Source organism: Gemmatimonadaceae bacterium (assembly GCA_020846935.1).
GTDB lineage: Bacteria > Gemmatimonadota > Gemmatimonadetes > Gemmatimonadales > Gemmatimonadaceae > RBC101.
On the sequence record JADLCY010000011.1, the window covers coordinates 288,358 to 346,028 of the forward strand.

Annotated in this window: 37 protein-coding genes (2 of these 37 only partly in view); 16 read left to right on the forward strand and 21 right to left on the reverse strand. The window is 67.3% G+C overall.

Going from position 1 to position 57,671, the window contains the following annotated elements:
* The 5 genes from IT361_13785 to IT361_13805 form a co-directional block, all read right to left on the reverse strand.
* A protein-coding gene (locus tag IT361_13785; GenBank protein ID MCC6318747.1) for a protein kinase crosses the window boundary here: on the reverse strand, nucleotides 1-2,020 show its 5' portion. The gene continues 1,136 nt to the left of window position 1, outside the view; 2,020 of the gene's 3,156 nt are visible here — the first part of the coding sequence; it begins with the start codon at nucleotides 2,018-2,020; the stop codon falls past the left edge of the window.
* A gap of 513 nt (nucleotides 2,021-2,533) precedes the next feature.
* Nucleotides 2,534-5,551, reverse strand: coding sequence for a protein kinase (locus tag IT361_13790; GenBank protein ID MCC6318748.1), 3,018 nt, complete (start codon nucleotides 5,549-5,551; stop codon nucleotides 2,534-2,536).
* A gap of 72 nt (nucleotides 5,552-5,623) precedes the next feature.
* Nucleotides 5,624-7,042, reverse strand: a complete 1,419-nt coding sequence (locus IT361_13795; protein MCC6318749.1) for a hypothetical protein — start codon at nucleotides 7,040-7,042, stop codon at nucleotides 5,624-5,626.
* Nucleotides 7,043-7,148: 106 nt separating this feature from the next.
* Complete coding sequence (locus IT361_13800; GenBank protein MCC6318750.1) at nucleotides 7,149-9,362, reverse strand: hypothetical protein; 2,214 nt, start codon at nucleotides 9,360-9,362, stop codon at nucleotides 7,149-7,151.
* Nucleotides 9,363-9,477: 115 nt separating this feature from the next.
* The gene (locus IT361_13805) at nucleotides 9,478-11,103 is read right to left on the reverse strand and encodes a protein kinase (GenBank protein MCC6318751.1); all 1,626 of its coding nucleotides are present in this window, start codon (nucleotides 11,101-11,103) and stop codon (nucleotides 9,478-9,480) included.
* A gap of 117 nt (nucleotides 11,104-11,220) precedes the next feature.
* Between IT361_13805 and IT361_13810 the strand changes: the two genes are divergently transcribed.
* The gene (locus tag IT361_13810; GenBank protein MCC6318752.1) at nucleotides 11,221-11,832 is read left to right on the forward strand and encodes a sigma-70 family RNA polymerase sigma factor; all 612 of its coding nucleotides are present in this window, start codon (nucleotides 11,221-11,223) and stop codon (nucleotides 11,830-11,832) included.
* Between the two features lie 374 nt (nucleotides 11,833-12,206).
* On the opposite strand, the gene IT361_13815 is transcribed toward IT361_13810, so the two are convergent.
* Nucleotides 12,207-12,566 (reverse strand): hypothetical protein, encoded by a 360-nt coding sequence (locus IT361_13815; protein ID MCC6318753.1) that lies wholly within the window; start codon nucleotides 12,564-12,566, stop codon nucleotides 12,207-12,209.
* 394 nt (nucleotides 12,567-12,960) lie between these two features.
* On the opposite strand from IT361_13815, the gene IT361_13820 reads away from it, so the two are divergent.
* Together IT361_13820 and IT361_13825 are read left to right on the forward strand one after the other, a co-directional pair.
* Complete coding sequence (locus IT361_13820) at nucleotides 12,961-16,950, forward strand: AAA family ATPase (GenBank protein ID MCC6318754.1); 3,990 nt, start codon at nucleotides 12,961-12,963, stop codon at nucleotides 16,948-16,950.
* Nucleotides 16,951-17,066: 116 nt separating this feature from the next.
* Nucleotides 17,067-17,474 (forward strand): hypothetical protein, encoded by a 408-nt coding sequence (locus IT361_13825; protein ID MCC6318755.1) that lies wholly within the window; start codon nucleotides 17,067-17,069, stop codon nucleotides 17,472-17,474.
* An 84-nt stretch (nucleotides 17,475-17,558) separates the two neighbouring features.
* On the opposite strand, the gene IT361_13830 is transcribed toward IT361_13825, so the two are convergent.
* Together IT361_13830 and IT361_13835 are read right to left on the reverse strand one after the other, a co-directional pair.
* Nucleotides 17,559-19,118: a hypothetical protein gene (locus tag IT361_13830; protein MCC6318756.1), complete on the reverse strand. Its 1,560-nt coding sequence runs from the start codon at nucleotides 19,116-19,118 to the stop codon at nucleotides 17,559-17,561.
* Entirely contained in the window at nucleotides 19,118-22,192 is a 3,075-nt protein-coding gene (locus IT361_13835) for a SusC/RagA family TonB-linked outer membrane protein (protein ID MCC6318757.1), read from the reverse strand. The genes IT361_13830 and IT361_13835 overlap by 1 nt, the downstream gene beginning before the upstream one ends.
* A gap of 234 nt (nucleotides 22,193-22,426) precedes the next feature.
* Here IT361_13835 and IT361_13840 point away from each other — a divergent pair, with 234 nt between their 5' ends.
* The 7 genes from IT361_13840 to IT361_13870 all read left to right on the forward strand — a co-directional run bounded on the left by IT361_13840 (nucleotide 22,427) and on the right by IT361_13870 (nucleotide 30,594).
* Complete coding sequence (locus tag IT361_13840; protein MCC6318758.1) at nucleotides 22,427-23,218, forward strand: carboxypeptidase regulatory-like domain-containing protein; 792 nt, start codon at nucleotides 22,427-22,429, stop codon at nucleotides 23,216-23,218.
* 331 nt (nucleotides 23,219-23,549) lie between these two features.
* Nucleotides 23,550-25,238, forward strand: a complete 1,689-nt coding sequence (locus IT361_13845) for a hypothetical protein (GenBank protein ID MCC6318759.1) — start codon at nucleotides 23,550-23,552, stop codon at nucleotides 25,236-25,238.
* A 3-nt stretch (nucleotides 25,239-25,241) separates the two neighbouring features.
* Entirely contained in the window at nucleotides 25,242-25,871 is a 630-nt protein-coding gene (locus tag IT361_13850; protein ID MCC6318760.1) for a vitamin K epoxide reductase family protein, read from the forward strand.
* Between the two features lie 90 nt (nucleotides 25,872-25,961).
* Entirely contained in the window at nucleotides 25,962-27,257 is a 1,296-nt protein-coding gene (locus IT361_13855) for an amidohydrolase family protein (protein MCC6318761.1), read from the forward strand.
* A gap of 64 nt (nucleotides 27,258-27,321) precedes the next feature.
* Nucleotides 27,322-28,209: a hypothetical protein gene (locus IT361_13860; GenBank protein ID MCC6318762.1), complete on the forward strand. Its 888-nt coding sequence runs from the start codon at nucleotides 27,322-27,324 to the stop codon at nucleotides 28,207-28,209.
* Nucleotides 28,210-28,462: 253 nt separating this feature from the next.
* Nucleotides 28,463-29,140: a DUF4918 family protein gene (locus tag IT361_13865; protein MCC6318763.1), complete on the forward strand. Its 678-nt coding sequence runs from the start codon at nucleotides 28,463-28,465 to the stop codon at nucleotides 29,138-29,140.
* Between the two features lie 194 nt (nucleotides 29,141-29,334).
* Nucleotides 29,335-30,594: a S8 family peptidase gene (locus IT361_13870; protein ID MCC6318764.1), complete on the forward strand. Its 1,260-nt coding sequence runs from the start codon at nucleotides 29,335-29,337 to the stop codon at nucleotides 30,592-30,594.
* Nucleotides 30,595-30,654: 60 nt separating this feature from the next.
* On the opposite strand, the gene IT361_13875 is transcribed toward IT361_13870, so the two are convergent.
* The 5 genes from IT361_13875 to bioF form a co-directional block, all read right to left on the reverse strand.
* The gene (locus IT361_13875) at nucleotides 30,655-30,885 is read right to left on the reverse strand and encodes a hexameric tyrosine-coordinated heme protein (GenBank protein ID MCC6318765.1); all 231 of its coding nucleotides are present in this window, start codon (nucleotides 30,883-30,885) and stop codon (nucleotides 30,655-30,657) included.
* Nucleotides 30,886-30,993: 108 nt separating this feature from the next.
* A complete protein-coding gene (gene bioB / locus IT361_13880; protein MCC6318766.1) occupies nucleotides 30,994-32,082 on the reverse strand; it encodes a biotin synthase BioB in 1,089 nt (362 codons plus the stop codon).
* On the reverse strand, nucleotides 32,079-32,753 hold the full coding sequence (gene bioD / locus IT361_13885) for a dethiobiotin synthase (protein MCC6318767.1): 675 nt from the start codon (nucleotides 32,751-32,753) through the stop codon (nucleotides 32,079-32,081). Before bioD ends, bioB begins: the two co-directional genes overlap by 4 nt.
* Nucleotides 32,750-34,024 (reverse strand): adenosylmethionine--8-amino-7-oxononanoate transaminase, encoded by a 1,275-nt coding sequence (locus IT361_13890; protein ID MCC6318768.1) that lies wholly within the window; start codon nucleotides 34,022-34,024, stop codon nucleotides 32,750-32,752. Before IT361_13890 ends, bioD begins: the two co-directional genes overlap by 4 nt.
* A complete protein-coding gene (gene bioF / locus IT361_13895; protein MCC6318769.1) occupies nucleotides 34,021-35,232 on the reverse strand; it encodes an 8-amino-7-oxononanoate synthase in 1,212 nt (403 codons plus the stop codon). The genes IT361_13890 and bioF overlap by 4 nt, the downstream gene beginning before the upstream one ends.
* A 588-nt stretch (nucleotides 35,233-35,820) precedes the next feature.
* On the opposite strand from bioF, the gene IT361_13900 reads away from it, so the two are divergent.
* Nucleotides 35,821-36,204: a hypothetical protein gene (locus tag IT361_13900; GenBank protein ID MCC6318770.1), complete on the forward strand. Its 384-nt coding sequence runs from the start codon at nucleotides 35,821-35,823 to the stop codon at nucleotides 36,202-36,204.
* Nucleotides 36,205-36,274: 70 nt separating this feature from the next.
* On the opposite strand, the gene IT361_13905 is transcribed toward IT361_13900, so the two are convergent.
* Nucleotides 36,275-38,779 carry a vitamin B12-dependent ribonucleotide reductase gene (locus IT361_13905; GenBank protein ID MCC6318771.1) on the reverse strand — a complete coding sequence of 835 codons (2,505 nt, stop codon included), beginning with the start codon at nucleotides 38,777-38,779 and terminating at the stop codon, nucleotides 36,275-36,277.
* 357 nt (nucleotides 38,780-39,136) lie between these two features.
* On the opposite strand from IT361_13905, the gene IT361_13910 reads away from it, so the two are divergent.
* Nucleotides 39,137-42,418, forward strand: a complete 3,282-nt coding sequence (locus tag IT361_13910; protein MCC6318772.1) for a glycosyl hydrolase — start codon at nucleotides 39,137-39,139, stop codon at nucleotides 42,416-42,418.
* A gap of 167 nt (nucleotides 42,419-42,585) precedes the next feature.
* On the opposite strand, the gene IT361_13915 is transcribed toward IT361_13910, so the two are convergent.
* The 3 genes from IT361_13915 to IT361_13925 are packed head-to-tail and all read right to left on the reverse strand — an operon-like array spanning nucleotide 42,586 to nucleotide 45,781.
* Entirely contained in the window at nucleotides 42,586-43,983 is a 1,398-nt protein-coding gene (locus IT361_13915; GenBank protein MCC6318773.1) for a sodium:solute symporter family protein, read from the reverse strand.
* 10 nt (nucleotides 43,984-43,993) lie between these two features.
* Nucleotides 43,994-45,166 (reverse strand): metallophosphoesterase, encoded by a 1,173-nt coding sequence (locus IT361_13920; protein ID MCC6318774.1) that lies wholly within the window; start codon nucleotides 45,164-45,166, stop codon nucleotides 43,994-43,996.
* A gap of 6 nt (nucleotides 45,167-45,172) precedes the next feature.
* A complete protein-coding gene (locus IT361_13925) occupies nucleotides 45,173-45,781 on the reverse strand; it encodes a Uma2 family endonuclease (GenBank protein MCC6318775.1) in 609 nt (202 codons plus the stop codon).
* Nucleotides 45,782-46,165: 384 nt separating this feature from the next.
* Between IT361_13925 and IT361_13930 the strand changes: the two genes are divergently transcribed.
* The 3 genes from IT361_13930 to IT361_13940 all read left to right on the forward strand — a co-directional run bounded on the left by IT361_13930 (nucleotide 46,166) and on the right by IT361_13940 (nucleotide 52,793).
* Nucleotides 46,166-47,008 (forward strand): hypothetical protein, encoded by an 843-nt coding sequence (locus tag IT361_13930; protein ID MCC6318776.1) that lies wholly within the window; start codon nucleotides 46,166-46,168, stop codon nucleotides 47,006-47,008.
* A gap of 127 nt (nucleotides 47,009-47,135) precedes the next feature.
* Nucleotides 47,136-50,234 (forward strand): glycosyl hydrolase, encoded by a 3,099-nt coding sequence (locus IT361_13935; GenBank protein MCC6318777.1) that lies wholly within the window; start codon nucleotides 47,136-47,138, stop codon nucleotides 50,232-50,234.
* Between the two features lie 189 nt (nucleotides 50,235-50,423).
* Entirely contained in the window at nucleotides 50,424-52,793 is a 2,370-nt protein-coding gene (locus IT361_13940; protein ID MCC6318778.1) for a carbohydrate binding family 9 domain-containing protein, read from the forward strand.
* A gap of 27 nt (nucleotides 52,794-52,820) precedes the next feature.
* Here the strand turns inward: IT361_13940 and IT361_13945 are convergent, their stop codons facing one another.
* Complete coding sequence (locus IT361_13945; GenBank protein MCC6318779.1) at nucleotides 52,821-53,936, reverse strand: hypothetical protein; 1,116 nt, start codon at nucleotides 53,934-53,936, stop codon at nucleotides 52,821-52,823.
* Nucleotides 53,937-53,962: 26 nt separating this feature from the next.
* Complete coding sequence (locus IT361_13950; GenBank protein ID MCC6318780.1) at nucleotides 53,963-54,457, reverse strand: hypothetical protein; 495 nt, start codon at nucleotides 54,455-54,457, stop codon at nucleotides 53,963-53,965.
* Between the two features lie 151 nt (nucleotides 54,458-54,608).
* Here IT361_13950 and IT361_13955 point away from each other — a divergent pair, with 151 nt between their 5' ends.
* Nucleotides 54,609-55,328, forward strand: a complete 720-nt coding sequence (locus tag IT361_13955; GenBank protein MCC6318781.1) for a hypothetical protein — start codon at nucleotides 54,609-54,611, stop codon at nucleotides 55,326-55,328.
* Between the two features lie 187 nt (nucleotides 55,329-55,515).
* On the opposite strand, the gene IT361_13960 is transcribed toward IT361_13955, so the two are convergent.
* Nucleotides 55,516-56,928: a TldD/PmbA family protein gene (locus IT361_13960; protein MCC6318782.1), complete on the reverse strand. Its 1,413-nt coding sequence runs from the start codon at nucleotides 56,926-56,928 to the stop codon at nucleotides 55,516-55,518.
* Nucleotides 56,925-57,671, reverse strand: partial view of a TldD/PmbA family protein gene (locus tag IT361_13965; GenBank protein ID MCC6318783.1) — the end only. 891 nt of this gene lie beyond the right edge of the window; only the last 747 of its 1,638 coding nucleotides appear in the window; its start codon lies off the right edge, out of view; its stop codon occupies nucleotides 56,925-56,927. The genes IT361_13960 and IT361_13965 overlap by 4 nt, the downstream gene beginning before the upstream one ends.

A 57,671-nucleotide genomic window follows, 5' to 3' on the forward strand; every position in this document is an offset into this window, starting at 1 on the left:
GATCCCGCACCGGCCCCTGCATGTAATAGTAGGCCTCGGTGAGCAGACGCTCCATCTCGGTCAGGCGATCGCGATGCCGAAAGGCCACCGTGATCGCGGCAATGCGCTCCTGCCGACGCCCTTCGTTCCCGTGGAGGACCGCGATCTTGCGCCACGCCATGGCAAAGGAGCTGTCGAGCTGCACCGCCTCCTGCAACATGGCGATCCCGCGCTCCTGCTCGCCCCGCTCGTCGGCCAGGCGCGACCCTTCCACGTATTTCCGCAGCGCGGGGAGCGATGACGTGGTCACGCGTTCGAGTTCGCTGCTCTCGCGCACGGACTTGAGCGATTCTCCGGCCTTGGCCCGCACTGCTTTGGAGAGTTTGCCGATCGCCGGCAACAGGTCATCCAGCCTCGCCGCTTCTTCGCGGAACAGGGCCAGTTCGCGACCGTCCAAGGTCCCCACCAGACGTGCCGAAACGACGTAGCTCGAACCAAGCCGTTCGATGTCGCCATCGAGCACGGCCTTCGCGCCCTCGCGCGTGGCGATTTCCCGGGCCAGCGGGTAGGCGACCGTGGTATCGAGGGGGCGCTTCATGAGGCCGAGCAGATCGCGCATCGCCGAGCGCGTGAGCACCCGGAGCGAGGTGGACTGCGCCAGGTCGGTGCGCAGCGCTTCGGCCACCGTGCCGCCTAACGTGGAGTCTCCCTCCGGTGACCCGAAGTCGGCCACCATGACCACTTCGCCTTCGCCAAACGCACCACTGCCGCGCAGCGATGCCATGGGCCCGATACCCAGGGCGCGCAGCACCATGTATCCCACCACCAACACGGCAAACGATCCGACCGCGATCCCTCCGCCCAACCAGGTGCGCCGCCACGAGAGGTGCGGGCTGGCCCGGGCAGCGAGGGTCGCCATCGTGCCCCTTGGTGCGGCACTCCCCGGTGTGACGGTGAACATGCGGTGCGTCGTGCGCTGGGCAAAGGCGGTGAGCGCAATCACGGGCAGCCCGGCCAGCATGACGCCCACGGAGCCCGGCAGCACCCAGTCCGGAAGCCCGACCACGCTGGTGGCGGCCCAGGCCGTGATCGCCACGAACGCCGCGGCCGCCGCCCACAGCCCGATCGCCCTGCCTAACGGCATGCGCCCACCGGTGAGGATGGCGGGGGCCGCGGTGCTGCCCCCGCCCGTCGTGATCGCCTCCAGGAGCCGAGCCACGTCCCGTGCTTCCGCCGGCCGACGCTCCGGATCCTTCTCGAGGCACGACATCACCAGCTCCGCGAGCGACGACGGGCAGTCGGGTCGCACGCCCAGCAGACTGTGGGGCGTCTCTCCCAGGTGGGCGGCGAGCAGCTTCGAGGGCGTCGTCGCCTGAAAGGGAGGCCTGCCGGCAATCAGCTCGTAGGCCATCGCGCCGAACGCGTACAGGTCCGCGCGGTGATCGGTATTCGGGTCGCCCACGGCCTGCTCGGGCGCCATGTAGGCCGGCGTGCCTAACGCCATCCCGGCCTGCGTCAGGGCCGTACTCCGCACTTCGGCCGTCGTTCGGCTCGCGGAGATGGCCTTGGCGATCCCGAAGTCGGTGACCGTGGCGCTGCCCGCTGACAGGAGCACGTTGTCGGGTTTGATGTCCCGGTGTACGACGCCGTGCGTGTGCGCGTAGGCGAGCGCGCGGGCCACGTCGCGCAGGATGCTGACGATCTCGGTGATCCCGAGCGGGCCGCGTTCGAGTCGATGTCGGAGCGAGTCGCCATCGACGTAGGGCATGGAGAACCACGGGAGGCCGTCGGCGACTCCGGCCGTGAGCACCGGCACGACGTGCGGATGCTGCAGCTGTGCGGCAAGCAGCACTTCGCGCCGGAACCGCTCGATCGAGAGACCGGCGAGCAATTCGGGCGCGAGGATCTTGACGACGACGCGGCGATTGAGTGCCGTTTCGCGGGCGAGATAGGTGCGGGACATGCCACCGCCTCCGAGTTCGCGCTCGAAGACGTATTGGCCGGCCAGGGTCGACTCCAACGAGGCCCGCAGCGGGTCCATTTCACAGGGGTGGAGGGCGCGCGAACACTGCTGATCGAGCGTCGAAAGGGCAATGCCCGAGTTCGCCGCTGTGGTCCCGATTCGCCCGCGCGGGCGTGAGGCGCTCGTCGCCCGGACGGCCGAGGGGCGGGCGCTTCGGCTCGCCCTTGGCCCGCACGCGCGCACCCACAGGATCCATGCGATGGGCACCTCCGGTGCCCGCGCCCCTGCCCGCACGCACGCACCCACGCACCCACGCACCCACACGATGACGACGCCGGCGCGGGCCGGCCGCACGAATCCCGTCCCATCCACCGTCGCCACCGTGGGTGACCCACCCACCCACGACCATGCCGGCCTCAGCGCGCGACGCGCGTCGGCATCGGCGTCGAGCCGATGGTGCCGGTTCCTGACTCACCCGAGTTGTTGACTCGGACAGCACGAGGATGCGTGGCCGGCTTCGATCCTTTCACACGTTGCGCGGACGCAGGAAGCGGCTTGCCACCGAACCGCGCGTACCGGCCGACGCTCCGGCTAGCGATCGAGCGCTGCGGGACCCCGCCCGAGTTCCTCGGCCGCCGCTCGATACTTCGCCGCCTGTTCCCCGGCGCCGACGCGTGCGCCGAGGGCCGCCGCGTTCTCGAGGCACACGCGAAATCCACCCGCGGTCACGGCGTCGGCAAAGATCCCGGGCGGCGCATCGTCGAGTGCGCTGAGCGCCAGTGAGAGCCACCGCCACCCGCCAGGAGCATCGCCGGCCGCGGCGATGGTACGCGCTTCCGCACACACCGCGTCCAGGCTTCGCTCCGTCGGTACGTTTGTCTGGTATCCGAGCACGTCACGCAGTGCAACGAGTGCGCCGGCCGCGTCGCCGCGCAGAACCATCAGCTGCGCATCGAGCAGGTAATCTCCGGTTGCGCTGAGGTTGCGCACGATCTCTGGCACGACCGTGGGAAACGAAAGGGTAGCCGCAAAGCCCGGACCCTCGACGAGCCAGTTGCCCGTCGCTCCCCCATCCACCCGACCGTGCTCCTCGACCAGGCGACGGATCAGCGTCGTGATGGTGTCCGCGGGCTCCTGCAGTGCCGAGTACATGATCAACAAGTCCGTATCGCGATCGAGCGGTCGCGGGGTGCGCGCGCGAATCCACTGATCCGCCTCCGATACGCGGCCCCTCAGCAGTGCCAGGCTCGCGAGAATCGCCCGATCGACGGACTGGATGGGCGCGAAGCGCTCGAGCAAGGAGTCGGACAGGGCACGCGCGTAAGGCAGTCGCGTGCCGTCGCTGACACCACGCTTGATGAGCATTCTCACCTGAGCCGCACCGGTCACCAGCTGCTGGCTGGGCGACAACGCGGCTTTGCGGGCTGCCCTGATGCTCTCGAACATGCGTTCGTCGCGCTGCATCTCGAAGGCAATCGATCGGGCGAGGAGCGCATCGCTGCTCGACGGATACGCGGCGACCCACGACGCCGTCAGGCTGTCGAACATGCGCCGCTGCCATGACACGGCCTGTCCGTGCGTCCGGGGAAGAATGTCTGAACGGCCGCGTCGCAACGTTTCGCTCGGGATGGCCACCAGGTATAGCGAGTCGCGCGCCATGGCCGGCACGCCGGCGTAGCGGCGCCCAGAGGCGTCACGACCTTCGACGATGGCGTTCATGGAGGTCAGCATGAACCGGCGAACCAACTCGAACGACCGATTGCCGAGGGCCGGGTTCGCGGGCACCAGCTCGAGGGCCCGTCGGTAGGCATCCAGCGCGGCGTGATGGCTCGCTCGAAAGCGCGGGCGGCTGGTCTCGCCAATGACCAGCCGGTCGCTGCGCAGGCACCATGCGTAGCCCAACCACGCTTCGTATGCGCCCGACAGGCTGTCGGCCAGGTGTCGCCAGATCGGACACGCGCGCACGACGTCGGAGCGCGCCTGGAGCAGAAGTGGCCTGAGATATGCTATGTCTCGGCGACTGAGCCGCTTCGGAAACTGCTGCGCGCGCGTGAGAAGGAATGACCACTCGGGCAATGGCCTGTCGGACCACGATCGTACCTGGGCGAGCCTGAGCGCGGCGCCCGCGAGGCCCGGGTCATGGGTCAGGGCCAGCGCGAACATGGAGTCCGCGGTGGTGACATCCAGCGTCTCCAACGCGGCAATGCCGGCGGCGTACGCGAGCCCGGTGGGGTAGGACGTGATGCCAGCGCCGCGCGCGGACTCGGCGAGGAGGAGTTGCGCGACCATCCTGGACGGAAGGCTGTCATCGATGGCGCTGGACGTTGCGATGAGCGGCTGCTCGATATAGCGCACCAGTCGCGGCGGACGAACCTGCCAGAGGCGCGCGATGACCCTGGCGCCGTCATGCAGGGAGTCGACCTCCCCTGTCACGACGAGATCCGCGCGAAGTCGTCGGCCCAGTTCCTGGATGCCGCCATCCGGGATGGCGAGCTGACCGGCCACTGTCCCGCCGACGACGTCGAGCCCCTGCCAGGCGTACAGGGCATCGCGAATCCGTGCTTCGATGTTGGGAGCGACACTCGCGCCGCGACGTTCGAAGCGCGTGACCGCAACACGCGTCGTGGGCGCGGCAGCGACCGAAGGCTCCGAACGCGGTCGTGCTGCGCGCGCCATGAGGACGATGCCCACCAACGCACCAATGCTCGCCACGGCCGCGATCCGTGGCGCGGTGACCCACGGTCGCGGACTCCGCGCACCGAGGGTATTGCTGACGGCCCGAAAGGCGTCGCGGGCGTCTGCCGCCGTGGCCCACCGATGCGCAGGATCGAGATGGAGACATTTCTCCACGGCCTCGCTCAGCGCGCTCGCGACATCGCCTCGGCGACTGCGCACCGTCGGCAGGTTCCCCTCGAGCCGCTTGAGCAGTGAGCCCGGGCCGGTCGCCTTGCCGTACGGCAGCTCACCGGTAAGCGCCTCGAAGAGCGCGACCCCGAGGCTGTACAAATCGCTCCGTCCATCGAGGTGGCGCCCGCCGGCGAGTTGCTCAGGGCTCGCGTAGGCCGCGGTGCCCGGCGGCCCCATGCTGGAGCGCGTGGGTCGATCGTCTCCTGTCAGTTCTGTCCAACGTGCCACGCCAAAATCCGCCAACCACGCGTTGCCGGCCAGGTCGAACATGATGTTGCTTGGCTTGACGTCGCGATGGACGATGTGTCGGCTGTGCGCATAGTCGAGTGCGTCGCACATCTCGCTGGCCATGCGCGCGGCGACGCGCACGTCGAGCCGTCCGGCGCGCATGCGCCTGGCGAGCGTTTCTCCCTCGACGTACGGCATGACGAGGTATGGGCGCCCGTTCCATACTCCCGTGTCGAACATCGGCACGATGTGCGGGTGCCGGAGGTTCGCCATGACGCGAACCTCCTGGGAGAAACGCACCCGCGCGTCCGACGTGGTGCTGTCGTCGCGAAGCACCTTGACGGCGACCAGGCGCTCGGCGGCCACCTCTCCGGCGGCCTCCTTGGCCAGGTAGACCGTGGCGAAGCCGCCGGAGCCCAACTCCCGCAGGATCTCGTACTTGCCCCCGATCCAATGCGCTTCGGATGCGCTCATCGCCCCCCCTGTCGGTCGTGGGGGAATAACCTACGCCAACCGGGACGCCCAGGCGACGCCCAGCTCGAATGGCTAGAGCTCTGGAGTACAGCACCCGTACGGACATCGCAGCCACAGCCCTTCGTCCATGGGATCCCATGCGAAACGCGTGACCCACTCGCCGCTGGAGGAGTGCGCGCACGCCGCGACCACCGTGGTCGGGTCGTGCCTGAAGCGTGCCCACGTTCGAACGCCGTTGTTGTGAGGGCAAGGCGTGACGCCCGTGGTGAGCGGGCACGTCTGGTTCGCGGCGGCTCCGTCCACGCACATCTGCACGATGTTCTCGCCGAGCCTCCATCCCCGAGCCAGGTACTTGGCGGGGGGATTCACGTTCCCTTCGACCACGAGCGCGGCGACATCGAGGAACGATCCGGGAGCGTTCTTGAAGTCCTCCATCTGGGTTCGCTTGAGCGGGTGGATGCGCGCGAACACGCCCGAGGGTCGGAGTTGCGTTTGTCCGCTGGCGTCCACATAGGTGTCCGCCAGCATCTGCCGATCGTACCAGCCCTTCATCTTCCTCGTCTTCTTGACCTCATTGTCGGTGCTGTTGTGCGAGCCAGGCGGTTCGGAGTCGGCGCTGTTGCGTTCCTTGAGTTCGCACCAGAACGCGCCGCAGCGCACCCCGATCTGCTGCTTGTTCCCTGCCCACTCGAATCGCACGGCCCACGGGAGCTCGGCGGCGGTGAGCACGTTGTCAAAGTCACCGGGCGGCACGCGTCGGGCCGAAAGCTCCACTGCACCCGGCGAGCCCGCGGCCGCCTGCGACGTCATGCTGGCGTCGTCATTGCATCGCTTGCCAGGCTTTGGGGGCATCGTGTAGGCGACCGGGCCGGTGGTCGTCAATCCGAAGTACATGCAGAAGGCGTCGCCAATGAATCCAAGCGGCGGATAGTTGAGGGTTGCGCGCACGCTCGACGCGGAGGCAATCCAATACACCTTCCCGACATTTGTTGTGTAGGTCGCCTCGGGCCACTTTTTGTCGCTCTGGAAGAGGAGGATTTCCGGGCCATAGGTATTGCCCGCTGGCATGACCATCCGTTGGTGGTCGCCGTTCACCACCGCCGGATCAGCTCCGAACGCCGCGAGCACAAGATTCGCGCGCTGAAGGGGTCCGTAGCCTTTCCGAGCCAGGTTCTCCTGCACGGCGCGGCGCATCCTGCGAAGCGCCTCCTCACTTGCGCCGAGTCCTCTGACGTCTTCGGCGGTAAGCGGGGTCAGGTTGGTCGCCTCCTCGACGGCGTGCAGCCGTGGGTCATTGGCATACTCCACCGCCACCGCGACGTCGATCTCCATCTCGGGATCGAGCGCAAACGCCTCGAGGTGCGTCAACGCCTCCGGCTGCGGTGCAGCGGCAGCGGTGGCCGCAGCCGAATCGACCGCCGCCTCCTGGCCTCCGCAGGCAACCACCAGAGCCACCAACCCGCTGCTGCAAAGTCGCACGCTCGCTCGCATGACCACGCCTCCAGGTATCGAGAGACCCACGCTGATTGCCGAACCGCACTCGCGGACGTGCACCGTCAGCTGCACGATGCACGCCCGCCCCCTCCCAACCCCGTGCCTACGGCAGGATGATGTCCGTCGTGCCGAAGTCCTGACACACCTGCTGCTGCCCCGGGTCGACGTAGCAGAGGAACCCATCCGTCGATCGCCGGGAGTACCACCGGATGTTGCCCGCCACGTCGATGGCTTGTACCTGCAACACCCACTGCCCACGTGCCGCCAGGGACGAGAACGTGATCGTGCATTGCCACGTGCCGTTCGTCGGCGTGCCGCTGAAACGCGCCGGGAAGCACTCCTGGAACTGCGTGGTCTGCGTGCTCCAGTACTGCACCCGGAGGAAGTTCACGCCAGACAGATTGTCGATGACTCCAAGCGTGGTCGTTACATCCGGCCCGTTGCTCGCGATGTTTACCGTCTGCAGGTCAGGCGGCCGGGCATCGCCGGTGCTTGTGACCACGACTGTGGGTGAGGGAATGCAGTTCCCACCCGGATTGCACAGCTGCCCGTTGCCGTTGTCGCGGAAGTCCGAAGCACCCGACCACCCACCGTTGCCCGCGCGATCCGGCACCCGCAACAGCTGGAGCTTCCACACACCGGCCTCGGCCTGTGCCGGAATCAGGACCGGGCACTCCCAGAATCCATTCAGGCTGCTCCCCGATGTCATGGTACACGTCACGAACTGGAAGCCCGGCGTCTGACCACTCGGCCCAAGCAGCACGAAACCGAAGAAGTCGAACGGCACAAAGTTGCCCAGCCCCGCCAGGTTGTCCGTCGCCAGGAAACCAAACTGGACGATGCGCGCGCCCGCCGCGGCGTCCACGCTCACGCTCGGCGCAAACATGCGGGGCTGCACGTCGAGACTGACCGCGAGCGACGACACGACCGGTGGCGCCACGTCGTCGGGCGCACTGTTGATCGTGATGCGGGGCACGCTGGCCACGCAGTCCGGCGGTGCAGAGCCCGTGGTACACAAGCCGTTCTGCGTGTTGCCGTAGATCACGCTGTTGCGGACCTTGTCGTGCAGCCACACGATCTGCGGCACCCACAGCCCGCTCTCCGCATAGCGCGGCACCGTGCTCTGGCAGACCCACTCGCCGTTCGTGTCGCTCCCCGAGGTCGGAGGCGCGCCCGTGAAGCAGGGGAACCGCAGCTGACGCCCCGTGGGGCTCACCCATCGGATGTCGATGAACGACACCCCCGCGATGTCGTCGGTGAGCGAGACGCGCATCGTGAGCGCCGCGTCCGCAGACGACGCCGACAGCGTCACCGCGTTGCCATACGTGCCCGTCACCGGATCCAGCACCTCCAGCGCGCGTACCCTGGGCGGCAGCACGTCCTGCGGCGTCTGCGGGTTGCGCGGAATGATCACGTACACGCTGAACCCGTTCACCTCGGCCGACACCGTGTGATTGACCACGTCCACCCGGCCGGCGTTCTGCTGCACATAGGCGCCGTTCACCAGCTTGTGAATGCGCAGGTCCGCCTCATTCACGTTAGGCGGCAGCTGTGCCGGATCGTACGGAATCGTCATCGTCGCCGGCAGCATGAAGCTCAGCCCGTCCGGCGCAAAGTCCCACCCGGTGCCCGGCACCAGCGGGAGGTGCGCCGGCGGCAAGTTCGTCGCCGGGGCGGCCGTGATGAACACGTCACTCCGCACAGCGCCTGGCGGCACGACGAGCGAGATGCCGCTCGTCAGGGTTACCGTTCCCCCCTGGATGCCCACGCGACCACCCGTGCCCTGCGCGATCGCAAACTTGATCGGCAATGGCGCCCCCAGCGGCAATCGCACTTGCCCTGATCGATCCGGTTCCTCTCGCGGGCCAAGCACGTTGACGTCGGCGTATCCCAGCTCTCCGCCGCTCGCGAGCACGCGTACCCGGTACGTCTTCGCCGGATCGAGGCCGTCGCTCTGCGTGATCCACACCGCGCGGTAAAAGGTGTTCTCCACGAGCGCGAGACGCTCGCGCGAGTCGCTCGTCGACGTGATGCGGCGAACGAGCGGCAACACGCACGCCGTGCCGTTCCACTCGCAGATCTCGACCGCGAGCAGGTCGAGGACGGTGGCATCAGGCCGGATGCCCACTGGCGGCGTGGCCGCGATCGGCGGGTAGAAATGGAACCCGCTGATGGCCGCCGGCCCAACCGACATGGGTGCCGACACGGCCGCCTCGATGCCGGTTGGGATTGGCGGTCGGACCGGCTGCTCGACCTCGGTACACCCCCACAGCACGGCCGCCGCCACGGCGCCTGCCGCCATGTGAACCTTCGACATGTACTCCTCCTCGGTTGTGCGCGTGCTGAGCTGATGCGCGAGGAGGGCCGGGCCTTTCACCGTCGGCCGGTCAGGTCCGGGGTCGGCTGAAGGGATCCACTGCCGACAGACGCCCTTACGCGCCACCACGCGGCGGCCACAGGGTGGCCACAGCATCGCGCATCGCCCGCATGCTCGAGAACCGATCCGCTGGATGGCGCGAGAGCGCCCTGTCCACCAGCGCCTCCAGGTCGGGCGGTACGGTCTCGCGGAACACGCCAAGCCGAGGCGGGGCGAGCCGCAACTTGTCGAGGCCGGGCGCGCCGTCGCGCCCGAACGGCAGGCGTCCGGCGATCAGCTCGAACAGGATGGTCCCGAGGGCGTACACGTCGCCGACCACGTTGGGCGGTCCGCCGCTCACCTGCTCCGGGCTTTGGTAGTTCGGCGATCCGAGCGAGAGCACCGTGGACCGATCTTCCCGCACGACCGCGTGTCTCAGCGCCTCGACGAAGCCAAACCCGCCAAGCATGATCGACTCACCGGACAGGGCAATGTGCTTGGGCCTGAGGTCGCCATGCACGCACCCGCCCTCGTGCGCATGGGCAATGGCATCGGCCAGCGACGTGATGATGCGCAGCGCCCGGTCGATCGGCACGGCGCCGCCCTGGCGCAACGCATCACGCAGTCGCGGGCGCCCGTGTGCCGCGCACACCACCACGAACCCCTCTGCGGAGGCTCGCCATGTGAGCGTGGGAACGATCGCGGGATGGGAGAGCTTTGCGGCGTGCGCGAAGGCGCGGTCGAAGGCCGCCGGCGTAAGGGCCGCGGCCACCCTGGGTTGCAGCAGGTGCGCCTCGCGTGTCGAGCCGTCAGTCGCCATGAGCCGGTAGGTCGCGGCCAGGGTCCCATCTTCCACCAGGTCCACGACTCGATACGATGCACCAAGGAGCGACCCGACCAGTCGCCGGCGCCTGGCCTCAACGTCGCCGGGCTCAGTGTGAACGGCCAACTCACCCGCAGGCCCCCCCGGTGTCCGGACCACGCCTGACGAGTCCGCAGACGCCCGGAGCCGCTCGATTCCCACGAGCACCGCGGGGTCGACGCTGCCGATCTGCGCCCGGGCCAGCTTCACGTGCAGTTCGGCGATGCGCAGCCCTTCGACAAGCTCGCCAGCCTCGAGGTGCGACGACAGCAGCTCAACGACGGCGCGCGCCCGCAACGGATCCTTTGCCACCACCTCGCGCCACCGCGCGGCGGCGGCGCGATGGTCACCTTGCTCTGTTGCCCGGCGAGCGAGGCGCTCCATGGCGTCCAACACACGTCCGGACAACCGTTGCCGCACCGACGAGAGCTGCTGCTCCAGCTCACGGGACCCGCCGATGCGCAGTCCCTCGGCGAACTCCCCTCGATGCATCGCCGCCGCACGCTCCAGATGCCCGACTTCCAGCGCACGCTCGAACTCGTCCACGTCACACACCAGGACACCGGCGCCCCAGCGTACCGTCGGCCCTGCAGCGAACAGCCGCTTCTCTCCAAGGTCGCGTCGCGCGCGGCTCAGCAGCTCATCCAGCGAATGCCGAGCCGCCGCGTCGTCGCTGTCGGGCCAGAGCCACGCGGCCAGGCGATCGCGCGTGACACCCCGTGTGCCCGCGGCGCCCAGCAGGGCGAGCAGGGCACCGCGTTGCCAACCGCGTTCAGGCCAATCGAGCAAGACCCCGTCGCGAAGCAAGGCCAGGGGTCCGAGCAGGTTCAGTCGAAGCATGCAGGAATTGGATCGCGACGGGGCTCCCGGCGCCAGCCCGCACGCATTGAGGAAACGTTGAGGAGGCGTTGAGCCCGGGTCGACATGCTTGCGGCGACCTCCGATCGGGTTACCGCCATGCCGTCCGCCTGCCTCCACACCGTTGCCCACCCCGCGCCTTCGCCCGCACTCGACCACGCCGTCGCCGTCCTCCAGGTCATGAATGACCCCGCCGGGCTCCTCACCACTCAGGAGCAGCGGGCCGTCGCCATGATCTTCATGAGCTATCGCGACATGATGCACGTCGCCGCGCGACGGGTGCTCGCCTGCCCGGCCGATGCTGAAGACGTGGTGCACGAGATCTTTGCTCGCCTTCCGCAACTCATCCGCGGCTATCGTCATCGCGGTCTTGGCGGCTGGCTCCGCCGGGTTGCCGTCACCCACGCGCTCATGGTGGTGCGACGCCGGCGCACGCACGATGCGCTGCTTGGCGAGATCGTCGATGCCCTCGGTTCAGACCCCAGGGAGGTGGACGACGAGGCCCTGCGCGCCGCCATGGTGATGCTGCCCGTGGCCCTGCGCGAAGTCGTGGTGCTGCGCTTCTTCCTGCAGCTGCCGCATGCCGACATCGCCGAGCTGTTGGAGCTGACGGTGACGGCGTCGGAGCTGAGGGTGCATCGGGCGGTGCGTCGGCTTCGCGATCTCGTGGTCACGCCCGTCGCGCCGAAGCCGCCACGCCAAGCGGCATGAGGCAACGGCATGCCGATGCCGACCGCGCGGGGGTCCTCGCAGGGATTCGCTCAGGCCTCGGCTGGCCCTTGCGCCGATTCGCGGCGCAGCACCTCGCGCCACTGATCCCCGAGATCGAGTTCGGCGACCCACGTGAATGGCACGTTCGCTCGCGATCCCATGGCTCGACGGTGACGCATCCACAAGGTTGGGGTCATAGCGATCGCGTACGCCGACAGCGCACGTGTCAGACGTTCGGCGAGCTGGCCGGTGCGCACGCCGGGCACACCAGCTCGATGCGCACGCGGGCCGGATTCTTTCATGATCGCGGACATGAGCACGGCGCGATGGATCCGGAGGTCCACCGCGCCGTGTCGCCCGCATTGGCGCCGGCGTCAACGGAGCCGCTCGCTTCGGGTAATCAGATAGCGATTGGCGCGACCACCCAGGTTCTGCACCTCCAGCTTGTACCGCCCGGTGCCCGGCGTTTCGAGCAGGCACATATCGGTCGCGTCGACGTCGGAGTCGACGAGTACCCCATCCTGGCCGTACACCCAGCAATCGAGATCAGACGTGCCGTTGCCGCGCACACGCAGCCAGTTGTCGCTGGCACCGATGCGGACATGGTGCTCCCGGATGCCATAGCCGGCGATGGACTGCGCCGGAACATCGGCGGGTGCCGCGGCCGAGGTGACGAAGAGGGCTGCCCCGCCGAATCCGGCGAGGAGAATGAGCGAGTTGACTGCGCTGGACATGGTGACCTCCGGGATGGGCGCCATGCAGAAGATGTGCGGCCCATTCCCGCTCTTTCATGCGTTCGCGCTACATCTCCGGCGTGCAGCACCCATACGGGCATCGAAGCAAGCCTTCTTCTCATGTACTCCACGATCCTCATGTCCCCCCAGTTCTGCTTCCCATGGATCGCGCGTCGCAGCGCATGCTCCCCCACGTCACCTTGAGCGAACACCCTCGGTCGACGTGCCGGATTCGCAAGACTCAGGAGCACCCGGCGGGGGAGAACCTGGCGCCCCACTGAGGCGCGGGCGAGTTCCTGAAGCGCTGCGGCGGCGTAGGGCATGACGCCCGTCTGACGCCTGACGCGATTCTGGTGCAGCTTCCTGCCCTCCTCTCGCTGCACCGATCCAATAGATGTGGCTACGCACCCTCGGCTCCGCCGAGATCGCTCCTGACGCCGAGGCGCCCCCTGCCCTGGGCGCCGGCAAACCCGTCGCGCTCCTCACCTACCTCGCCGCATCCGGCCGCACCGCGACGCGCAGCGTTCTCCAGTCCCTCCTGTGGGCCGACCTCGAACCCGACGCCGCGCGACACGCGCTGCGCCAGGCGCTCTGGTACCTGCGCCGCAAACTCGGGCCCGACATCGTCGCCGCCGACAGCGAAACGGTCACGCTTGGCCCCCACGTCCGCGTCGATCGCGACGCGCTCCTCGCGGCCTCGGCCGCGGGCGATCACGACCTGGTCGCCGAGCGGTACACCGGACCGTTTGTCCCGGGGTTCGCTGCCCCAGGTGGCGCCGGGTTCGAAGAATGGGCCGCGCTCGAGCGACGCCGCCTGCTCGAAGTCTTTCGCCACGCCGTCGAGCTGATCGTCTCGGCGCGCGTGGCCTCGGGGCGTGCGCGCGATGCGATCGATCTGGCCAAACGCCTCCGCGACTACGACCTCTACAACGAAAATGGCTGGCGGCTGCTCCTCGACGCCTGCGCGTCGGCCGCTGACCTGCTCACCGCCAAGAAGGAAGCCGAAGCGCTCCAGCAGCTCGCCGAGCAGGACGACCTCGAACTCGAGCCGGCGACCCGCGCCGCGATCCGCCACGCGCGCGCCGCCTCGACCACCAACGGCGCCGCGGTCAACGCGGACGAGCCGGCGCCGCAGGTGCCCGTGGGCTCGCTGGTCGGGCGTGAAGAGCACTTTGCTTCGCTCCTCTACGCCTGGGATCGCGCGCGCGCCGGCGCGACGGTGCGCATTCATCTCACAGCGCGACCCGGCATCGGCAAGACCCGCCTCCTCACCGACTTCGCCGCGCGCATCCGCGCCCTCCGTGCCAAGGTCGTCACCGCGGGCGGGCGTATCGGAGCCCGCGACATCCCGTGCGCCGCCGCCGGCGACCTCAGCGAGGGACTCGCGGCACTGGCCGGACGTCAGTCGATCTCCGCCGAGTCGGCCGCCACGCTCGTTGCGCTCAATCCCGCGCTCTCCACCTGGTTCGAACGTCCCGCGCGGCACGCAGACTCCAACGACGCGCTGCGTTCGCGAACGCTCGCGCTCCGCGAACTGGTACGCTCGGCGACGTTCGAACATCCGGTCGCCATTCTCCTCGACGACCTGCACTGGTGGGACGAGGAGTCCAGCACACTGCTCGCTGCCGTGATCGACGGGTTGGGTGACGCCCGACTCCTCCTCGTATCCACGGGACGGCCCGAAGCCAGACGCGCCCCGCTCGTGAGTGGACCCGCCACGCAGCACCTGATGCTGGAGTCACTCACCGCCAGCCAGATCGAGGAACTCTTCCTGAGTATCGCCCGCGCGCCGGCAGAACCGTGGGCCGTCACGTTCCCCGCCGAGCTGTGGCGCGCGTCGCGCGGCTCCCCGCTGCTGGCGCTCGAGATGCTGCAGTTGCTGGAGCAGCGGCAACTGCTCAGGCGGGAACTGGGCGCATGGGTATCATCCCGGCCCGAGGCGCTGGCTGCCGAGCTTGCGACGAGTGATGTCCTGCAGGCGCGGCTCGAAGAGCTCGACCGCGGCGATCGATGGATCCTCCTGCTCCTGGCCACCGCGGGGACACCGCTCGACCTCGGTGACCTCACGGTCGCCTCGGAGCGGCCAGGCGCTGAAGTTGAGGAGCGCCTGATGGGGCTCGACGCGCGCGGGCTCGTGATCCGCACCGGGACGTTGGCAAGCGTGGCGCACGACGAGATCGGCGACGAGGTGCTGCGCCATGCGGGGCACGAGGCGACGGCACGTGCCGCATTGCGGCTCGGCACCGTGCTCGCCAGCGAGGCCGGCTTCAACGAGAACCGGGCGCGACGCGCCGGGCAGCTGCTACGCACCGCGGGCCCCGACGTGCAGGCCGAACTGGTGCATCGCTTCGCCGCGCACCGCTATGCAGCCGGAGATCGTCGCGCGCCGGCCGGAATTGCCCGCGAGCTGTTCGGCGGTCAGCTGTCCGCGACGGATGAAGCCGCCGTCTCGCGCCGGCTGCCGTGGACGTGGCGACTCGGCCTCGTGTCCGCGGCCCGGCGCCGTGTCGCCCTGCTCGCCGCAGGCGCCGTGGCGGCCTTTGGTATCGCGCGAGGCATGTTGCCATCCGCCGCAGCACCGCCGGACGCCGTGCTCGGCATCGCGGTTGTCGACACCTCGGGGAATCTCTCGTTCTTCCAGGCGGAGATTCGCGACGACGCATGGCTTCCCAACACGCCGATCACCACGACTCGGTGGCCCGACGTGGCTGGCTATGAGCTCAGCTCCGGCAGTCCGCGCACCCTCACGTGGGACCCTGTCCGCGCGGTGCTATACACGGCCGAGGCATCCGAGGAGGGCACCATCGACCTGTTCGCGCGTCAGGGCGCGCGAGCACCGGTGCGGCTCGCTGGTGCGCCGGGGGACGACGGGATGCCATCCCTCTCACCCGACGGCACCAGGCTCGCTTTCAGCACGGCGCGGTGGGACACGCTGAGCCGTTATGACATCGCCGTGTACCGCTTTGCCGACAGCAGTGTGACGCAGCTGACTTCCGGGTTGGCGACCGACGCGGCGCCCGTGTGGGCACGCGACGGCGAACGCATTGCCTTCAGCCGCAACAACTGGCTCGTGCAGCCTAACGAGTTGTGTGTCGTGGCAGAGCGCACGCGGGCGACCAGCTGCACGCCGCTCGACTCAGGGCACTGGGCATACGTCCAGGGTTGGCTCGATGACGATCGCGTGCTCTATGTGGAGTTCTCGCGCGGCAGTCAGGAGCTTCGCGTGCTGCAGGTGTCGACCGGCGCCCGTGAAACGATGTTCGCCGGACCCGCCTCGTCGTTCGCGACCCCGAGCCCCGACGGCCGGTGGGCCTTCTGCATCTGTCCGTTTCGGCCGGGCCGCGAACCCGAACCCATCCTCTTCCCGATCTCCGCACCCTACCTCGCGCGCCGGGTGGTGCTGTCGGCGGATGTCACGGGCTTGCCGCGCGCATTCTGGATCAGCTCGCGCTCGAACGCCGCCGTCGCACGCGTGACGATCCACCGCGGCCTCGATTCGCTCCCTGTTGGCGTCGCCAGCCAGCTCCTCGCCACCGTCGAGGACGGACGCGGCAATGACCTGCGCGACCACGCGCAGATCCGATGGTGGGTGCGGGACACGAGCGCGGCCCGTATCGATCCGACGACTGGAGTCCTCACTCCGCTGCCGGGCGCAGGGCGCGTGATAGTCCACGCCTCAGTAGGGCGCAGTGCTTCGGACTCCATCGTGATCGACACCTATTCCCCCGACGTGACAGTTCGCCTCGACGAGTCGTGGCTCGATCCCTCTCTCGCGGAGTGGATCCCCTATGGCAAGCCCGAGCCGCGCATCGTGACCTCGCGCGGACGGCGCGCGTTCCTCAACAACGGCGAAGGATCGTTCACCAGCGGCGCGGTCACCCGTCGCTCGTTCGATGGGCGCCACGGTCTCACCGTGGACGCCGAAATCTCCGCCCTCGTGAACAAACCCCAGTGGCAAACCCTTGGGCTGATGCTGCGCGAGCAGCTCGATACCACCCGCGTCCGTCGATCGCTCGGCCACAACGTGGATCCGGACATCGGGGGGCTTGCGACGTGCGGTGTGGGGTTCCCCGGCGAAGACCAGGTGGTCGACGGCAAAGTGATCTCCATGAATCACTCCGGCGGCTCGTACTCCATCGCAGCAACGCCGTCATGGCTGGACGGCACGTGGCACTCGATCCGAGTGCAGCTCTTCCCTGACGGACGCTGTGGCCTGGCGCTGGACGGCCGACCGATCGTGGTGCTCCCGGCCGGGCGTCGCGTGAGCGCGAGCTATCGATTGAACCTGCTGGGAAACTCCCGCTGGACGGAGATGCTCATCGGACGCGTGGTGGTTCGCGAGGGCGTCGCCACGGACATGGACTGGTCGCGGCGCAGGGGCTGATGCGCGCGGTCGGGGTACCACATGCCGCGTGCGACAGTCCCCTTCCCGCGTACCCGACGCGGCGCTACCCTACACCCCCGCACCCACAACCCAGTCCTATGTCTCCACGACTCGCCATGGTCGCTCTCGCCACCCTCGCCGCATCTCCGTTCGCTGTTGAGGCCCAATCGGGTAAGTGGGTCGGCACGATCGCTCAAATGTCCGGCGGTGGCGCCGCAGACATATCGGTCGAGCCGCGCGGCGGCGACAAGTCCCGCGCGCGCATCACGTTCCGCAACGCCAAGGGCGCCATCCAGCTCGCGTGGGACATCGTCGCCGGCAGCTGCCGCGACGAAGGCGCGCCGGTCGCTCCCCAGCCCGCGTTCAACCAAATCCAGACTCAGATGGACGGCGGCGGCAGCGGCACGGCCACCATCCCAAAGCTCGAAAGCGGCAAGCGCTACTACGTCCGCGTGTTCGACCCGCAGACCGCGCCCACCGACGCTGCCGCGTTCGGCTGTGCGAACCTGAGCGAAAAGCCCTAGACCCTGCAGGACGAAAACGAAACGGGGGCGAGCCAGTCCGGCTCGCCCCCGTTCGCTTGCTACCGCCTCAGGCAGGCAACCGTCTCAGGGCGCCCCGCCAGGCAGACCAACGCCGCCGAACGTGTAGTACGGCAACCCCTGCGAAATCAGCTCGCGACCCGACACCGGCATCTGGAACGGCGTCCCGCGCACCAGCTTGCCCCAGCCGCGCGCATCGAACCAGGCCACGTCGCCCCGATACGGATACAGCTCGATCTTCTTTTCGTACTGGATCGCGTCGAGCAGGTTCCCGCAGCTGCCGTCGTCCTTGCGCGGCACGCAGTCGCGACCGGCAGGCGGACCGTTGGCGTCGGCGGCCTTGAGACCCGCAGCGACTCGGGTGGGGTTGATCAGCGCGGCCGCCTCAGTACCGCGACCCAGACGATACAACGCCTCCGCCCGCACGAACTTCATCTCGTCCATCGACAGCTCGAGGATGAAGGCTCGGGACCCGGAATCCGCAGCGGTGTTGAGATAACGCGTGCTGCGGTATGACGAGGTGAGGTGTGGGCCGTTCGTGGCGCTGCCCATGGTGCTCGACAAGCGCGTGAAGCGCGTGCCAGGGGTGGTGTTCCCTGCCGCGCCGTGGATGCGCCGGTCGGGTGTGGTGATGGTGAAGGCGGTACGCGCCGCCAGCGACGCGGCCACCCACGCCTGGTACCTGCCCGAGGTGTCCGCCGGTCCGATCAGGCGGTTGCTGATCCGCACGGTGTTCTGCGCGAACGAGTTGTTGATGTACGTGGAACCCGTGCCGGCGATGGCGGGATCGGCCTGATGACCAAAATCGCGGGTGATGGTGGAGTCCAGTCGCGCCAGCACCGCGGCCCATGGCACGGCTGCCCGCTCGGCGGCGTTCCTGGGGGCGTACACATCGGCATGCACGAGGTAGGTGTAGCAGATGCGGACGAGTTCATCTCGCGTGATGGGCCGTCCGTTGATGAACGTGGCCGGCCACGTAAAGTTGGCCGTCGCACGCGCATCGGCGATGACGTTGCGCAGCTGCGCCTTGGCTGCCGCCAGAACCTGCGCCGACGGACTCAGGTTCTTGCCTCGCTCGCCCTGCGCCGTCGCCGTGTCGGTGATGAATGCCTGGTCGAAGTACAGGCCGTGACGCAGCGTGTTGATCGCAATGATGAACTTCGCGAAGATGAGCCGCGACGGGGTATCGGCTCCGTTGGGCGTCGTCGCGTTGACGGCACCGAACTTGAGGGCGTTGCCCTTGATGCCCTGGAAACTCTCGCGCGCACCGGCAATGGACTCATACGGAGTCCAGTAGCCGCTTCGCGTCGCGCAGTTCAGGTTGTCCCGATTGTTGATCGGGATGCGCGGCTCGTTCGAGAAGTCGATGTAGGTGATGCTGGTCGAGGTGTTGTCGTCGCCCCAGATCGCCATGGGGAGCGTGGGGCAGGTGGCTCGGCTCACTTCGGTGTAGGCCTTCCACGACCCGATCAGCGCCGCCTCCGTGTTCGCCGGGTTGGAGAACACGTTGCTGATGCCAAGGCCATTGGGGTCGGTCACGTCGAGGTCGAGACAGGCCGAGAGGCTGCCTGCGAGGGCGAGCGCGGCTGCCGTGAGGCGTGCGTTGGACATGATGGCGCGCCTCATCAGAAAGTGACAGTGACCACACCCGTGAGGGTGCGGGTGAGTGGATACGTCGCGTCGTCGAAGCGCACGGTTGGGCTGCCCGCCATTACGTTGAGCCCCGAGTACCTCGTGAACGTGGCCATGTTGCGGCCAAGCAGGTCCACCTGCATACGGTCGATGCCAAGCTTCCCGAGCCACTGGTGCGACTTGGACTCGAACGTGTAGCCCACCAGCAGTTCCGAAATGCTCAGGTGGGTCGCACGCTCGACGAAGTTCGCCAGGTACAGGTTGTTGTTGTTCGACACCGCGTTGTAGTACCGCACCGACTTCTTGAGATGATCGGCTTTGCCGAACTGATCGACGTCGGGGTGGTCACCGGACGCGTAGTACGTCTGGTTGGTGTTCCCGTACACATCGCCACCAAGCTGGCCGGCGGCCTGGATGTAGAACCGCAGGTTGCGATACCTGAAGTTGTTGTTCAGGCCGAACTTCAGAGCAGGATTGCTGTCGCCGATCTTGCTGTAGTGGAGCTGCCCGTTCTCGTCGTAGCGCGGCAGCGGCAGGCCCCAGCCGTAACTCACGCCGTCGATGAGGACCTGCGTGCCCCAGAGGTTCTTGGCCACGCCGTCGCGCCAGGTGTTGCCAACGCCCACCGGTACGACGAAGCCCTCGTCGTTGATGTCGAACGCATTCATCGAGTTCGCGTGCCGCACCGGCAGGTGCGCCTTGTCGCGCACGATCTGATTGCCCCACATCTCGCTCAGGCGGATGCCGTCGCATTTGTACTGCAGCCCGTCGTCGAAGCAGGTTCGGCCGAAGTTGCCGGTGTTGAGCCGCGAGTGGTCCGCCACCAGCAGCACCGTCCATTGCAGGCCGCGGGGATTGGTAAGCACCGCCCCCTGGATCGTGCCCTCGATGACACTGCCGCCAAGCTTGGCCGGGTTGGTCACCACGAGCTGGTAACCCGAGACCGCGGGCGCCGGGATGTTCACGAACACGTCGCGGCTCAGGTTGCGAACCCAGGTGAGCGAGCCGGACACGCGCGACCGATAGGACATGTCGAGCCCGAGTTCCTGCTCGCGGGTGAACGTGGGCGAAATCTTCGGATTGCCCAGGTTGCTGCGGCGAATGCCACCGCTCCCGTCGGACGACATGGCCTCGTACTGGTACGAGAAGTTTGGGCTCACGCCCGTCACACCAAAGCTGTAGCGCAGCTTGAAGTTCGTGAAATTTTCGAACGGGAACCAATCCTCTTCGCTGAGGAGCCATGCCATCGAGGCGCGACCGAACGTGTTCCAGCGATTGGCGCGACCGAACAGCGAGTTGCCCTCACGGCGCAGCAGGAAGTCACCGATGTACTTCTCGTTGTAACTCACGCCCAGCGTGCTGATGACGCCCAGGACGCGGTAGTCGGTGATGCTCTGCGTCGAGTTCTTCGTCCGCGCCTGCGCCATCGACTTGAGGCCTTCCGTGGCGAAGTCCGTCCCCGTCGTGCTCACGCTGGGGTTGTACTCGCGCCGCTGTTCGCCGCGCTCAGACAACCGGAACGTCCATCCGCCGAGCTGCTTGGTGGCGGTCGCCGTCCCGGTCATGATGTAGCCGTCAGTGGTGTTGTTCTGGATGTTGAGGCTACCGGTGCTCGGGCTCAGTCCGCCGGTGCTGGTCACCAGCGGCGTGCCGCGAGCCGTGTAGCCGGTGAGGTTCACGTCACCACGGTCATAGTTGCCGTCGGCCGCCAGCGTGAGCCACGAGAACGGGCGGTACGCACCGTTGACGTTGATCAGCGTGCGCTGCCGGCTCGCGACGCTGTCCTTGATGAACTGCGTGTACAGCGGATTCGTGTACAGCGTGACCGAATCGGGGACGATGACGTAGGGAAAGCCGAAGGACGGGAACGGCGCTTTCTCCTTCAGATTCACGTCGGTATCGATCCGGTAGAAGTTGTTGAACGACGGCGCCGACACGTCCTGCACACCGCGCGTGTGGCTGGCCGAAATGCCGACGTTGAGCTTCTCGTTGAGCCGCGAATCGACATTCACGCGGAACGACTGACGCCGATACCCCTCGTTGTCATCCAGGACGCCGGGGTTGATCGTGCGGGTGTACGCCACGTTGTAGTTGGTCGACGCCGCGTTGCCCTGCACCGTGGCCGTCTGTGAGTTGTACGAACCCGGCTTGTAGAAGAGCGCCGCATGGTTGTACGTCTTCGACGTAAACGGCGCGTCCATGATGCCCAGCGGTTTCAGCGCGCGCTGGGAGCGCGGTACGATCTGCCCCGTGGCGTTGAGCCAGTTCCCTTGCGCATCCTGCATGAACGCGTGGTGCTGGTTCTTCTCCATCGTCACCTGGTAGCGGTCCACGCCGGCCTCGGTGCGCACCTGGAACTGGTTGGACCCCAGCGCGAGACCCTTGCCACGCTTGGTCGTGATGGCGATGACGCCGGCCGCCGCACGCGACCCATACAGCGACGCCGCCGCAGCCCCCTTGATGACCTCGATGCTCTCGATGTCCATCGACTCGATGTCTTGCGTGGTAACAGACTGCCCCTGATTCAGGAACACCCCGTCGACCACGAAGAGCGGGCTCGGAGGTGCGCCATCCTCCGTGATGCCCGAGATTGGCGTGCGAAGCAGGATGTTCACCCCCGACCCCGGCGCGCCACTCGGCCGCGTGATCGCAACACCCGCCACCTTGCCGGCAATCGCGCCGGCCGCCGACGTCGTTGGCGGCACCGGCATGTCGGCCGCGGTGAGTTTGTCGACCGTGATTGTCGACTTGGCGACCGACACCTCGTCGATGGTCCCCGAAACCGTCACCTGGTCCAGGCGCAACACGCTCGGGTTCATCATGAAGTTGATCGTCGCCACGCTGTCGGCGACGAGCCGGATGTTCTCGCGGCGCTGCGCCGAATAGCCGAGGAACTTGGCTTCGATCGAGAAGATGCCGGTGGGTGCGCTGGCGATGGCGTATCGACCGTCGTCGCCCGTCGTCGCCGTGACCGGAGTGCCCACGATGATGACGTTGACGCCGCGCAGGGGTTGTTTTGTCTCCAGATCCGTGACGAGGCCCGTGACGCGTGCGCGACGTGCCGACACGGGTGTCTGATTCGCCTGTGCCTCCAGGTCGACGGCACCAACTACGAGGAGCAGCACCAACGACGAAGCCAACCGGGAACAACCGCGGACCACAAGGGTCCGCCGAGCATACGAAACTCGGCTCATGTTCTCCTTTGGGGATGAGGGTCTGGGTGAAGCCGGCGGAATATTACGACGCCTGGAAAAATCAGCTAGATCGCTGGAAACCAAACTGTCGATCAGCCATTTTCTGCCATGCTCGTATCCAAACCATGGGTGCGCGCCCTCGTGCGCCTCGCGGTGACGGCCCCCGCCTGGTCTACGGGCGCACAGGTCACCTCTGACTCCGGCGCCGTCCGACCCGTGGACGCACTCGTCATACGAGTCGTGGATGTCGTGGGCCAGCCTATGCCACAGGTCGAAGTGTCCATCGTCGGATCCAACCGATCCGGCCGCACCGACGACCGTGGTATATGGCGAACCGTCGACCCCCCACCTGGTCCCCGGGTGGTCATGGCCCGGTCGATCGGGTACGTGCCCTATTCGCGCGAGCTGCTGATCGGCAACGGAGCCCGCGATACGATCACGCTGCTGCTCCGTCGGTTCCCCCGGACGCTCACTACCATAGAAGTCCAGGCGCGCACCCGCGTGATGACGAGCCGCGTGAACGACGTGGCCGAGCGGCTGCTCCAGATGCGGGTCGGCTCTGGCAGGTTGTTCACGCGCGAGGAGATCCTGCAGATGCGGCCGTATTCGGTCGCCGAGCTGGTATACGGCGTCCCCGGCGTGAACATCCGCCGCGGTCAGAGCGAGATCGTCGCAACCTCCACGCGCGCCGGCGTCGGCATCATGAACGTGGAGGGGCAAGCCTGTCAGCTGCAGTTCTATCTCGATAGCACGCCCATCGACAACGAAGGCGTCGTGGTCCTCGACCCCACGACGTTCCGGAGCGTCGAGGTGTACCCGCAAACCGTTCAGCTCACCGGCCTCGCGATGCGCCCCGATCGGTGCGGAGCCATCGTGATCAACTCGATGCGCCAGCGGTAGCCGACGAGGCGCTGCCAGGTCGCGCCCGCGGAGCACCCTCCGCAATCGTGCGGAAGGACGACGGCATGACCGAGTCCACTCCCCCGAGCAGGCCATGGATCGTGCGCACGATGGGAATCAGCGTCGTTCGATGGCCCCTGCCGACCTCTGCTGCCTGTGGTCGGGTTCGCCTCGCTGTGGAGGTGGCGCGCCAATGACCGAGGCCCGTTCGCCACAGACTTTCCTTCGTTGAAGGCGATAGCTACCGTCGACTCTCGGAGAGTCGCGGGGACCGTACGCGCGCCATGGCGGCGCCGACGGGCAACCGCTACATGGGTGGAGGAACGCGACCATGGGGCTCGTGTGCAGTCTGATCCTGCAACCGGTCATCCAGCTGGTCTTCATCGTCGTGTCGGTGATCGAGTTCATCCTGATCACCATCTGTCGCCTCGTCACCGAGTTGGTCGAGGTGCTCAAGCAGGTGCTGCGCTACGTGTGCCGGAACGTCGTGCGCACGGTGTGCGACACGATCTGCGGCCTCGTGTGCGGCATCTGCGACTTCTTCTGCGGCATCTTCGGATGTGATTGCGGCTGTCGCAACATCTGCGACACGATCTGCAAGACGGTCACCGAAATCGCCTGCGGCTGGACCTACGTCGTCGAGGCCGTCCTCGACTGGGTCACGCGACTGGTCTGCAACTACATCATCCAGGCGCTCATCCGGTTGATCAATCTGATCGTCACCTTCGTGACGATGGTGCTGACCTGGGTCTGCACGCTCATTGACCTGATCATCCGCTGGCTGCTCTGCATCACGCGCCTCGCCGAACTCTGGGACAAGATCCTCGGTGATACCCGCGAACGACGCTTCCGCGTGGCCCCGCGCATCGTCCGCAATCGCGCGGGTCACTCCAGCTGGTTCATCTATGTCAACAACCCCGACCCCGCGGGCGTGGTTGATCAGGAGTCCCTGCTCTATATCCTGAGCGACGAGGGTCGGCCCTTGCGCGCCGTGCGGGACCGGGGGACCGGCAGCATCGGCTACTTCGAGGTCGAGACCAAGGGCGACTTCATCACCGGACGACTGCGTCGCCGGCGCGACGGCGACGATGGCCGCGAGGGCGAGCTGGTGCCGGGACGGCCGTTCCTCTACCACGCGCACAAGGTGATGGAGATCGCGAGCCACCTCTTTGGCGACATCTTCGCCACCAACGTCGACGACGACGGCACCGGCACCGACTTCCGGCGCAACCTCTTTACCTACCAGCCCAACGTCCAGGCCTGGCTCGGCGCCTCAGGCGCGCTCCTCGACAACCACTACAACAACTGGAGCGGCAAGTACACGAGCCCCGGAGCGTCCGACTACTTCGGCGACCTCACGATCAGCGACATGGGCGTGCGTGTCGATACCGACGACACGTGCAGCCACCCGACCAACACGTTCCTGCACCTGTCCACCGGCATCCAGTTGCCGCCGCCCAACACCGACGTCGCCGAGGACATGGGCTGCGGCGCGGGCCAGACGCTGACGTTCGACGAGACGAACTACCTGATGCAGCACCGGCACGACGGCTTCTCGATCGCCACGTACTTCGTGTCGCGCTACGACAAGGACGACTCGCACGTCGGCTGCAACGACCTGCTGGGCTACACGACCGTCACGTTCGAGGGCTCGAGCGGGCCGCTCTTCGTGCGCGACATGGTGCTCGCGTACGAGGCGGACACCAATCAGATGATGGCCGCCATCGTGCGCAACCTCATCGCCACCGAGATCGCGAGAGTCGCCGAGACGTATATCCACGAGCTGGGGCACCAGAGCGGGCTGCTGCACCAGGAGGACGATCCGGACTGCGCCGATCCCACGACACTGCACATCGCGCGCATGATGAATCCGGGCGCGACGGTGCGGCGGGCCTGGAGCCGCATGGAATGGTGCCTCATCCGCGGCACTTGGTACGTCACAGCCAGCGGGATCTCGAAGTTCACGCAGGCGCCGGAGCTGCCCGACTCGGGCTCCACGCCGGCCCCTCCGATCCCATGAGCCATGCCTGACGCGGTCGATACATCCGGGTGGTGGAGTAGCATCCTGCGACGTGCACGAGAGCGTGACGTGGAGCGCGTGCTGCTCTACGACCGCTCGCGACGCAGCGTTCTCGCGGCCTGGTTCGCGGCACGCGGACAAGGCACGGTCACGCCCCTTCTTGCCGACTACCTCAAGGCCCTCCTCGGCGCGGTCCTCGGCTTCTGGCTGCTCGCCTGGCCGCTGGAGGCATGGCTCGCGTGGGATCGCGTGGCGGTGTATGCCGCGCTGGGTCTCGTGTTTTCGCTGCAGGTGACGCACCACGCCTATCGGCTGGCGAAGGACCCTGCGTACACCGTGCGGCGCTGCAACTGCGGTGGTTCGCGCCAGGATGACACGAAGGCGGTCCTCACGAGCCGCGCCGGAACGATCGCCGGTCTCCCGGTGTCCTGGCTTGGCGCGGCGGTCTACGCGGCGCTGCTCATTACGGCGTCCTCTGGACAGGTGGGAGCCGAACGCGCGCTGGCGGTGACCGGCGTGCTCGCGAGCGCGTACCTGGCGTTCGTGATGGTGGCGAGGATCGGAGCGCTTTGCACCACATGCATCAACGTGGCCGCGCTGAACGTGCTGATCGCCTCGCGCGTACTCGGGTAGGGTTCCGCGCTCCGGGCGTCGGGGGTCACCGCGTCGCCCGCTCAGGTGCAGATTGGGGCCGGAATCCGCCCACCATCATCGCGCCGCCCGATGCTCCGCTCCCGGTTGTGCTTCGCCCTCGCCACGCTTGTCGCTGCCCCGGCCCTGCAGGCGCAGGCAACGACCATTCACAACGTCACCGTCATCGACGTAGCGACCGGGCGCCTGCAGCCGGGTCGCACGATCGTCATCGAGGGCACGCGCATCGCACGCGTCGAGGCAGCGACGGAGGCCACGCGTGCCGCGGCCACACTCGACGGCACGGGGATGTTCGTGATCCCCGGACTCTGGGACATGCACGTGCACGCCTACTTCACCAACGACACGGCGCGCTTTCACGCGACGAACGAGGTGATGCTGCCGCTGTTTGTGGTAAACGGCGTCACGGGCGTGCGCGACCTCGGGAGCAACCTCGACGCGAGCCTTGCGGCGCGCGACAGCATCGCCGCGCACCAGCTCGTGGGACCGCGCATGGTCGTGTCCGGACCAATGATCGATGGCCCCACGACGCGGTATGCCGCCGCGATCAAGGTCGCCACGCCAATCGAAGCCCGCGACGCCGTGCGCACCCTCAAGCAACGTGGCGTGGACCTGATCAAGGCCCAGACCCTGATTCCACGCGACGCGTATTTCGCCATGGCCGACGAAGCCAATCGCATCGGCATCCCGTTCGAGGGCCACGTGCCGCGCGAGATCACGGCCTGGGAAGCCATCGGTGCGCGGCAACGCAGCTTTGAACACATGATCGGCGTGGCCGATACCGCCACGTCGCTCATCGCGGCCCTCGCGCGCAACGGCGTGTGGCAGTGCCCCACGGTGATCAACAGCGTGGGCACGGCCGCCGATCTCGCGAACGACCCTGGGCTGCCCTATTGGTCGCGACCGGCCGTGGAAGGCTGGCGCCGCACGGCGCTCGAACGCCTCTCGGCAACCGATTCGGCGACGAAGGCGTTTGACGAGCGCGCGCGACGTCGGCTTGGGCTGATCCGGACGCTGCACGCGGCGGGCGTACCGTTCCTCGCCGGCACCGATGCGCCGGCCGGGTACGACCTCGTCCCGGGCGCCAGCCTCCATCGCGAACTGCAGCTCTTCGTGCGCGCTGGTCTCACGCCGCTCCAGGCGCTGCAGACTGCCACGCTCAATCCCGCGGTGTACTTCAAGCGTGCGACAGTCTGGGGGGCGATTGCTCCCGGGAAGGTCGCGGACCTGGTGGTCCTCGCGCGCAACCCCCTCGTCGACATCGCGAACACGCGCAGCGTGATGGCGGTCGTGGCCGATGGCAGGTATTTCTCTCCGAGGGAACTGGACCGTATGCGGCTCAGGCTCCTCGAGCAGGCCGCGAAGTGAGACGCGTGACAGGCACGGCCCCTGTTCTGCGCAACCTGTCAGTGACTCTCCCACCAACGCATCGATGACGAACTCCCTGGTCGCAGCGCTCGCGTTCTCTCTTGCCGCGTGCGTGAGTGCGTGTGGTGGTTCGTCGACGGCGCCCATCCCCACGCCGAACAGCGGCTCGATCACGGCACGCATCGATGGCGCGTCGTGGTCGTCGGGCCAGGGCGCGGCCGCCGTGCACGCGGCCCCGGGCCTCTACGCCATCTCGGGCATCAGCGTCGGGAGCTACACCATGGCCCTCACACTCAACAACATTCGTGGTCCGGGGACGTTTCCCCTGGGAGTAGGACCGCAGGTCCCCGGTGGCTACGTGGTGCTGTCGAACGCCTCCGGGGGCTGGGCAACGCCCCTGTCCGGCGCCGCCGGCACCATCACACTCACCACGGTGACCGACACCCGCATCGTGGGGAGCTTCTCCTACAATGCGGAGCCCGTGAACGTCGGAACGACCGGCACCCGCGCGGTCACCAACGGTGCGATCGACATGGCGGTGAACACGAGTCCCGGAACCGGTGCACCGCTCGACAACGCCGGCAGCACCTTCACGGCCTCGCTCAACGGATCCCCGTTCGTCGCGGCGGCGATCGCCGGGTCACTCACACCCGGTGGCATCTTCGGTGTGGCCGCCAACAACGTGACCCGCTCGCTCACCCTCACGTTCTCGCAGGTGGCCGGCCCGGGCAGCTACTCCACGAGTGCCAACCCACTGCGACAGGTGACCTACAGCCTGCCGTCAGGCGCCACGTGGTCCTCGCAGGGCGCGGGAGGCAGTGCGACGGTCGCCATCACGAGCATCACCGCGACGCGCATTCGTGGCACGGTCACCGGCACGCTCGTGCCCGCGCTGGGCGGCGCCACGGGGAACGTCAGCATCGTGGGCGGCGCGTTCGATATTGGCCGTTAGGCGCCAGACGACGTGAAGGTTCAAACGGCGGTTGACCGGCCACCACGCATACCGCCAGCGACCTTCGCCCACCACTTCGCCAGGCGGTGTCAGCACGCCACGACGGATCGTAACGATCACGCGGGCCCCCGCCCGCACGTCCACCCACGTTGCCGAGCGGGGCACGTCGAGCAACTCGTCGCGAGTCGGCAGGCGTGCCCGGTGTCACTGGTCGCAGATGGCGCTGGCGCGCACACGGCCTCAAGTTGCGCTCGTGTCCACCTTCGCATCTCGCGCGTATCGCTTCTATACCAGGCTCACGCCTCCGCGCGTGCCGGCCGGCGTCGAGGTCATGAATCCGTACCAGGACCGGGTGGCCCGTGGCTACGCGCGTCAATTCCTCGACCGCTACTTCGACGACGACGATCCACGCGTCCTCATGCTGGGCATCAACCCCGGTCGCTTTGGCGCTGGCATTACCGGCGTCACCTTCACTGATCCCATTGCGCTCGCCGACGCGCTCGGCGTCGAGAACCACCTGCCCCGGCGCCATGAGCTGTCGTCCGTGTTCGTGTACCGGATGATCGAGGCATTCGGCGGACCACACGCCTTCTATCGGCGCTTCTTCCTTACCGCACTCTCCCCGCTCGGCTACACGAAGGGCGGCAAGAACCTCAACTACTACGACGGCGGCCTGCTTCCGCACGTGACGCCGTTCATCGTGCGGAGCATCGAGCAGCAACTCGCGATGGGCGGACGGCGCGATCACGCCGTCGTGCTTGGCACGGGCCAGAACACGGACGTGCTGCAGCGCCTCAACGACAGGCATGGCTTCTTTGAACGGATCCACGCCGTCGAGCATCCGCGCTTCATCATGCAGTATCGACGCAAGCGCCTGGACGAATTCGTGGCGCGCTACCTCGAGGCGTGCGCAGCCGCGCTCACTGGTTAGTCGCTGGGCGGCGCAGAATACACCACCGGTGCACTTCTGGCACTCCAACGCCCGGGACCATCACGCGACTGCGGATAGTCCCAGTGTTCACCCCGTCCCGTCTCTCCCACCTTGTCCTGCGTCTCGTCGCACGCACGCGCGAGGCAGCGCGCAGCACGGGGCTGCGCATCACGGGAAACTGAGGAGGACGGAACATGCACACCGCTCGATACCTCACCGTCGCCGCGCTGGCGACCATCGCCGCCTGCAGCGACACCGACCGGCCCACTGAGCCGCGGCAGCCCGACGAGCAAGTCACACTGAACGTCCAGGCCGCCAGGGACACCGCTGTCGGGCCCAACGACTACATCGTCGTCCTCAAGGACACCGAGGGCAACGTGGGCGCGGCTGCGACCCGCTTCGGCGCGATGGCCGGTGTTCAGGTGAAGACCACGTGGGACCAGGCCCTCAAGGGCTTCCTGGCCGAGCTGACGCCCGCTGCGCTGGAGCGCCTTCGCGCGGACGCGGCCGTCGACTTCGTCGAGAAGGACGCCATGGCTTACATGGACCAGGGCGGCAGTGTCCAGGTGATCCAACCCGTCGCCGGCATCTGGGGGTTGGACCGCATTGACCAGCGCCCGCTGCCGCTCAACGGGCAGTACCAGTACTTCCGCACCGGCGGGCCCCCGGGCGTCGTCATTCACGTGTACGTGATCGACTCCGGCATCAACCTCGGCCACGTCGACTTTGCCGGCAGCATCGGTGCGGGCATCTCGTTCGTCCCTGGCGCGCCGTCAGTGATGGACTGCAACGGACACGGCACGCACGTCTCGAGCACACTGGGTGGCAACACCTTTGGCGTCGCCAAGGGCGTGATCATTCACCCCGTGCGGGTGTTCGACTGCGCCGGCGGTGCCCCGTTCTCGCGCATCATTTCGGCGGTGAACTGGGTGCAGGCCAATGACATCGCCCCGGCCGTGACGAACATGAGCCTCGGCGGCGGGTTCCACGCCGCCACCAACGGCGCCGTGAATGCCCTCGTCGCCTCGGGCAACTCCGTTGTCGTGGCGGCCGGCAACAACAACGCAAATGCCTGCGGCTCGTCGCCCGCCAGCGCGGTGAACGCGATCACGGTGGGATCGACGGGCGATCCGGCCGGTGCGGCCGTGCCGCCCGCGATCCCCGATCGCCGGTCGTCATTCTCCAACTGGGGCCCCTGCCTCGACCTCTTCGCGCCCGGCCGGAACATCCGCGCGGCGTGGATCGGCGGCGCGGCGGTCACCGCCCTGCTGAGCGGCACCTCGATGGCCTCACCGCACGCAGCCGGCGCCGCCGCGCTGCTCCGGGACAAGTTCCCCGCCTGGACGCCGATCATGGTGCGTAACTCGCTGGTCGGTAATGCCACGCTCGGCATCGTGACCAACCCCGGCGCCGGTTCGCCCAACCGGCTGCTTTACATGGGCTACATCCTGTAGCGCTCCCGACCATGCGCATGGGTGCGCGGGCCAGTCACCGCCCGCGCACCCACGTCGTTCCTACTTGCGCCAGTAGTTGTTCGCCGCCGCCACGGTCTGGAAATTGATCGCCACCACCTGCGAGGCCGCGGTCAACGCCTCCGCGGAGTTGGCGTAGTCCGGGCGCAGTCGCTTGAGGACGTCAGTGTCCGGCTGGGTGTACTTGACCCCGCGACGACTGAGCGTGATCGCAAGCTCGAAGCCCTCCTGCGGCGTCTGGGTGATGAGTGATGGCAGCCAGGTGTCCGTCATGTCAGGTTCTCATGGGTGAACGTGTCGCCGACCGAAGGTCTCGGCGGTGTGCTGGGTCAACAGGTTGCAGTTCGTGCGGCTACGTCGCTTGCGCCCGTGCGCATGAGGTCATCTGCGCACCTGCGGCTGCGTCGCGTGCGCAGCGGCGGATGCAGTCATCTGCGCGTCTGATGATGCAGTCATCGCGAGAAGTTCGTCGAGGCGCGATGGATCAAGGGGCGAGCCATCCGGCGCCTCGAGCACGAACCCGGCATCGCGGATCATCTCGTAGTCCTCGGCTGCCGACTGTCCGGGTGTGGTGAGGTAGTCGCCGATGAAGATCGAGTTGGCAGCGTAGAGCCCCAGTGGCTGCATCGATCGCAAGTGTACCTCCCGGCCTCCGGCAATGCGAATCTCCTGCGAAGGCAGCAGGAACCGGTAGAGGCACAGCACGCGCAGGCAGCGTCGCGGGTCGAGCGCAGAGACATCGGCGAGGGGCGTCCCGTCGATGGGAATCAGGAAGTTGACCGGGATGCTCCGCACGCCCATGTCACGAAGGGACATCGCGAGGTCGATCACGTCGTCGTCCTGTTCGCCCATCCCGATGATACCGCCCGAACACGTCTTCATGCCACTGCGCGCGACATGCCCAACCGTCGCCCGCCGGTCCGCAAACGAGTGCGTACTCACGATCTCTTCGGTGAAACGTTCGGACGTGTTCAGATTGTGGTTGACCTGATCACAGCCGGCCTGGCGCAGTCGCTGCACATGGTCCTCCGTGAGCAGGCCCAGGCAGGTACACACGTGCATGTCGTGGCGTGACTTCACTTCGCGCACGGCATCGAGCACACGGCCGAATACGCGCTCCCCAGGCGCTCGACCCGAAATCACCAGGCAGAACGTGCCGGCGTTGAGGCTCGCCGCACGTTCAGCGGCCGCGAGGATCTTCTCACGAGCGAGCATCGGATACTTCTCGATCTCCGCCGTGGACACCGAGGACTGCGAGCAGTAGTGGCAATCCTCCGGGCAGAGCCCGCTCTGCGCATTGAGCAGGAAGTGCAGTCGTACGCGATTGCCGAAGTGGTGCCGCCGCACGCGGTACGCGGCCGCGAGCTGTTCGAGCAGCGCCTCGTCAGGCGCCGAGAGCACGGCCCGTGCCTCGTCTCGGGAGATCAGCTCTCCGGCCAGCGAGCGATCGGCGATGGTGTTCCAGTTCATGCGTGTGACGGAAGGAGATGAAGAAGGCGCTCCACCGCGCCGTCGAGGTGGCGCGCGGTCGCCTGCCAAGGGAACTCGATGACTGGCACGTGTTCGAGTTCGTGGAGAAGCGCCGCGTTCGACGCCATCGACGCGTCGCTTGCGGCGTTGACGTGATTCAGGGCGATGGCGCACACATGCAACCCGGCGCGCCGCGCCGTCTGTGTCGTGAGCCGCACGTGGTTGATGACGCCGAGCCTGTTGGCGGCGACGATGAGCGTGTCCAGCCGCCAGCGCCGGAACAATTCCGCAAAGGAGTCGCTCTCCGTGACCGGAACGAGCAGGCCACCTGCGCCCTCGACGAGAAGTGCGTCGGCGCCCGCCGCGGCCGCGTCCACGGCGCGATCGAGCAGCCCCGGGTCGATCGGCCGCCCGGCCTGCCGAGACGCCACGAGCGGGGCGAGCGGTTCCGGGAATGTGATCGGCGCGAGCGTTGCGAGCGCAATGCGCCCTCCCGCAGCGCGCGCGAGCCGCGCACCGTCGCGCTCGACGTCATCCGGCGCAACGCCAGTCTCCACCGGCTTCATCGCCGCCACGCGAAGGCCGCGCGCCGTCAGACCCGCCGCGATTGTACATGTCACGACCGTCTTGCCGACACCCGTGTCCGTGCCGGTGATGCCGAGACGTATCATTGGCGGCTCACGAAGTCGACGATCACCTCGCAGGCCCCAGCAAGGTCGGTATCCGTGCTGCAGTACGGCGGCAGCAGGTAGACCGTATCCCCAAGCGGCCGCAGCAGTACGCCGCGTTCGAGCGCGAAGGCACGGAGCGCGGGTCCGGCCCCACTGAGGTAGCCCGTGTCGTCCACGGCGAGCTCAGCGACCAGAATGGTCCCGAGCACGCGCACGTTGCGTATGCCTGGCGTTGCCCCAAGCCGCGTCGCCCAGCCCCGATGAGACGCCTCGATCCGCCGACGATGGGCCGCGCAGTGGTCGTTCAGCAGGGCCAGCGATGCCAGCGCCGCCGCGCACGCGATCGGGTTCGCCGAGTAGGAGTGCCCGTGAAAGAGTGTTCGTGTACGATCGCTGGAACTGAATGACTCGAACAGCGCCTCGGTGGCCAGCGTCGCCCCAAGCGGGAGAAAGCCGCCGGTGATTCCCTTGGACAGGCAAAGCAGATCGGGCGTGACCCCCGCGTGTTCACAGGCAAAGAGCGGCCCCGTGCGGCCGAAGCCTGTCATGACTTCGTCCGCAATGAACGGAATGCCCTGCGCACCACAGCGTTCTCTCAACGCTCGGAGCGAGTCGGCGCTCCAGAAGCGCATGCCGCCCGCTCCGAGTACCATCGGTTCGACGATCAGCGCGGCGAGTTCCCCTCCCCGTGCCGCGATCACCGCGTCAAAGGCCGTCACCACGTCCGATGTTGCCGGATCCGGAAGCCGGACGACTTCGAACAGGTGATCGGAGAACGGGCCCGTGAACAGCCCTCGCGCGCTCACACTCATGGCCCCGAACGTGTCGCCGTGATACGCGTGCTCGAGTGCCACGACGAGCCGTCGTGACTCGCCGCGGTTCCGCCAGTACTGGAGCGCGATCTTCACTGCGACCTCGACCGCGGTCGATCCGTCGTCTGAGAAGAAGACGCGCGACAGTCCCTGGGGCGCCACGCGCACCAGCTCTGCGGCGAGGCGCGCCGCTGGCTCGTGCGTGAACCCGGCAAAGATCACCTGCTCCAGACGCTGTGCCTGCTCGGCGATCGCCGCAGCAATCGACGGGTGCGCGTGACCGTGCAGCGTCACCCACCACGAGGAGATCGCGTCAAAGATCGCGCGTCCGCCTTCATCGTAGAGGTGTGCTCCCGAACCTCGCACGACATGCACTGGCGTCTCGCCAAGGCCGTGTTGCGTGTAGGGATGCCAGAGGTGACGCGCGTCCGCCGCGCGAACATCGAACCCGACGCTCATGCGGTGAGCGCGGCGGCCGTGCCGTTCCCCGGGAGCAGCGCGGCAACGGCGTCGGCGAGCGCGTCGATCTGCGCCGTAGTGTGTGAAGCGCTCACGGTGATCCGAAGCCGCGACGTACCATCCGGAACTGTGGGTGGCCGCACGGCGCCGGCCAGGAAACCCTGGGCTTCGAGGCGTGCGCCCAGGGCCAGCGTGCGCACTGCATCGCCCACCAGCACAGGGATGATGTGTGCGTCGTCGCTCCCGGGTACATGCAGCCCACGCGCGCGCAGACGCTCGCGCAGGTGTCGCGCCACCGCACGGACACGAACACGGCGCTCAGGCTCGGCGCGCGCGATGCGCAACGCTTCGCGTGCGGCCGCCGCCTGCATCGGCATGGGTGCGGTCGAAAAGACAAAGGACCGCGCGCGATTGATCAACACGTCGCGCAAGGTGTGGGAGCCGAGGGCGAACGCACCGGCGGATCCGAACGCCTTGCCGAGCGTGCCAACGATGACGTCGATGCCCTGCGTGACGCCAAGGAGCTCCGTCGACCCTCGGCCCCCGTTGCCGAGCACTCCCATCGCGTGCGCATCGTCCACGTACGTCCACGCATCGTGTTCGCGCGCGAGCGCGACGATCTCCCTCAGGGGTGCAAGGTCGCCGTCCATGGAGAACATCCCATCCGTCACGATCATGGCGCGCCGATACGTGGCCCGATGCGTGGCCAGCAGCGAGGCGAGGGCGCCGAGGTCGCCGTGCGGATACACGTGGACGTCGGCGCGACTCAGTCGGCAACCATCGATCAACGACGCATGATTGAGCTGCTCGGCAAAGATGGCGTCGCCGCGTGTGACCAACGCGGGGATGACACCCGTATTGGCCGCGTACCCGGTGGCGAAGCTCAGCGCGGCCTCGACGCCAAACCACGCGGCGAGATCCGCGTCGAGCGCATCGTGGACGGCCGTGTTGCCAGCGATCAACCGGGACGCGGTGCCGCCGGTGCCAAGGCTCCGGGTGCACTCCGCTGCTGCTGCAGCCAGCCGGGGGTCGGTTGCCAGCCCGAGGTAGTCGTTAGAGCTGAAGTCCACGCGAGCGCCGTCAGGAGTGTCGACGATCGCCCCGTCGCGATGGATGATCTCGCGCAGGCGGCGGTGCAAACCTCGTTCCCGGAGCGAGGCAAGCTCCGAGGCAAGGGCGTGGTCCAATGAGAGGGAGGTCCTCAGCATGACGGAGCCTAGCCACGATGAGTGCCTTTCTCAATCATGCCATTCTCCTCGCCCACTCGATCGGTTGACATCGTACGGGAATGGTCCGCCGCGAAGCAGCGCGCGGCCCGCTCGTGCGATCGACTCGATTGAGGCATCTTCCATCGACACCCGCCGACGGAGGCCGCCATGTGGAAGGTGTTGGGAGCGATCGGCACCGCTTTCGTGGCCCTGTTGGCTGCGCTGTCCACCATCAAGTACGAGCAGAACCCGCTCGTGCCGGGCCGCGACACCCGGTTTGCGACCTGTACCGCCTGCGCGTTCGTCGACTCGCTCGCGTTCAACGCCGAAATCGGTGGGGACAGTGCTCGGCTCGTGCTGACTCCACGACCGCTATTGGGGCGACGTGAGCATCGCCGACATGGCCCGTCGGCGCGGCATCACCTACTCGGCGATGGCCGTGCGGCTCTTTCGGCTCATGGCGCGCCTGCGTCGCGAGATGGAGGACTGACGTGCATCATTGCAACCCGTTGGGAGAGCATCACTTGGCGCTCGATGTAATATCTCGGGCCCTTCGTGTGTCAATGCGGTAGACCTCACTTTGCGACCATGCCAAATCGCCCCCCTTCCGATCAGGTTCCGCGGCTTGTCGATCCCGTGCACCGGGACGCGTTCACTCGCTTCGTGAATACGGGCGAGCTTGACGATCCCGCGTTCACCGAGTTCCTGACCACGAACGCGCGCTGCCAGCAGGCGATCGAGCTGATGGCTACGGAGCAGCTCGATGCGCTGCGGTCGTTTGGTCAGTCGTTGCGGGAACCACCGGTGGTCGAGGCGCGGGCCGCGGCAGCGGATGTTTCACGTGCGGACGCGGACCCGCTGGTGTCCGAACGGGCCGAGCTGGTGACGTCGCGGACGGCGGCGGCTGCAGGGAGTCCACGGCAGGCCGAGGAGTTGCGACGCGCGTTGGCATCGCGGCTGGTGGCGGGGTGATCAGAAGGTTCCGGTGAAGCAAAAGGGGGCGACCTGAGTCGCCCCCCCTTTTTCAGCCTTGGCTTGCTTGTTAGCCGCACTCACTGAAGCCGCACACGTGACACTTCACGCACCCCTCGGCAAACTCCAGCTGCGACCCGCAATCCGGGCACGTCCCGATGAAGCTTTGCGCTCCGTCTTCGATCGCCCCAAATGCCAGCTGCTCGCCTGACGGGCCTCCAGCCACCGGTACCGACGCCACCACCGTCTCGATCGCCGGCGGCGCACCCGGAGCTGGCGAAGAGATCAGCTCCTGCTGAACCCCCTGCTTCTCCTTGTTCCAGTCAAACAGCGCCGCACCGATCGCGTCAGGCACCGACAGCACCTTGCTCGGCCCAAGCCCCACCGCGCGATCAGACGAAATCCCGCGCAGCTGCTTGTGCACCGACGCCAGGGGGATCCCTGACCGAAGGGCGAGCGAGATCAGCCGCCCCATCGCTTCGGCGTCCGCCATGGCCGAGCCGCCGGCCTTGCCCAGGTTGATGAACACGTCGAACGGCTGGCCCTTTTCGTCTTCGGAGATGTGCACGTACATCGTGCCTAACGGCGTCTCCTTGCGGATCGACGTCGAACGCAATGTGTCGGGACGGGAGCGCTTGGCCCGGCGCTGCAGGTTCTCGCTCTCGGCGTCGAACAGCGCCTTCTTGAGCCGCTCCACGTCGGCCTCGAGCTCGGCGATGGTGCCCTGCAGGGCACCCAGTTCGCGCTTTTCCGCTGGATCGACCTTCCCTTCGCGCTCGGCCTTCGCCTTCTCCGTCGTACCGGTGGACAACACCTGACCGTCACGCGAGCCGTCGCGATAGACGGTCACGCCCTTGCACTTCGCCTGGTACGCCTGCTCGTAGATGGCGCGCACGTCGTCCTGCGTGGCGGTATGGGCGAAGTTGGTGGTCTTGGAGATCGCCGAGTCCGTGTGCTTCTGGAAAGCCTCCTGCATCCGGATGTGCCACTCCGGCTTGATCTCGTTGGCGGTCACGAACACGCGCTGCCAGCGCTCGGGCACCTCGGCGAAGTGGATGTGACCCTCCTTCGCGATCTTCTCCATCAGCGCGTCGCTGTACCAGCCCTCCTTCTGCGCAATCGCGACGAAGTCCTCGTTCACGTCGGGCATCATCACGCCGGCCTGGTTGCGCATGAAGGCCACGGCGAAGAGCGGCTCGAGACCCGACGAGCAGCCGGCGATGATCGAGATGGTGCCGGTGGGCGCCACGGTCGTGACGTTGCAGTTGCGGAGGAGCTGCATCGAGCGGATGCGCTTGCCCTCGGCGTCGCGGGCGCACGTCTCGTCAGGCCCGAAGATCGATCGCGCCCACTCGGGGAAAGCTCCACGCTCCTCGGCCAGCCGCTGGGATTCCTTCTTGGACTCGACGTCGACGAACTCCATGAGCTGCCGACCGAACTCCACGCCTTCGGGCGTGTCGTAGGCAATCCCCAAACGAATCAGTGCATCCGCGAAACCCATCACGCCCAGACCGATGCGACGGATGCGCTTGGACAGCGCGTCGATCTCCGGCAGCGGATACTTGTTGACGTCGATGATGTTGTCGAGGAAGTGCGTGGACAGGTGGATGTCGCGCCGCAGGGCGTTCCAGTCCATGCGCCCGTCGACGACATAGTACCCGATGTTGATGGAGCCGAGGTTGCAGACGTCGTAGGCGAGGAGCGGTTGCTCACCACACGGATTGGTCGCCTCGTACGACCCCAGGTGCGGCACGGGGTTGTACCGGTTGGCCTCGTCGATGAAGAAGACCCCAGGCTCACCCGTGCGCCACGCGCCTTCGATCATCTTGTCCCACACCATCCGAGCATCGAGCTGGCCCACGACCTTGCCTGACGACGGCTCGACGAGATCGTAGGAGCCGTTCACCTCGAGCGCATCCATGAACTTCGTGGTGACAGCGACGGAGATGTTGAAGTTCGTGATCTGCGTCAGATCCTCCTTGCAGGTCACGAAGTCCATGATGTCAGGGTGATCGACGCGCAGGATGCCCATGTTGGCGCCACGACGTGTACCGCCCTGCTTCACGGCATCGGTCGACGCGTCATAGAGCTTCATGAACGACACCGGCCCCGACGCAACGCCCGTCGTGGAGCGCACCATGGAACCACGGGAACGCAGACGCGAAAACGAGAAGCCGGTGCCACCACCGCTCTGATGGATGAGCGCCATCGAGCGCAGCGTGTCGTAGATCCCGTTGCTGCCGTTCGACAGCGCATCTTCGACGGGCAGCACGAAACACGCCGAGAGCTGGCCCAGGGGCCGGCCGGCGTTCATGAGGGTCGGCGAGTTAGGCTCGAACCGACGCTCGGTCATCAGCCTATAGAACGCATCCGCGACCTCGTTGACCGCCCCCTCCGACGCCCCGTACCGCCGATCCGCCTCCGCCACCACCGAAGCCACGCGCCAGAAGAGCGCCTCCGGTGTTTCCCGCGGCTTCCCTGTCGCATCCTTGACCAGATAGCGCTTGCCGAGCACGGTGAGCGCATTGGAGGTCAGCTGGAGGGGGCCGGCGGGAGGCTTGGTGGGAAGGGGCATGTCGAGTCGGGCTGCTGATGATCGGCTTTGGTGGGCGGTCGGGCTCCGGTCGACCTACAAAGAGGGCGAATCCGGCCACCTGACCAGTCCAGCGCGGGCGGGAATCCTAAGGGCGCTCGTGAAAGCGCGCCAGTGTGTTCACATCTGGCTGAATCATAACGACTTACGGAATCAACATCACAGACTTGAATTGCGCAGGTGGCTGCCGGGCTGAACACCAGCGCCCCACTGGGCGCACCCCTCGGTCTGCCGAAACGACCGGAAGCCAGGCGCCTTGGCCCACCGGGATCACCCGATAGCCCGGGTCAGGTCCCGAAGGCAACTTCCCCAACGACCTCCCCTTCCTCTATAGCTACCGTGCCCCGTCGTATCCTCGTCATACCCCTCCTCCTGGCCACCGGCGCCCCTGCCCTCGCACAGCGCGGCGGCCCCCCACCCGCCCCCGCGCGGGCCCCGGCGATCGACTCGACGTTCGTGCGCATTCCGCACTGGCGTTTCGTGGGTCCCGACGGAAACCGCGTCATCGCGGTCGCCGGGGTTCCGGGAGAATACCGGACCTACTACGCCGGCGCCGCAAGCGGCGGGCTCTTCAAGAGCACCAACGGCGGCATCCGCTGGTCACCGATCACCGACTCGTTGCGCGTCTCGTCAGTGAGCGCGGTCGCGGTGGCGCCAAGCGATGCGAACGTGGTGTGGTTCGGCACAGGCGAGACCTTCCTGCGCAGCAACATCTCCATCGGCGACGGCATCTATCGATCGACCGATGCGGGCCAGCACTGGAAGCGCATGGGACTGGAGAACACGGGTCGTATCGGCCGCGTCGTGATCCACCCAACGAATCCGGACATCGTCTACGCCGCGGCACAGGGGCACGGCTACGGGCCGCAGCAGGACCGGGGGCTCTACCGTACAACCGACGGCGGCGCGAACTGGAAGCGCGTGTTGTTCGTGAACGACAGCACCGGCGTCATCGACGTGGTGATGGATCCGACGAATCCGCGCGTGCTGTTCGCGGCGAGCTGGCAGCAGTATATCGTGCCCTGGGACAAGAACTCCGGTGGCGCGGGGAGCGGCATCTGGATGTCGCGCGATGCCGGGGACACGTGGGTGCGTCTCGATGGCGGCCCAGGGGGCACGGGCTGGGGGCGTGGCCTCCCGCGCACGGGGACGATGGGCAAGATCGGAATCGGCATCGCGCGCAGCGATCCGCAGCGGGTCTACGCGCTGATCGAGATGCGCGAGCCGGCGTTCTACCGCTCCGATGACGGCGGGCGCTCGTGGCGCGCAGTGAATCGCGACCACGACCTGCTCGAGCGTCCACAGTACTACACACGCATCGGCGTGAACCCGGCGGACGCGAACAACGTGTTCTTCGTGGGCGTACGCTTCATTGGCACGCTGGACGGCGGCCTCACCAAGATGGCGAACCCCCCGAGAGCCGGCGGCGACCTGCACGACATCTGGTGGGATCACGTCGACCCCAGCCGCTTCGTCGTGGGCGACGACGGCGGGGTGGGCATCACGATCGACGGCGGCCGCTCGTTCACGCGCATCGTGTTGCCCAACGCGCAGATGTATCACGTGAATACCGATACCAAGATCCCGTACAACCTCTACGGCAACCGGCAGGACGGCTACTCGTACGGCGGCCCGAGCAACTCGCGCGGCTCGCGATCGATCGGCGTGTGGAGCGCCGTGGGCGGATGCGAAAGCGGCTGGGCCATTCCGGACACGGTCGATGGTCGCACGGTCTGGAGCGGGTGCTATGATGCCGGCCTGGAACGCTTCGACCTGCAGACCCGGATGGCGCGCGCCGTGGAACCATGGCCCGAAGCCGGCTATGGAGTTCCGCCCAAGGATCTCAGGTATCGCTTCCAGTGGACCTTCCCGATCCACATCTCCCCACACGACCACAACACGGTGTACGTGGGCTCGCAGTACGTGCACAAGACCACCAATGGCGGCCAGACCTGGACACTGATTTCGCCGGATCTGAGCACCAACGACAGCACCAAGCAGCAGTCGTCAGGCGGATTCGTGATCGACAACCTGTTCGTCGAGAACGTGACGGTCACGTTCGCGATCGCCGAGTCTCCCCTGCAGAAGGACCTGATCTGGGTGGGGACGATGGACGGGTTGCTGCACCTCACCCGCGACGGCGGCAAGACGTGGACGAACCTCACGGCCAACGTCCCGGGCCTGCCGAAGTGGAGCACGATCACGAACATCGAACCGAGCAAGTACGACGTGGCCACGGCGTACATGGCCGTTGATGCGCACCTCATCAACGATCGCGATCCCTACATCTACAAGACGACGGACTACGGTCGCACCTGGACGCGCATCAACGGTGACATTCCGGTCAGCGTGTTCAGCTATGTGCACGTGGTACGCGAAGATCCGGTCCGGCGCGGGATGCTCTACGCCGGAACCGAGAACGCCATCTACGTATCGCTGGACGACGGCGCGCACTGGATGGAGATCAACGGCGACATGCCGCACGCGCCGGTGAGCTGGCTCACCGTGCAGGGGCATTTCCACGACCTGGTGGTCGCCACGTACGGTCGCGGGTTCTACATCGCCGACGACATCAGCTACCTGCGGTCGATGGCCGACTCACTGGCGACGCGCCGCCTGACGATGATGCCGATGCGACCGACGTACCGCTTCCGACGGGTGGCGACGCCGATCGCGGCCACCAACTCGATGGTCGGCGGCGAAGATCCGCCGCTCGCGGCGACGATCAACTATGCCGTGGGCCAGGTGCCCCGCGACTCGACGGCGCGCGACTCCGTGCGGTTTGTGGTGTCCGACGCCAACGGCGGCGTGGTGCGCCGATTCGCAACCGGCGCGCCGCGACGCGGGCTCAACCGCGCGCTCTGGGATCTGCGCTACGACGCGCCGCGGCGCGCGAAACTGCGCACCGCCCCACCGGGAAACACGTGGCTGCGCGTGACCGACTCGCGACCGCTGGTGCCGTGGGATCTGGACCTGGTTGGCGGACAGGTCGGGCCCCTGGTCGCACCTGGTCGATACACGGTGGCCATGGCGTGGGGGCGCGATACCCTGCGGCAGATCGTCGAGGTGCGCCGCGACCCGAACAGCGAAGGCACGGACGCCGATATCGCCGCGCAGGTCGCGCTCGCGCTGCGGATTCGGGACGCACTGAGTGAGACGGTGGCCGTCATCGACGAGGCCGAATGGCAGCGCCGCGGGTTCGAGCAGCTCCGCTCCACCCTTCGGGAGAAGATCCGTGACGCGCGCCAGTTTGGTGCCGCACCCGGGCGTGATCCCAAACTTGCCGATGCGGAAGCATTCCTCAAGGACATCGACGACATCGAACGCAAGGTGCTGACGATCGAGGGCAAGCTCTACGACATCACGCTCACCGGCGCGCGCGAAGACGCGTTCCGGAGCCCGAATCAGCTGTACGAGAAGCTGGCATCGGTCGGCAGCGACGTGTCCGCGTCGAGCGCCGACTTCCGCCCGACGGACCAGCAGGGCGAGGTGTACACGCTGCTCCGGCAGCAGCTCGACGGGCTCAAGGCGCAGTTTGCCCAGCTCGTGGCCGGCGACCTGACCCTCTTTGCCCAGAAGGCCGCTCGACTGGGGCTTCAGCCACCGCCGATCGTTCAGTAGCGGCCCTTCCCGGCGCGCGCTCCAGCAACACGGAACGCGCGCCGGCGCCGGGTCTCGCGGGCGCGGAGCCTAACGACCCCCGCGCTGTGCAGGCCTCACCGGCGTCGCCCCGGGCTTCCGTCGGCGTGGGTGGTGGAAGCCGGCATGAACCCCGGCATCCACGACAGTCACCGCGACCCGGCGCGCGCCGGGCCGAGCGCCACGGAGCCCGCGGCCGCGAGGAGCGCGGTGGCCAGGCCGACCATCGCCGGCGTCAGCCCGTGCCAGGCCTCCCCGGCGCCGAGGCGGAGCCCGAGCATCACCACGATCCCGCCGACGATCGCCCAGAGCGTGGCGCGCGTGTCAACGCGTCGCACCGTGAGTCCGCCCACGATGGGTACGAACAGACAGACGCCAAGCACGCTGTAGAAGAACGAAAGCGTCCCCACGATCGTGTCCGCCGCCAGCGCGATCGCGATGCCCAGCCCTCCCCCGGCTACCGCGGCGAAGCGCGCCACCCGCAGGACCTGCGCGTCCGTTGCTGATGGCCGGAGGGTGCGCTTGTACAGGTCCTGCGACAGCGACGTGGCCAGCATGAAGAGGATTGCATCGGCGCTGCTGACCTCCGCCGAGAACAGGGCCGCCAGCCCGAGCGCGCCGATGCCCACGGGCACGTCGTGCACCAGCAGCGTGGGCAGGGCGAGCTGCGGCGACGCCAGCGCGGGGTGCGAAACGCGCGCCATCATGCCCATGAGCACGGGAACGGCCGCAAAGCCGAGCAGCACCAACGCATTGAGCCCGACGCCGATGCGAACGGTCCGGTCGTCCCTCGCCCCAAAGATCTTCTGCAGGAGTCCGGGGGACACGATGAACGCGGGCCCGAGCAGGGCGAGATACATCCAACCGGAAGCGCCGTTGCGCCACGGGTCGACATAGCCCGGGTCGGCAGGAAGCGCCGCGCGAAAACCCTCCCAGCCGCCAAGCGCGGCGAGTGCGACGGGGAACGCGAGCGCGAAGCCGGCGAACTTGACGACGACCTGCACGACGTTGACCCAGGCGCTCGACAGCAGCCCACCGGCGGTGAAGTACGCCGTGACCACGACGCCGCCGAGCAGACACCCGACCCACTTCGGTGAGCCGATCATGGCAGAGAAGAGCGTCGACATCGCGATGAGCTGCCCGGCCAGGATGGCCACGGTGCCCACCCACAGCAAAACGCTCGTCACCACGCGCACGCGGGGACCAAACCGGAACTCGAGGTAGTCGCCGACGGTCCTCAGCCGGTGCTCCTCCGCGACCCGTCGCATGCGCGGGCCGATCCAGAACGCCTGCACCAGTGAACCGAATCCGGCCGCACCGACCCACCACCACCCGGCGAGGCCGTCGCGGTAGCCCAACCCGGCCGCACCGACGGTGGAACCGGCCCCGATGTTGGCCGCGATCAGTGTTGCGAAGAGCAGCCCTGGTCCGAGGCCGCGCCCGGCGACGAAGAACCCGTCGGCGCTCTGCACGCGCCGCCCGACCCAGAGGCCGACCCCAACGAGCACCGCGGCGTACGCGAGGAGGAGCGGGAGGTGCAGCGTCACTGGGCCCGCGCTAGCGCAGCGCGATGAACACGCCGTCGTCGATCACGCCGTCCTTCACGCGAAAGAGCGTCACCCCTGACGGAAACGTGAAGGCACGGCCTGGTGTGTCGCCGACGATCGCCGCCGACGTGAAGAAGCGCGTCGGAATGCCATCGTAACGCAGGGCCTCGCGCACGTGCATGTGCCCCTGCAGCGCGACCGGGTAGGGTCGCGCCTTCAGTACCTGCAGCACATCGTTGAAGTTGGACACCACGTGCCGATACGCCGTGTGGCCCGCCACCGTGATCAGGGAAGGTGCGGGCGGCGCTTCGCTGAAACCGTTCATCATGTCGACGGCGGTCGCGAACGGAATGTGGTTGAACGTGACCACGGGGACATTCGCCGGCACGAGCGCGAGATCCCGGGCGAGCCACGCCAACTGAAGCGAGTCGATATGCCCGTAGTAGCGCTGATCGTCGATGTCGACGCTATTCAGGCCGACGAAGTGGATGCCGCCCGCGTTGAACGAGTAGTAGTCCGGGCCGCGGTAGCGCCGATACATCGTGCGTCCGTAGAGCGGATGCGACGCCGCGACCCCGGAGCGGTCCCGTTCGATGCCGAACGCCTCGTGATTGCCCGGCACGGTCCACACTGGCCGCGTGAACGGTGCGATCTCGCGGTTGAACAGTTCGTAGTACCCGGTGGCTTCGGATTCGCCGACGCGCAGCGCATCGCGCACGAGATCGCCCGTGACGATCACGAAGGCGGGCGCCAGCGAATCGACCAACCGCTTGAAGCGACGCGTGCGCTCGACGCTCGATGCGGCAATGTGGGTATCGCTGGCGTGGACGAACGTGAACTCCCGCGGCGTCGGCGACTGCCTGAGCCCGAACTCGAACGGAGCACCGCGGTCGCCACCCGGAGCCGGTCGCCACCACGGTGTTGTCGGCGCAAAGCCGTCCGGGAGACTGATGGACACCACGCCGGTGCCGAAGGTGGTCAGTGTGAACTCGCCAGTCGACGCCGTCGCCACGACATCGGACTGGTTGGACACGGCCACCCGCGCCAGGCCTGCCTCCCCAGCGTCTCGGCGCCCGTTCGCATTGCGGTCCTCGTACACGGTGCCGCGGATCTGTGCCGCGGCCGCACTCGAGACCAGGCAAGCGCCCCACAGCATGGCGAACCATCTGATGCCCGTCGGCACCAGGAGCTATGCCTCGAACCCGGCGAACTCGTCCGGCTCTGGTTCCCCAGGGACGGGAAGCGCCACGCCCTCGTACACGTCGTCGAGGCTGATGGAACCGGAGAGGCCGCTCAGCCGAAGACTCCCGACACCGGCCCGTGACTCCGCAGTCCATTCCCCCGACACCTCGTCGCGCGAATGCAGCGTGACCTGGCGTCGGTGCTGACTCACGATGAGGTAGTGCTGCAGCGATGGAAGCCGCCGATAGGCGACCAGTTTCTCACGGCGATCGACCGCTGCCGTGGAGGGCGAGGTCACCTCGATCAGCAGATACGGGTCGTGCACGACCACGTCGGCGTCACGGACGGCAGCGCAGGTGAGCACCACGTCCGGGTAGTAGAACACGTCGCTCGCCACGCGTACCTTGACATCGCTCACGAAGACGCGGCAGCCGCGGTCACGGGTCAGGATCCGGAGGTGCGCGGCGAGGTTGAGCGCGATCGCGTTGTGGCGCAGCGTGCCGCCGGACAGGGCAAACCGCTCACCTCCCACAAGCTCGTGGCGCACCTCGGCGTCGCGCTCGAGACGCAGGTATTCGTCGACGGTGAAGGTCCGGAGGTCGCGATCGAACCGCATGTGCCGAGCATATGCCGAGGCGGACGGAATTGGAAGGGCTTGGGCCGGGGGGCGCGAGGGCACTGACGCGCGTTCGGGCCACCAGGTCGGGCCGGGAGCCGGGAAGCAGCCCGACGGAACAGACCTGCTCCGGAAACATGGCCGCCCCCGCGTCACGCGGGCGCACAGCCCGGCTCCGCAGCCCGCCGGGCCACGGACTCCGCCGCGACGCACGCCGCGACGATTCACCAGACATCCAACTATTAGTTGCTGGTTGAAATGAGTCCATGCACCCCAAGATTGGATGCGTGCCCGATATCGCCGGGCGCGCTCGGCATCGACGCCGTCCGCAACTCTCCCCTGCGGCGTCGCCGCCACTGACCTTCCCTTCTCGCAGGAGGATCCATGCGCCACGCATCGCTGGTGTTGGCCGGCCTCTGCCTCACCGGATCGACGGTACTCCTGGCCCAGGCGCGGCCGGCACCGAGTCGACCGCAGGAGATGACGATCATCATCGAGGTGGAGAAGGTCGGCCACCAGAGCGCACACGCCAGGCTCGAAGCCGACTGGTCCGCAGCCAACTCGCGCGCCGGCTACGCGGGGCAATACCTCGGGATCGTCCGGAACACCGGGACCAGGGAACTCTGGTGGCTGAGCGGCTTCGGCTCCAACGAGGAGCGAGCCAGGAATGCGATGGACAACAGCACGCCGCGGCTGAACGCGGTGGCCGAGCGTTTCGAGGCCCTGGATGCGGCGCACACTGATGCCGTCCGAACCGTGATCGCCACGCTGCGTCCGGATCTTTCTTCGGGCGAGCCGGCCGACATCACGAAGGCGCGCATGATCGAGGTCACGCGCTGGCGGATTCGCTCCGGCCACGACGCCGCGTTCGCCGAGGCCGCCAAGCGATACTTTGGCATCGCCGCCAGGGCCGGTGTGCAGTTCCAGACCGCTTTCTATGAAGTGAGCGCGGGCGAACCTGCGGGAACCTACATCGGGCTCACCGCGATCCAGTCGGCGGCCCACTTCGACCGTGCCCAGGCGGATGCCGCGAAGGTGTACGCGGCATTTTCGGCCGAAGACAACACGGAACTCACCCGATTCCTCAGAGAGGGCGTGATGTCGACGGAGACCCACCGCTTCCAGATCGATCCCAACATCAGCGTGCTGCCGGACGCGTGGATCGCGACCGATCCGGGCTTCTGGACGCCGTCGTGGAAGAAGGTCGCCAGGACCGGTTCGCGCTGAAGGCGTTCGCAGGGCGAGAGCGACGGGTTCGCGCTCGCGGGGACGGAGGGGGCGGTTTGCCTGAACCGTGCCCCGCGTGTTTCATAGAGGCGGTCGAATCCACTCCATTCGCTGCCCCCTCCCCCTCATGCGACTCCGCTCTCTCCCCGCCCTGCTCCTGGCCGCTCCGGCGGTGCTCGGTGCTCAGGGCCTGAACGCAGACACGGCGGCCTACAAGGCCATCAGCTGGCGAAACGTTGGCCCCTGGCGCGGTGGGCGCGCCAACGCCATCACGGGCATTCCGTCGATGCCGCTCACCTATTTCGTGGGGTACACGGGCGGCGGGGTCTGGCGCACCGACAACGCCGGCCAGAGCTGGCGCAACATCTCCGACGGGTTTTTCAAGACCAGCACCATCGGCGCGATCGCCATCGCACCCTCGGACCCGAACGTGATCTACGTGGGCTCGGGCGAACACGCGATTCGCGGGCAGTCGTCGTCGTACGGCGATGGCGTGTACAAGAGCACCGACCAGGGCCGCACGTGGACCAATATCGGGCTCCGGTCGACCAAGCAGATCAGCGCCGTGCGCATCCACCCGCAGAACCCCGACATCGTGTGGGTCGCGGCACAAGGTGATCGATGGAAGGGCACTCCCGATCGCGGCGTCTACCGGACCATGGACGGCGGCAAGACATGGACGCTGCTGCTCAAGGGTGAAAACGCCACGTCCGGCGCGAACGACCTGACGATGGATCCAACGAATCCGCGGATTCTCTACGCCGCGATGTGGGACCATCAGCGGGTGCCGTGGAATGTGCGGAGCGGCGGTCCCGGCAGCGGCATCTGGAAGACGACCGACGGTGGCGATACCTGGACGCGCCTCTCCAGTGGCCTGCCCCGCCTCGTGGGCAAGATCGGCGTCTCGGTCTCGGCGGACCCGGAGCGGGTGTACGCGATCGTGGAGGCCGACAGCGGCGGACTCTTTCGCAGCGACGATGCGGGCCGCACCTGGCGCCGCACCTCGGGCGATCGGCTCATCCAGACGCGCAGCTGGTACTACATGAAGGTGACGGCCGACCCGAAGAACCCGGACGTGCTCTGGGTGATGAACGCCCCGGTGATGCGTTCGATCGACGGCGGGCGCACGTTCCAGAGCGTGCCGGCGACGCACGGCGACAACCACCAGATCTGGATCAACCCGACCAACAGCGACTACCTCGCGAATGCCAACGACGGCGGAGGCTCCATCTCGCTGGACGGCGGCAAGACCTGGAGCACGCAGGACAACCAGCCGACCGCGCAGTTCTATCACGTCACGGTCGACGACGACTACCCCTACAAGCTCTATTCCGGCCAGCAGGACAACTCTTCGGTCGTGATCCGGAGCCGCAGCGACAACGGCTCCATCGGGACGCGCGACTGGTGGGACGGCCCGGGCTGCGAGAGTGCCAACGTTGGCGTGAGCGCCCGGACGTTCCGCTACACGTACGGCGGCTGCTATCAGGGCCTGATCAACGAGGTCGACGAGCAAACGGGGCTCTCGCGCGACATCATGGCCTACCCCGAGATGAACCTCACGGAGCCGACCGACAAGACCAAGTATCGCTTCAACTGGACGGCGCCGATCCTCGTCTCGCAGCACGACGAGAACACCGTTTTCCAGGGCGGCAACGTGCTGTTCCGCACGCGCGATCGCGGGCAGACGTGGGCACCGGTGTCACCCGATCTGTCGAAGAACGACAAGGCCCGCCAGGGCTGGGGTGGTGGGCCGATCACCAACGAAGGCGCGGGCGGCGAAGTGTACGCGACGATCTTCGTGATCAAGGAGTCGCCGCACGACGCGAACACCATTTACGTGGGCACCGACGACGGCAACGTGCAGCTCACGCGCGACGGGACGCGGACGTGGACCAACGTCACGCCGCCCACGGCGGGAGACGGACTCGTCAACGAGATCGAGGTGTCACCGTTCGACGCGGCGACGGTGTACGTGGCGTTCCGGAAGGATCGCGTGGGTGACCCGGCGCCCTACGTGTTCAAGTCGACCGACTACGGCCGCACCTGGACCCGGCTCGTGACCGGTCTGCGTGAGAACGAGCCAGTGCGCGTCGTGCGCGAGGACCCGGAGCGCCGAGGGCTGCTCTACGCCGGCACCGAGACCGGCGTGTACGTCTCCTACGACGCCGGCGTGCGCTGGCAGCCGTTCTCCGGCAACCTGCCTGTTGTCCCGGTGACGGACATCGAGGTGCGGCACGGCGACCTCATTGCGTCGACCGAAGGTCGCGCGTTCTGGATTCTCGACGACCTCTCCGTCGTGCGGCAGCACGCCGATTCCGTCGTCTCCGCCGCGGCGCACCTCTACAAGCCACGTGCAGCCATCCTCTCGGATGCCGGCGGCGGATTCGGCGCGCCGACCAGCGCGGGACGCAACCCGCCGGGCCCCGCCGTCGTGTTCTATCGACTGGCGAACGCGCCCGACAGCGCGACGACGGTGAAGGTGGAGTTCCTCGACAGCCGCGGCGCGGTGCTGCGGTCGTACTCCAACCGGGAAGGAACCGGGAACCAGCGGCTCGCCCCGGCCGCCGGGGTCAATCGGGTGATCTGGGACCTGCGGCGCCCCGCCCCGACGCAATTGCCCGGCGTGCTCCTGTTCGGCGCGCCGAGTGCCGGCGCCCTGGCAACGCCAGGCATGTACCAGGTGCGACTCACGGTGGGAACCACCACGCGCACGCAGCCGATCGAAGTGCGGCTCGACCCGCGCGTTCAGGTCACGCCCGTGCAGATCGCCGAGCGGGATTCGGTGGCCCAGCTGCTCGTCAGGCGCATCGGCGAGATGCATGACGCCGTCAATCGCATTCGTGACGTGAAGACGCAGGTGCAGGGCTTTGTCTCGCGAACGAAAGATGCCGACAGTGCCGCGGCCATCGCCGCGCGCGGTGGCGCCCTGGTGAAGAAGGTCGAATCGATCGACCCGAAGCTCACGACGAAGGCCCAGAACGGTCAGGACATCATCAACTTCGCCAACGGCATCAACGGGCAATTCGGCTTCCTGCTGGGCCAGGTCGAAGGCAACCCGGTGCTCACCGCGGGCGCGAAGCAGCGGATCGTCGAACTGGAGCGGCTCTGGTCGGCGCTCCGCGCGGAAGTGGAGTCGGTCGAGACGGATGTCGAGGCGTTCAACCGCCTGCTGCTGTCGGCGAAGATCGAGGGCGTGGTGGCGAAGAAGAAGACGGTGGTGATGTAGCACGCGGGCCGGCGATCGCCGGCCACGGTGTCCAACCGACGGGGGATGGCTTCCGGCCCCGATACGGTTCGTCCCATCACGCCGATCCTGCGGAACGCTGCGCAGGTGCTCATCTTGGGCATCTGCGCGGCCGCGCTGACCCGAGGGCAGCGTGCGGCGCCGGTTCGCCCACCGTCCTTCCGCCATCCGATGTTCCTTCTCGCCGCCCTGCTCGTCGCAAGCGCCGATCCTACGGTCCACAACGGACGGCAGCGCAACCTCGAAGTGAAGCCTCCCCGGATTGCTGTCGAGGCCGTCATCGATGGGCAGCTGGACGAGGAGGCATGGAAGCAGGCGGCCGTCCTCACCGGCTTCTCGCGCTACTCGCCCGACGACGGCGTCGCCGCCGACGACTCCACGGACGTCTACGTATGGTATTCGCCCACCGCGATCCACTTTGGCATTCGAGCCTACGCGCCAGCCGGCACCATCAACGCGACCCTGGCCGACCGCGACAAGATCTACAACGACGACCACGTCTCGATCTTTCTCTCCACGTTCAACAACGGCCGCGAGGCGACCGTCTTCACCGTCAACCCGCTGGGCTCGCAGGGCGACGGTACGCTCGCCGAGCGTGGGAACAACTCGAGTGGCACGTTCGGCGCCCTGCAGATCGGGCGCGAGCCGACCGACATCTCGCCTGACTTTGTGTTCCAATCGAAGGGACGGCTGACCGAGTTTGGGTACGAGGTCGAGGTCCGGATTCCCTTCAAGAGCCTTCGCTATCAGTCAGACTCCTCGCAGGTCTGGGGCGTGAACGTGACGCGCCGCGTGCAGGCGCGCGGGTACGAATATTCGTGGGCCCCGGCCGCGCGCGCCGCCGCGACCTTCCTCGGGCAGTTCGGCCACCTGCGCGACCTCACCGGGCTGCAGCGTGGCGTGGTGCTCGACCTCAACCCCATCGTGACGTCGCGCCGCACGGGCGCGCGGGTCGGGAGCGCCTTCGACCGCGATAACACGACCGAGATCGGCGGCAACGTGCGCTGGGGCATCACCAACAACTGGACGCTCAACGGCACGATCAATCCCGACTTCGCGGAGGTGGAGTCGGACGCCGGACAGATCGTCAATGACCCCCGCCGCGCGCTCTTCTTCCCGGAGCGCCGGCCGTTCTTCCTGGACGGCATCGAGCAGTTCGCGGTGGGCAACAACCTCGTGTACACGCGTCGCATCGCAGCGCCGCTCGTGGCCGCCAAGACCGTCGGCAAGCGGGGCGCCACGACATTCGCGCTCCTGTCAGCCGTGGACGACAAGCAGCTCTCGGCGACACTCGAAGATCGGCCCGTATTCAACATCCTGAGGATGCAGCACGACCTCGGGCGCGCGTCGAGAGTCGGCCTGTTGCTGACGGATCGCCGCGACGGCGACTACACGAACACAGTGCTCGGCGGCGATGCGCGCATCGTGTGGAAGAACATCTACAGTGCGCAGCTCCAGGCGGCCGGCAGCCGCACGGAAGCGCCCGCCGCCGACTCGCGCGTGGGCCAGCTCTATACGGCGGTCGTGCGCAGAGCCGGTCGCACGTTAGGCGCGCAGTACCGCTTCAGCCTGCTCGACGACGAGTTCGACACGCAGGCCGGGTTCATCAACCGCCCCGCCATCGTCACCACGCGACTCTCGCACAGCCTGACCCACTACGCAAAGCCCGGCAGTCTTCTTGAGCGATCGACATTCGAGATCGCCGCCGATGGCATGTGGGGCTATCAGCGGTTCGTGCATGGCGACGACATGCAGGAGAAGAAGCTGCATTTCAACAACAGCTTCTTCCTCAAGGGTGGCTGGAACATCGGCACGTCGTTCCTGGTGGAGACCTTCGGCTTCGACGACGCCCTGTTTGGCAACGTGTATGTAGAGGAACCTGGACCTGGTGGCCAGCCCACCTACCGCAAGTTCAGCGGGCGCGATCGGCTGGGGAACATCGACTATGTGGTGAACGTCGGCACGCCGAGTTTCCGCAGGTTCTCAGGCTCGGCGCAATACGTGTGGGGTCGTGACGAGAACTTTTACGAGTGGACGTCGGCCAACATCGGCTGGATCAACCTCACGCTCGCCTGGCGGCCAACCGACCAACTGCGGGTGACGGGCACCTACGACTGGCAGGGCTATCGTCGGTTGAGCGACAACTCGCTGGTGGCCGAGACCAGTCTGCCGCGACTTCGGCTGGAGTACCAGATCACGCGGTCGATCTTCGTGCGCGCGGTGGCGCAGTATACGGCCGACTACGCCGACGATCTGCGCGAGAGCGACCGCTCGCAGCGGCCGCTGGTGCGTTTGATTGGCGGTCGCTACGTGCGTGCACGCGGGTTCTCGACGGTGGAGCGACGCGCGAACCACCAGAACACGTTCCGGCCGGAGTTCCTGTTCAGCTACCTGCCGTCACCGGGGACGGTGATCTATGCCGGGTTCAACCGTACGATGACGGAGCCGGGTGCGTGGAAGTTCGGGCGCGGTGACGATCGCACGTTGACGCGTCAGTCGGACGCGATGTTTGTGAAGGTGAGTTGGCTGTTCCGACGGTAACCATGGGAGCGTAGAACGCGCGACGCCCTATCGGCGGCGCAGGCCCACCCTGGAGACTCGCACGCGGGTCGCTCCGTCGGCATCAACCTCGACGGCCGCGATTCGACCTCCGGGCAGCGATGCGATCACCCACTCGGCAACGCGCTCGCTCGCCATCAGCGCGCCTGACCTTGGATCGATGACCTCGATGATCGAGTCAAAGAGTCTCGAAAGATCGAGCTGACGGTAGTCGACTTCTCCTCCTTCGTGCGCGGCCCTCGGCCAGGCGTCGGGCCAATCCGGAGCCGGAACACGCAGGAAGACCCAGAGCAGCCCGTCGTCATCCTCGTGCATGGCCGAGACGGCAGGAGATGGCGCCGTGCGCGGTGTGCCCAGCGCCCTTCGCGCGGTACCGGGGAACCAGTCGGGTGTGCGACGGAGGAAGAACACGCGTCGGCTGGGCCAATCCCACCGACCCACCCGATACTGTGCTTCGTCGGCGGCCCAGAAGCCTCCACCTCGAGCGGGGGCAAGCACCTGCGCAAGCCTCCAGTATTCGCCGGGCCGCACCGCCCCATCGTCGGGGCCGAACGAACTTTTCCATTCCGCAACCTGGCCGGACAGATCGAGGCGATGCAGGGGCCATCCTGCGCCAGACGGTGAACCTACCGATCCCGAGCCGAGGATGGCGGCAGGCCAGTCCTCGACGAGCAGCGGCGTGGGAAAGCCTTCGACCGCGATCGTCCTCCCCGGCTTGAGATCAGCGGACCACAAGGAGAACCGCGCCGCACCCGCGTCGAGAACCAGAACACTATCGCCGCCGACGGGCACCATGTCCCGCGGTCGCACGAACTCGCCCGGTCCGGCGCCCTTGCGTCCGACGCGCCCCAGCAGGCGACCGGCGGAGTCGAACATCAGCGGTGGCTCGTCCCCTGCGAGGACCCAGAAGCGCCCACGCTGGTCGACGCGCACGGCTTGAATGCCAGCCGGAATGTCCACACCTCGTGAGCCGGTCAAGACGTGTTCGCCACGAACGGTGACCTCGCAACGAGGGCAAGCACGCTGGTCGCCGATGTGCCGCTCCGATTGCGCGCTCGCCGCGTTAGGCGCCAGCGTTGCGAGGACGATCGCCGCCAATCGACGCGCGGTTGAGCGTGCGCCCATGGCACCCTCCGTTTGCGGATGAACAGTCAGTGCCAACGTGCGAGGTCCACCGTATGCACGGGTGCGACGGGCGCCGTCGCGCGGTTGAGGCCCGCAAGCACGGCGATCCGGTCGGCGTCCGGTATCGGGAGCGAGGCAATGACGCTCGCCTGGCGACAATCCATGACCTCCAACGCCTTTCGTGTCGCGTTGTAGACGACGCTCCCCGCCGCGAGTGGCGCGAGCGCGAGCAGCGTGCGCACATCTGCGGTCGTGGCAGCCTCGACGATTGCGCGGTACGCCTCACCCGTCACGCCAGCGAACGAGGCCGCACACTCATCATGGCAGTCGAATATCGACTCGCCCGGGCAGATGTTGCAGGAGACATGTTGAGGCGCTCCGATCGAGGCGCCACTTCCCGACGCAGTATGAGCGGTACCCGTCGAGCAGCCGTACTGAAGTGCGTAGCACTGGCTCTGCGCCTGCAATTGCGCGGCGCCAACACCCGTGGACAGCAGGAGGAGTCCCATTGGGACCTTCATCTCGGCCTCCGGACGGTTCGATGTGGCACGACCATACCCCCCCCTTGACATTTGTCAAGCGTTCGATGAAGGAGTACAAACCGAACACAACCAGATGCGACACTGCCGATGTCTTCGTCGAGCGCTTCGGTTCCGGACCATGAGGCTGGCAATGGCCGTGCTCGCATGTTTCGCGCTTCCGGGCCTGACGAGTGCGCAACCGGTTCGCCTCGCCCGCCCGTCGCCTAACGATGCGTGGACCGCACATGCGGCCGCCGTGCTGGCGCTTCAGGGCCTCGATACGAGTTCGTTCATCGACAGTGCGATCGCCGCACGCGCAGGCGCGTTCCTCACGCGAGCGGTGCAGGAGATAGCGGGCCTTCCGCGCGCGATGCCCGAGGGCAACTGGTGGGCGCTGACCCTGATCCCGGACGACGGCCTGATCGACGTGCTGCAGTCGCGGCGCGGCGCTCAGCTTCAGCGCAAGTTTCTCCCACAGTGGATCGTGCGGCCCGGCGGCATGACCGGTTTGGACACGCTGCTGAACGCACATCGGCCCGACAGCGTCATCCTCCGCCGGGGTATCGGAGGAAGCGACCGCACCACGTGGTCACTTCGCGTCACGTATCGCTACGCCATGAACCTGCCCGCGATCCTCGAACGCTATCTCGCCGTCCCCGGCATGCGGGCCGGGTTCATTTCGCCGGATGACGGGCTGCAGTCAGGGTCGCTATGGACCCTGTCGCTGATCGACGACCGCTGGAGACTGAGCCTTCGCGAAGGGCTGGGCGAATGCAGAGTGCAGTGCGCGGAAGAGCGGGAGTGGACGGTGACCGAAGCGCCCGACGGCTCACCGCGCCTTCTCTTCATCTCGCCTCCACGACCGCGTTAGTCGGGAGGCGGTTTCTGTGGTGAAGCTGGCCGCGGGGCGCCGTCCATCCGGTCGCGACGTCGCCCGCCCGACCGCCCGCGCGAACGACGGCGACAACGAGCCGGAGTTCCCCGGCATGCGCGCCGCCCGCACGACGGCGGGCCCCCGGCGCACGGACGCTGGGCGACCGTGGCCGGGGCGAACGGAACTACACCGCGTCGCTCAGACTGGTGAACGAAAATTCCCGCGTACGGATCGCGGGCACGACGATCGCCTGGCCCGTGTTCCCCGACTCCGAGGCACTCACGCGGATCGCGCGCGACATCGCCTCGAGGTTGTTGAGCATGAAGATCGGCGACTCGTTGAAGCGGAAGTTCTTCACCGCGCGCGTGATCTTGCCGTTCTCCACGAGGAACGTCCCGTCGCGCGTGAGGCCGGTGTAGAGCACCGTGCGCGGGTCGACGCCGCGGATGTACCAGAAGCGTGTGACCAGAATCGCGCGCTCCGTGCTCGCGATCAGCTGCTCGAGCGACTGGTCGGACCCTGGCATCTTGAGGCCACCGCCACCGCCACCACCAAAGCCAAAGCCGCCACCGCCACCGGCGCTGTTGCTCGTCTTGCCCTGCTTCTGCGCCCAGAAGCGATCGTACGCGAGATTCTTCACCACGCCGTTCTCGATCCACACCGTGCGTCCGACCGGGCTGCCGTCCCCGCTGAACGTGTTCGAGCCGATGTCGGGGTCGAGGGGATCGGACACCAGCGTCACCCGCTCGTCCATCACCTTCATGCCGATCTTGTTGCCCCCGCCCTGTTTGGTGAAGAAGGAACGCCCTTCGTCCGCCGCGCGCGCGTTCATGGCGCCCTGGATGAGCTGGACGAGGTTGCCGACGGCGGTGGGCTCGAGGATCACGGTGTAGCGCCCCGGCTCCATGGCCACCGCGTTCTGCGACGCCTTGGCCTTGGCAATGGCCGTGGCGCCTAACGCCGCGGCGTCGATCTTCGACCAGTCCCAGTGCGCCGCCCCACCCCAACCCGAGCCCTGGCCGTCCGGCGTGCGGACCGTCGTCGTCAGCACGGCCTCGGTGTTGCGACCATACGCAAACAGGCCCTTGTTGTTCGCGATAGCGAGCGCCGTGCCGCGCGATTCGATGTACCCGGTGCTCACCAGCCCGGCGGCCCGCGCGGGGTCGATGATGGTCTTGATGGCGTTGGCGCGCGCGACGGGATCGAGTTGCGCGGTCGCCTCGCTCCAGCCAATGCCGTTGGCGTATTGCTGAGGATCAAGCTCGGGCATGGCTTCCGGATCTTCCGGCGAGAGCTTCGCCAGCGACTCGGCGTTCTTCACCACCTGGCGCAGGGCCGCGTCGTCGAGCTTGTTGGTCGTGGCCGTCGCACTCCGGCGACCAAAGAAGCTCTGCACCGTCACCACCGTGTCGGTGTTGTCACCGGCCGTCGACATCTGGTTCACCGCAAACCGCGAGTTGGCGCGTGCGCCGCTGCGGACGGTGACCCGCGTCTGCTCCGCGGTCGCGTACGACAGGACCTTCTTCGAGAGCGACTCGGCCTGATCCTTCGTGAGGATGGGTGCGCCCTGCTGGAAGAGAGAGCGAGGAGCGCTCATGCGGTCCTCCCGGTGTTGATCACGTTCACCTGGCGATGACGGGTGGGAACGCAGCCGTGCGAGACCGCGTTGGATTGGGAAGGCTGGCCCTTGGCATCGCCGAACGCGCCGCAGAGCTCGTAGCTCCGCGGCCCGCCGACCATGTCCATCGAGGCCCAGAACTCGGGCGTGCGAATCTGGTAGGCCACGTCTTTGAGCATGCCGACGACCTTGCCGCCGCGGATCTCATAGAACAGCTGGCCCCCGAACTGCGCGTTGTAGCGCTGCTGGTCGATCGAGAACGAGCCGTCTCCGACGATGGCGATGCCCCGGTCGGTCGCCGCGATGAGATCCTCGAACGACTGTTCCTTCGTACCGGGCAGCAGGGACACGTTGGGCATGCGCTCGAACTGCACGTCGGCCCACGACTGCGAATAGGAGCAGCCCTGCGACTTCACCGGACGGTTGTTCTGCTTCGACCACCACTCCAGGAACGGCGCCTGCATGCGGGTGATCGCGTGATAGTTGACGAGGATGCCCTTGTCGATGATGCGGAAGTCCTCGGGCTTCTGGCCCTCGTCGTCCCAACCGCATGCGGAGAGCGAGCCCACCTGCGAACGGTCGCCGCGGACGTTCATGAGCTCGGAGCCGAACTTGAGCTTGCCTAACGTCTTCTCCGGCGGCGCCGCGAACGACGTGCCCGCGTAGTTGGCCTCGTAACCGAGCGCGCGATCGAGCTCGGTGGGGTGCGCGCAGGCCTCGTG

Coding starts and splice junctions, on each gene's coding strand:
- IT361_13890 (MCC6318768.1), bottom strand. CDS start 34,024: ATGAGCGTCGGGTTCGATGTTCGCGCGGCGGACGCGCGTCACCTCTGG.
- IT361_13875 (MCC6318765.1), bottom strand. CDS start 30,885: ATGACGGACACCTGGCTGCCATCACTCATCACCCAGACGCCGCAGGAG.
- IT361_13930 (MCC6318776.1), top strand. CDS start 46,166: ATGCGCCACGCATCGCTGGTGTTGGCCGGCCTCTGCCTCACCGGATCG.
- IT361_13905 (MCC6318771.1), bottom strand. CDS start 38,779: ATGCCCCTTCCCACCAAGCCTCCCGCCGGCCCCCTCCAGCTGACCTCC.
- IT361_13960 (MCC6318782.1), bottom strand. CDS start 56,928: ATGAGCGCTCCTCGCTCTCTCTTCCAGCAGGGCGCACCCATCCTCACG.
- IT361_13850 (MCC6318760.1), top strand. CDS start 25,242: ATGCCTGACGCGGTCGATACATCCGGGTGGTGGAGTAGCATCCTGCGA.
- IT361_13815 (MCC6318753.1), bottom strand. CDS start 12,566: ATGTCCAGCGCAGTCAACTCGCTCATTCTCCTCGCCGGATTCGGCGGG.
- bioB (MCC6318766.1), bottom strand. CDS start 32,082: ATGAACTGGAACACCATCGCCGATCGCTCGCTGGCCGGAGAGCTGATC.
- IT361_13810 (MCC6318752.1), top strand. CDS start 11,221: ATGCCGTCCGCCTGCCTCCACACCGTTGCCCACCCCGCGCCTTCGCCC.
- IT361_13855 (MCC6318761.1), top strand. CDS start 25,962: ATGCTCCGCTCCCGGTTGTGCTTCGCCCTCGCCACGCTTGTCGCTGCC.
- IT361_13820 (MCC6318754.1), top strand. CDS start 12,961: ATGTGGCTACGCACCCTCGGCTCCGCCGAGATCGCTCCTGACGCCGAG.
- IT361_13940 (MCC6318778.1), top strand. CDS start 50,424: ATGTTCCTTCTCGCCGCCCTGCTCGTCGCAAGCGCCGATCCTACGGTC.
- IT361_13935 (MCC6318777.1), top strand. CDS start 47,136: ATGCGACTCCGCTCTCTCCCCGCCCTGCTCCTGGCCGCTCCGGCGGTG.
- IT361_13925 (MCC6318775.1), bottom strand. CDS start 45,781: ATGCGGTTCGATCGCGACCTCCGGACCTTCACCGTCGACGAATACCTG.
- IT361_13790 (MCC6318748.1), bottom strand. CDS start 5,551: ATGAGCGCATCCGAAGCGCATTGGATCGGGGGCAAGTACGAGATCCTG.
- IT361_13800 (MCC6318750.1), bottom strand. CDS start 9,362: ATGTCGAAGGTTCACATGGCGGCAGGCGCCGTGGCGGCGGCCGTGCTG.
- bioD (MCC6318767.1), bottom strand. CDS start 32,753: ATGATACGTCTCGGCATCACCGGCACGGACACGGGTGTCGGCAAGACG.
- IT361_13795 (MCC6318749.1), bottom strand. CDS start 7,042: ATGCGAGCGAGCGTGCGACTTTGCAGCAGCGGGTTGGTGGCTCTGGTG.
- IT361_13870 (MCC6318764.1), top strand. CDS start 29,335: ATGCACACCGCTCGATACCTCACCGTCGCCGCGCTGGCGACCATCGCC.
- IT361_13805 (MCC6318751.1), bottom strand. CDS start 11,103: ATGCTTCGACTGAACCTGCTCGGACCCCTGGCCTTGCTTCGCGACGGG.
- IT361_13830 (MCC6318756.1), bottom strand. CDS start 19,118: ATGAGGCGCGCCATCATGTCCAACGCACGCCTCACGGCAGCCGCGCTC.
- IT361_13955 (MCC6318781.1), top strand. CDS start 54,609: ATGGCCGTGCTCGCATGTTTCGCGCTTCCGGGCCTGACGAGTGCGCAA.
- IT361_13860 (MCC6318762.1), top strand. CDS start 27,322: ATGACGAACTCCCTGGTCGCAGCGCTCGCGTTCTCTCTTGCCGCGTGC.
- IT361_13950 (MCC6318780.1), bottom strand. CDS start 54,457: ATGAAGGTCCCAATGGGACTCCTCCTGCTGTCCACGGGTGTTGGCGCC.
- IT361_13900 (MCC6318770.1), top strand. CDS start 35,821: ATGCCAAATCGCCCCCCTTCCGATCAGGTTCCGCGGCTTGTCGATCCC.
- IT361_13840 (MCC6318758.1), top strand. CDS start 22,427: ATGCTCGTATCCAAACCATGGGTGCGCGCCCTCGTGCGCCTCGCGGTG.
- IT361_13845 (MCC6318759.1), top strand. CDS start 23,550: ATGGGGCTCGTGTGCAGTCTGATCCTGCAACCGGTCATCCAGCTGGTC.
- bioF (MCC6318769.1), bottom strand. CDS start 35,232: ATGCTGAGGACCTCCCTCTCATTGGACCACGCCCTTGCCTCGGAGCTT.
- IT361_13825 (MCC6318755.1), top strand. CDS start 17,067: ATGGTCGCTCTCGCCACCCTCGCCGCATCTCCGTTCGCTGTTGAGGCC.
- IT361_13945 (MCC6318779.1), bottom strand. CDS start 53,936: ATGGGCGCACGCTCAACCGCGCGTCGATTGGCGGCGATCGTCCTCGCA.